The sequence below is a fragment of the Pseudoalteromonas sp. SG44-8 genome, from assembly GCF_014164125.1.
Lineage (GTDB): Bacteria > Pseudomonadota > Gammaproteobacteria > Enterobacterales > Alteromonadaceae > Pseudoalteromonas > Pseudoalteromonas rhizosphaerae.
Map to the genome: position 1 here is coordinate 115,344 of NZ_JACJEQ010000002.1, position 57,671 is coordinate 173,014.

General features: G+C 41.1%; 43 protein-coding genes and 7 tRNA genes (2 of these 50 cut by a window edge). 13 read left to right on the forward strand and 37 right to left on the reverse strand.

What is annotated here, in order from left to right; translation table 11 throughout:
- Positions 1-344: the start of an endonuclease/exonuclease/phosphatase family protein gene (locus H5163_RS02815; RefSeq protein WP_182734276.1), read on the reverse strand. Its footprint begins 670 nt before the window's first position; 344 of the gene's 1,014 nt are visible here — the first part of the coding sequence; it begins with the start codon at positions 342-344; its stop codon lies off the left edge, out of view.
- Positions 345-578: 234 nt separating this feature from the next.
- Between H5163_RS02815 and H5163_RS02820 the strand changes: the two genes are divergently transcribed.
- Positions 579-1,841: a valine--pyruvate transaminase gene (locus tag H5163_RS02820; protein WP_182734278.1), complete on the forward strand. Its 1,263-nt coding sequence runs from the start codon at positions 579-581 to the stop codon at positions 1,839-1,841.
- Between the two features lie 409 nt (positions 1,842-2,250).
- On the forward strand, positions 2,251-3,450 hold the full coding sequence (locus H5163_RS02825; RefSeq protein WP_182734279.1) for an Nramp family divalent metal transporter: 1,200 nt from the start codon (positions 2,251-2,253) through the stop codon (positions 3,448-3,450).
- A 25-nt stretch (positions 3,451-3,475) separates the two neighbouring features.
- Here the strand turns inward: H5163_RS02825 and H5163_RS02830 are convergent, their stop codons facing one another.
- The 10 genes from H5163_RS02830 to H5163_RS02875 form a co-directional block, all read right to left on the reverse strand.
- Positions 3,476-3,880 carry an MAPEG family protein gene (locus H5163_RS02830; protein WP_182734280.1) on the reverse strand — a complete coding sequence of 135 codons (405 nt, stop codon included), beginning with the start codon at positions 3,878-3,880 and terminating at the stop codon, positions 3,476-3,478.
- A 115-nt stretch (positions 3,881-3,995) separates the two neighbouring features.
- Entirely contained in the window at positions 3,996-4,859 is an 864-nt protein-coding gene (locus tag H5163_RS02835; RefSeq protein WP_182734281.1) for a PhzF family phenazine biosynthesis protein, read from the reverse strand.
- 164 nt (positions 4,860-5,023) lie between these two features.
- On the reverse strand, positions 5,024-5,890 hold the full coding sequence (gene blaCARB, locus H5163_RS02840) for a CARB/PSE/RTG family carbenicillin-hydrolyzing class A beta-lactamase (protein ID WP_182734283.1): 867 nt from the start codon (positions 5,888-5,890) through the stop codon (positions 5,024-5,026).
- A 135-nt stretch (positions 5,891-6,025) separates the two neighbouring features.
- The gene (recD, locus tag H5163_RS02845; protein ID WP_182734284.1) at positions 6,026-7,999 is read right to left on the reverse strand and encodes an exodeoxyribonuclease V subunit alpha; all 1,974 of its coding nucleotides are present in this window, start codon (positions 7,997-7,999) and stop codon (positions 6,026-6,028) included.
- Entirely contained in the window at positions 7,996-11,616 is a 3,621-nt protein-coding gene (recB, locus tag H5163_RS02850; RefSeq protein WP_182734285.1) for an exodeoxyribonuclease V subunit beta, read from the reverse strand. Before recB ends, recD begins: the two co-directional genes overlap by 4 nt.
- Positions 11,603-14,911, reverse strand: coding sequence for an exodeoxyribonuclease V subunit gamma (gene recC, locus H5163_RS02855; RefSeq protein ID WP_182734287.1), 3,309 nt, complete (start codon positions 14,909-14,911; stop codon positions 11,603-11,605). Before recC ends, recB begins: the two co-directional genes overlap by 14 nt.
- Positions 14,912-15,078: 167 nt before the next feature.
- Positions 15,079-16,143: an alkaline phosphatase D family protein gene (locus tag H5163_RS02860; RefSeq protein WP_182734288.1), complete on the reverse strand. Its 1,065-nt coding sequence runs from the start codon at positions 16,141-16,143 to the stop codon at positions 15,079-15,081.
- Positions 16,140-17,267, reverse strand: coding sequence for an alkaline phosphatase family protein (locus H5163_RS02865; RefSeq protein ID WP_149982558.1), 1,128 nt, complete (start codon positions 17,265-17,267; stop codon positions 16,140-16,142). The genes H5163_RS02860 and H5163_RS02865 overlap by 4 nt, the downstream gene beginning before the upstream one ends.
- A 66-nt stretch (positions 17,268-17,333) precedes the next feature.
- Complete coding sequence (locus H5163_RS02870; RefSeq protein ID WP_182734289.1) at positions 17,334-19,703, reverse strand: TonB-dependent receptor domain-containing protein; 2,370 nt, start codon at positions 19,701-19,703, stop codon at positions 17,334-17,336.
- Between the two features lie 366 nt (positions 19,704-20,069).
- Positions 20,070-21,113, reverse strand: a complete 1,044-nt coding sequence (locus H5163_RS02875; RefSeq protein WP_182734291.1) for an alkene reductase — start codon at positions 21,111-21,113, stop codon at positions 20,070-20,072.
- A gap of 145 nt (positions 21,114-21,258) precedes the next feature.
- Here H5163_RS02875 and H5163_RS02880 point away from each other — a divergent pair, with 145 nt between their 5' ends.
- The 4 genes from H5163_RS02880 to H5163_RS21450 all read left to right on the forward strand — a co-directional run bounded on the left by H5163_RS02880 (position 21,259) and on the right by H5163_RS21450 (position 25,768).
- On the forward strand, positions 21,259-21,840 hold the full coding sequence (locus H5163_RS02880; RefSeq protein ID WP_145233102.1) for a TetR/AcrR family transcriptional regulator: 582 nt from the start codon (positions 21,259-21,261) through the stop codon (positions 21,838-21,840).
- Between the two features lie 72 nt (positions 21,841-21,912).
- Complete coding sequence (locus tag H5163_RS02885) at positions 21,913-22,308, forward strand: DUF2750 domain-containing protein (protein WP_145233101.1); 396 nt, start codon at positions 21,913-21,915, stop codon at positions 22,306-22,308.
- A gap of 261 nt (positions 22,309-22,569) precedes the next feature.
- The gene (locus tag H5163_RS02890) at positions 22,570-24,390 is read left to right on the forward strand and encodes a tetratricopeptide repeat-containing diguanylate cyclase (RefSeq protein ID WP_182734292.1); all 1,821 of its coding nucleotides are present in this window, start codon (positions 22,570-22,572) and stop codon (positions 24,388-24,390) included.
- Between the two features lie 277 nt (positions 24,391-24,667).
- Positions 24,668-25,768, forward strand: a complete 1,101-nt coding sequence (locus H5163_RS21450; protein ID WP_274803910.1) for a methyl-accepting chemotaxis protein — start codon at positions 24,668-24,670, stop codon at positions 25,766-25,768.
- Between the two features lie 174 nt (positions 25,769-25,942).
- Here the strand turns inward: H5163_RS21450 and H5163_RS02900 are convergent.
- The 18 genes from H5163_RS02900 to H5163_RS02985 all read right to left on the reverse strand — a co-directional run bounded on the left by H5163_RS02900 (position 25,943) and on the right by H5163_RS02985 (position 39,628).
- A tRNA-Ser gene (locus tag H5163_RS02900) sits at positions 25,943-26,032 on the reverse strand.
- 149 nt (positions 26,033-26,181) lie between these two features.
- A complete protein-coding gene (gene nadA / locus H5163_RS02905) occupies positions 26,182-27,222 on the reverse strand; it encodes a quinolinate synthase NadA (RefSeq protein WP_182730647.1) in 1,041 nt (346 codons plus the stop codon).
- 419 nt (positions 27,223-27,641) lie between these two features.
- Positions 27,642-27,717, reverse strand: a tRNA-Lys gene (locus H5163_RS02910).
- 71 nt (positions 27,718-27,788) lie between these two features.
- Positions 27,789-27,864, reverse strand: a tRNA-Lys gene (locus H5163_RS02915).
- Between the two features lie 71 nt (positions 27,865-27,935).
- Positions 27,936-28,011 (reverse strand) — tRNA-Lys (locus H5163_RS02920).
- A 71-nt stretch (positions 28,012-28,082) separates the two neighbouring features.
- A tRNA-Lys gene (locus tag H5163_RS02925) sits at positions 28,083-28,158 on the reverse strand.
- An 82-nt stretch (positions 28,159-28,240) separates the two neighbouring features.
- Positions 28,241-28,316: transfer RNA gene (locus H5163_RS02930), tRNA-Lys, on the reverse strand.
- Between the two features lie 168 nt (positions 28,317-28,484).
- Positions 28,485-29,228 carry a tol-pal system protein YbgF gene (gene ybgF, locus H5163_RS02935; protein ID WP_182730648.1) on the reverse strand — a complete coding sequence of 248 codons (744 nt, stop codon included), beginning with the start codon at positions 29,226-29,228 and terminating at the stop codon, positions 28,485-28,487.
- A 12-nt stretch (positions 29,229-29,240) separates the two neighbouring features.
- On the reverse strand, positions 29,241-29,783 hold the full coding sequence (gene pal / locus H5163_RS02940; protein ID WP_145233097.1) for a peptidoglycan-associated lipoprotein Pal: 543 nt from the start codon (positions 29,781-29,783) through the stop codon (positions 29,241-29,243).
- Between the two features lie 35 nt (positions 29,784-29,818).
- A complete protein-coding gene (tolB, locus tag H5163_RS02945; protein WP_145233096.1) occupies positions 29,819-31,177 on the reverse strand; it encodes a Tol-Pal system beta propeller repeat protein TolB in 1,359 nt (452 codons plus the stop codon).
- Between the two features lie 9 nt (positions 31,178-31,186).
- Positions 31,187-32,113, reverse strand: a complete 927-nt coding sequence (gene tolA / locus H5163_RS02950) for a cell envelope integrity protein TolA (RefSeq protein WP_145233095.1) — start codon at positions 32,111-32,113, stop codon at positions 31,187-31,189.
- 1 nt (position 32,114) lies between these two features.
- Positions 32,115-32,549 (reverse strand): protein TolR, encoded by a 435-nt coding sequence (gene tolR / locus H5163_RS02955; protein WP_145233094.1) that lies wholly within the window; start codon positions 32,547-32,549, stop codon positions 32,115-32,117.
- Positions 32,536-33,240, reverse strand: a complete 705-nt coding sequence (gene tolQ / locus H5163_RS02960; RefSeq protein ID WP_145233093.1) for a protein TolQ — start codon at positions 33,238-33,240, stop codon at positions 32,536-32,538. The genes tolR and tolQ overlap by 14 nt, the downstream gene beginning before the upstream one ends.
- A gap of 903 nt (positions 33,241-34,143) precedes the next feature.
- Positions 34,144-35,151, reverse strand: coding sequence for a Holliday junction branch migration DNA helicase RuvB (gene ruvB / locus H5163_RS02965; protein WP_145233092.1), 1,008 nt, complete (start codon positions 35,149-35,151; stop codon positions 34,144-34,146).
- Positions 35,152-35,158: 7 nt separating this feature from the next.
- Positions 35,159-35,776 carry a Holliday junction branch migration protein RuvA gene (gene ruvA, locus H5163_RS02970; RefSeq protein ID WP_145233091.1) on the reverse strand — a complete coding sequence of 206 codons (618 nt, stop codon included), beginning with the start codon at positions 35,774-35,776 and terminating at the stop codon, positions 35,159-35,161.
- Between the two features lies 1 nt (position 35,777).
- Complete coding sequence (ruvC, locus tag H5163_RS02975) at positions 35,778-36,302, reverse strand: crossover junction endodeoxyribonuclease RuvC (RefSeq protein ID WP_145233090.1); 525 nt, start codon at positions 36,300-36,302, stop codon at positions 35,778-35,780.
- 121 nt (positions 36,303-36,423) lie between these two features.
- Positions 36,424-38,925, reverse strand: coding sequence for an ABC transporter permease (locus H5163_RS02980; RefSeq protein WP_182734294.1), 2,502 nt, complete (start codon positions 38,923-38,925; stop codon positions 36,424-36,426).
- A complete protein-coding gene (locus H5163_RS02985) occupies positions 38,915-39,628 on the reverse strand; it encodes an ABC transporter ATP-binding protein (protein WP_145233088.1) in 714 nt (237 codons plus the stop codon). Before H5163_RS02985 ends, H5163_RS02980 begins: the two co-directional genes overlap by 11 nt.
- Here H5163_RS02985 and H5163_RS02990 point away from each other — a divergent pair, their 5' ends adjacent.
- Both H5163_RS02990 and H5163_RS02995 read left to right on the forward strand, forming a co-directional pair.
- Complete coding sequence (locus tag H5163_RS02990) at positions 39,629-40,249, forward strand: arylesterase (protein WP_182734296.1); 621 nt, start codon at positions 39,629-39,631, stop codon at positions 40,247-40,249. It abuts the gene before it with no gap.
- A 106-nt stretch (positions 40,250-40,355) separates the two neighbouring features.
- Positions 40,356-40,432, forward strand: a tRNA-Pro gene (locus H5163_RS02995).
- Between the two features lie 51 nt (positions 40,433-40,483).
- On the opposite strand, the gene H5163_RS03000 is transcribed toward H5163_RS02995, so the two are convergent.
- The 5 genes from H5163_RS03000 to dapB form a co-directional block, all read right to left on the reverse strand.
- Complete coding sequence (locus tag H5163_RS03000; protein ID WP_182734298.1) at positions 40,484-41,530, reverse strand: S66 peptidase family protein; 1,047 nt, start codon at positions 41,528-41,530, stop codon at positions 40,484-40,486.
- A gap of 128 nt (positions 41,531-41,658) precedes the next feature.
- A complete protein-coding gene (gene greA / locus H5163_RS03005; RefSeq protein ID WP_145233085.1) occupies positions 41,659-42,135 on the reverse strand; it encodes a transcription elongation factor GreA in 477 nt (158 codons plus the stop codon).
- Positions 42,136-42,184: 49 nt separating this feature from the next.
- Complete coding sequence (gene carB, locus H5163_RS03010; protein ID WP_145233084.1) at positions 42,185-45,403, reverse strand: carbamoyl-phosphate synthase large subunit; 3,219 nt, start codon at positions 45,401-45,403, stop codon at positions 42,185-42,187.
- A gap of 16 nt (positions 45,404-45,419) precedes the next feature.
- Positions 45,420-46,556, reverse strand: a complete 1,137-nt coding sequence (carA, locus tag H5163_RS03015) for a glutamine-hydrolyzing carbamoyl-phosphate synthase small subunit (protein ID WP_145233083.1) — start codon at positions 46,554-46,556, stop codon at positions 45,420-45,422.
- 207 nt (positions 46,557-46,763) lie between these two features.
- The gene (dapB, locus tag H5163_RS03020; RefSeq protein WP_182734300.1) at positions 46,764-47,561 is read right to left on the reverse strand and encodes a 4-hydroxy-tetrahydrodipicolinate reductase; all 798 of its coding nucleotides are present in this window, start codon (positions 47,559-47,561) and stop codon (positions 46,764-46,766) included.
- Positions 47,562-47,832: 271 nt separating this feature from the next.
- Here dapB and H5163_RS03025 point away from each other — a divergent pair, with 271 nt between their 5' ends.
- A complete protein-coding gene (locus H5163_RS03025) occupies positions 47,833-49,146 on the forward strand; it encodes a Na+/H+ antiporter NhaC family protein (protein WP_182734359.1) in 1,314 nt (437 codons plus the stop codon).
- Between the two features lie 75 nt (positions 49,147-49,221).
- A complete protein-coding gene (locus H5163_RS03030; protein WP_182731289.1) occupies positions 49,222-50,004 on the forward strand; it encodes a nucleoside-binding protein in 783 nt (260 codons plus the stop codon).
- 68 nt (positions 50,005-50,072) lie between these two features.
- On the opposite strand, the gene H5163_RS03035 is transcribed toward H5163_RS03030, so the two are convergent.
- The 3 genes from H5163_RS03035 to pssA all read right to left on the reverse strand — a co-directional run bounded on the left by H5163_RS03035 (position 50,073) and on the right by pssA (position 52,529).
- Positions 50,073-50,603, reverse strand: a complete 531-nt coding sequence (locus H5163_RS03035) for a GNAT family N-acetyltransferase (protein ID WP_182734301.1) — start codon at positions 50,601-50,603, stop codon at positions 50,073-50,075.
- On the reverse strand, positions 50,604-51,056 hold the full coding sequence (locus H5163_RS03040; protein ID WP_149982340.1) for a GNAT family N-acetyltransferase: 453 nt from the start codon (positions 51,054-51,056) through the stop codon (positions 50,604-50,606). It abuts the gene before it with no gap.
- Between the two features lie 147 nt (positions 51,057-51,203).
- Complete coding sequence (gene pssA / locus H5163_RS03045) at positions 51,204-52,529, reverse strand: CDP-diacylglycerol--serine O-phosphatidyltransferase (protein WP_182734302.1); 1,326 nt, start codon at positions 52,527-52,529, stop codon at positions 51,204-51,206.
- 288 nt (positions 52,530-52,817) lie between these two features.
- On the opposite strand from pssA, the gene trxB reads away from it, so the two are divergent.
- The 3 genes from trxB to aat all read left to right on the forward strand — a co-directional run.
- Entirely contained in the window at positions 52,818-53,768 is a 951-nt protein-coding gene (gene trxB, locus H5163_RS03050; RefSeq protein ID WP_182717361.1) for a thioredoxin-disulfide reductase, read from the forward strand.
- A gap of 327 nt (positions 53,769-54,095) precedes the next feature.
- Positions 54,096-56,909, forward strand: a complete 2,814-nt coding sequence (locus tag H5163_RS03055) for a bifunctional aconitate hydratase 2/2-methylisocitrate dehydratase (protein ID WP_182717360.1) — start codon at positions 54,096-54,098, stop codon at positions 56,907-56,909.
- Between the two features lie 178 nt (positions 56,910-57,087).
- Positions 57,088-57,671 carry the 5' portion of a leucyl/phenylalanyl-tRNA--protein transferase gene (gene aat / locus H5163_RS03060; protein ID WP_145233076.1) on the forward strand. It continues 133 nt past the right edge of the window, so 584 of the gene's 717 nt are visible here — the first part of the coding sequence; its start codon is at positions 57,088-57,090; its stop codon lies beyond the right edge, outside the window.

The window sequence follows — 57,671 nt, forward strand, 5'->3', positions numbered from 1 at the left end:
GTAAAATCCTCAGTTAAACCAAGGGTTTTAACAAGCTCATGGTCATGCTCAACACTTGCCACTTCAGCAATAGGGTATTTTGCGGCTATTGCCACAACAGGACGTTTATAAATAAAGTCGTCGATTACCTGGGGCTCATCTACCACGGCAAAGTACGCATAACCTTGCTCTTTAACTAATTCTTTAAGCGACTCAATACTAAATACTTCTTGAAAGCCAATCACATCAGGCTGATGCTCGGTTAAGTAATTAATAAGCCAACGCTGCTTTTTAGCCCACTGCTCTGCGGTGTATATGCGTTCAAATTCATAATAGGCATTAGGCGGCTCAAGGTAATTAAACAAATTAAAAGTGGCAATTTTAAGGGTCGTATTAGTAATAACCGAATCGTCTGCAGTGGTGTTTAAAGGTGTTTTAGTGTGTGATTCAAGGTTGCTGATAAGGCTGCCCTACTTAAAATAAGAAAAACGATTATAGCGGGTTATGGCTATATTAATCTAAGCGGTGAAAATTTTTCAATATCAAATTCATAGTGTTAATTTACACTAACTTATCATTTTTTAAGGCACACGGTCATTATGGATTACTCAAACTTCGGCACTAAATTTACTCAACCTAATGGTATTACTCAGTTAATGGAAGATTTAGGCGATGCTAAAAACAGTAACAATCCAAATATTGTTATGCTCGGTGGTGGTAATCCGGCCTTAGTGCCTGAGGTTAATGATATTTTTATCAATGAGTTACAAAAGCTTGTTGCTAATAATACACTTTCCAACGTATTTGGACTTTACGATGGCCCTGCGGGTAATGATGCATTTCGTGCAGCTCTGGCCAAGCAACTAAAAAGTGAATACTCATGGGATTTAACCGCAAATAATATAGCGCTTGGTAATGGCAGCCAAGCCAATTTTTTTGTGTTATTTAATCTGTTAGCTGGCAGTATGCCTGATGGTAGCCATAAAAAGGTTTTATTTCCGCTGGCACCTGAATATGTAGGCTATGCAGATCAGGGCTTAACTGACGATATGTTTGTAGCAATAAAGCCCGATATCGAAATTTTAAATACTGAAAGTGGATCAAACCAATTTAAATATATCATTGACTTTAAAGCTGTTGAGCAAGTATTAGCAAGCGACAGCAGCATTAGCGCACTGTGTGTGTCTCGCCCTACTAACCCTACAGGCAATGTCATTACTGATGAAGAAGTACATCATCTCGATTTATTAGCTAAGCAATATAATATCCCACTGATCATTGATAACGCCTACGGCGACCCATTCCCTGGGTGTATTTATACCGACGCAAACTTAACCTGGAACTCAAACATTATTTTATGCATGTCGCTTTCAAAGCTTGGCCTACCGGGTTTGCGAACCGGTATTGTAGTGGCTAACAATGACATAATTAAAGCCATTGGCCGTGTAAATGGCAGTATGATTTTATCGCCAAACAGTTTTGGCCCAAGTTTAGTAACACGCCTAATTAATGAAGATGAACTCCTCCCGCTGTGTAAAAATTCAGTGCTGCCTTTTTATCGAGAAAAAGCACAAACAGCAATGAACTTGTTTGATGAAATATTTGCCCACCTCCCCGTTTACTTACACAAAGTAGAAGGCGCATTTTTTATGTGGCTGTGGTTTAAAGAGGCAAAAATAACCAGCGAACAACTTTACCAAAAGCTCAAAGAGCAGGACGTTTATATTATTCCCGGGCATAATTTTTTTATTGGTATTGATGATGCTTGGGCACACAAACACCAGTGCATTCGCATTAATTATGCAACCGATGCCAGCACTTTGCGAAAAGGCTTAGAGGCTATTAAAGCCGTGATGGCATGAATGGGGGTGATATTGTGTAGAGCATTCGAACCCTTTGCTTGAATAAAATGCGTGAAAAGTGTTTATAGTGCCTATAGTTATTGGCATAAACCTGTGAACAATTTAAGGTTATTCAGTCATTCTCTAAGTCGTTAAATAAGCCCTAAACTGAGGTAAGCGGTTATTACTGTTATTTATTGATTGTATTAATTTTGTGCAAACGAGCCGCACCCCCTTTAAATTTATATATAAGTTGGTATGCTACGCGACCTTTTTTAACATATGATTATCATCAAAAAAGGGTTTGCCAAGGGGCGGCTATCGCTGCAAGGCACTTAATATAAGTGGCAGCAATAATACAGGCATCGCGTTATAAAACGTTAGATGTAACTTTAAATAGCAATATGCAAAAGTACTATTAAGGTCAATTATGCGATTAGGACCAGGACTACTCGTCACCGCTGCCTTCATTGGACCAGGGACTATTACGACTGCCAGCGTGGCAGGTGCAAACTTTGGTTTTGCACTAATATGGACATTACTGTTTTCAGTAATTGCCACCATATTATTACAATCTATGGCGGCGCGCCTTGGCGTAGCCACCGGGAAAGATTTAGCGCAAGCGCTAAGAGCCCACATTGAAACGCCCCTATTTAAATCGCTCGCTATATTTTTAGTGATCAGCGCCATTGGAGTAGGCAGTGCCGCCTATGAAGCTGGCAACCTTAGCGGTGCCAGCATGGGATTAATTGAAATATTTCCTCATGTTAATGCCCAGCTTTGGACGCCACTCATTGCATTTTTAAGTGCGGTGTTACTTTACAGCGGTAAACACAAAGTCGTTGAAAACGCGCTTATTTTATTAGTGATTTTAATGAGCCTAGTGTTTATCTCTACGTTAGTTATGGCTGCTCCCTCGCTGAGTGATGTGTTAGCAGGGTTTATTCCTAGTATGCCTGAGGGTTCAATTACCACGATACTGGCATTAGTGGGCACCACCATAGTGCCGTATAACTTATTTTTACACTCAGGTGTTTTAGCTGCAAGGCACGACAGCAAAAGTGATAAGCAAAAAGTCATCAAGCAAACTAATGTAGACACTGGCGTATCTATCACCTTAGGTGGCGTGATCACCCTGGCTATTTTATCAACCGCGTCAGTGGCTTTTTATGGCACAGATGCAGGGCAAATTAGCGCTGCCAACATGGCGGTACAACTTGAGCCATTACTTGGCGATGCTGCCCATTACTTTTTTGCTATTGGCTTATTTGCAGCAGGTTTAACCAGCGCAATTACAGCCCCCCTTGCCGGTGCGTATGCAGTATGTGGCATGTTAGGTTGGTCAAATAAAATGGATAACACTCGCTTTAAAAGTGTCGCGATTATTATTTTATTATTTGGTGCGGCGGTGGCGTCTCTGGGTTTAGACCCTGTAGCCGTGATAATTTTTGCCCAAGCCGCTAATGGCTTATTACTGCCTATTGTAACCACCTACCTAGTGTGGCTGGTTAACCAAAAAACAGTAATGGGCAAATACACCAACTCAATGCTGGTAAACTTAGTTACTTTACCGGTGTTAGTGCTTATTTTTGGCCTAAGTGGTTACAAGCTTTTTAGTTTGATTTTTTGATACGTTTGCGAGTCTTTCCACCTTGTTAACTGCTCATTTTTTCAATGCTATACATCACCCACATTGCGAGTACTGCGATGAAGTTAATTGTAAAAATACTTCCTCGCAGCCTGATGTTTGAAGTGAATATTTGAACACCACTGTGCAACACTCGCCCAGCGATAAAGACCCAAGCCAGCAAATAATAAGCTGAACTAATTGTTGAATCAGTAGAAATTAAAAGCACACAAACCAGATGAAAAAATACCGGCCACTCGAATTGGTTGCTCAAATTAGCGCTGAGTTTTGGCTGTATAGATTGAAATGGATTAGAGCCATCCGCTCTTTTACCAAGCCCCCATACACTTGGGGCTCTGGCAATAGTGAGCAAACCATATAGCACAACACACAAAATCACGTGTGCGAACATGGGCAAAAATATAGTATTCATTTCACACTGAGTCCTTTAGAGTAATCTAACCTTCGCTAAAACAAGCTTCTTCAACATAGAATAAAAACAGTCAATTGTACGCTATTGTCAATTACTAGGCTTAAGAGATTAGCTGTTATACGGCGACTATTACTGAGCCTATACTATTGGCAAAACCACCCACCTTTACGCTGTTTATTATTGAATTGTTAGACTCAACAGATGCTGTAATTATTGAATGGCAATTCATAGCCCTACCTTGTTCAAAAACATATTCACTCCCTAACTCAGCAAGATGCTCGGTAAGGTAACATGCTAAAGCCCCACAAGAGCTTCCTGTTGCTGACTCTTCAGAAATACCAAACAAAGGAGCAAAATTACGGCAGCTGGCTGTATGTTTACTTTGCACTTCACAAAGCTCAAAAACATGAAAGCCAACAAGGTTATGCTGTTTGCAAAAATCAGTGATACGTTCATCGTTTGGCTCTATTGCATCTAAATATCCATGAGGAACAGCAATTATGACATCGGCTAGTCCTGTTGAGATAGCTTCAATAGGTAAGTTTGTGCTTTCAAGTATATTACTTTCAATACCTATCATATGGGCAATTTCTTGATATGAAAAACCAGCTATTTTTTCAGGTAATTGCTGCTCCATGACAACCTTACCATTTGGTTCAATACTCACTGATAACATGCCAGCCTTGGTGCGCTGAACATAAGTGCCCGCAGTAAGCACACCTTCTTGGAACATAGTAGAAAAAGTAGCTAACGTAGCATGGCCACAAAAATCAACTTCTGCTGTTGTCGTAAAAAAAGACACCTCAAAATCAGCTTCATTATCACTAGCAACAAAAGCCGTTTCTGAATACCCGACAACTTGAGCAATTTTTAATTTTTCAGCATCTGTGAGCCTGTCAGCATTAAACACAACACCAGCAGGGTTGCCACCTTTGCCATTTACTGTAAACGCGCTTACCAAAGCAACTTCAATATCCACCTGTACCTACTCCCTCTATAACGAGCCTTAAAAGTGACTCGTTTTATTTATCTTTTAATCCATCAACCATAGCCGAGTTGCTATTTTGATTCAATGGTTTAGCTGTTCTGGCAGGATCATCAGACTTTACTCTTTATCCATGAAAGACCTCAACGTTAGCTTTATCAACGAGACTGCGATGTATAAACTTTAAAAATGGAGTTCCCTAGTTTAGCGATCACCTCATTGCGTTCTTTCATTGAGACCTCAGTTTGCGCTATGTAGATGCTAATTATGATCGGTGATTGATGTTCACTCCATACTACCGCTGTAATGCTTCGAGCACCAAAGCCACCAGCCCCGGAACGATCGGCTATGTTCCAACCTTCAGGCAACACTGAGCGCAACAAGTTACCAGTTACTTGGTTATTGACCATCCATGCTTTTAACTTTTCTTGGCTCATTGGAGAAAGTGTTGAGCCGAATAATAGTTCATTTAAAGTGTTTGCTATTGATTTAGGAGTCGTTGTATCCCTTAAGTCTCCTGGTATTCCTTCATTTAACTCGGGCTCAAAACGGTCTAAGCGAGTTTTTTCATCCCCTGTGTGCCTTACAAAATCAGTTATGCTTTCTGTGCCCCCTACTGCATTTATGATGATGTTTGCCGCGGTATTATCACTTGTTTTCATGGTTGCAGAGCACACATCATCGAGGGTTATTGCTTGTCCTACATACTTTTCTATAACCGGAGAATACGTCACAAGATCTGTCTTTTTAATTTTGACTGTACTATTAAGATTAATATCCCCTTGCTCAGAGTCATACAATAACTTTGCACAAGCAATTGTTTTAAAAGTACTTGTCAAAGGGAAGCGTTCATCACCTTTGTAATCCCAGTATTCTCCATTTTTAGTATCAAGAACCGTTACCCCTATCCGGCCCGAAAGCGTCACTTCGATTAACCTAGCTTCTTGCTCCACTTGTTGAAATTTTGGGCTATGTGAAAATGCCACAAATGGTATTAAAAGCAAAATAACCAATAAAGAATTCATCTATTTAATCCCATGATTCTGATTAACCAGCATTTTATATAAAAGCATCTGTGACAACAAAAAAGCTAAAGCTTGACCTACATGATAAATTTAACGGGGTCAGATCAAGCAGCTTAAAACTTAAAGCTTTCCCTTTCAAAGCTCCACCAACCTCTCATACAATCCTGATGCCCTGCTGACTGATTTATTCATTGCCATTAACAACACTTTTTTATCAGCCACCAGCTCGAAAGTGTTTTTAGCGCGGGTAATGCCGGTGTAGACTAACTGGCGGTTGATGCCGGCAGTTGCTTGGTTTTGTGGTGGCAGTACCATAGCCGTATAGGCAAACTCGGAGCCTTGTGATTTATGAATAGTCATTACATAAACAGTGTCATGGGCTGGTAGTCTGGCTGGTGAAAATGCCCGTTGATTGCCCTGCTCGTCAATAAATATGGCTTTGAGCTGGGCACTGTCGTCGTGCATTAAAATCCCAATATCTCCATTAAATAGTTTTAGCTGATAATCGTTTTGCGCAATCATAATCGGCATGCCCAAATAATGCCGCTGATTTGAGTTTACATTAATCAATCCTTGCTGGCTTAATTGCGTTTCAATGCGTTTATTTAAACTATGAACGCCATAATCGCCTTCTCGTACTGCGGCTAACAACTGGTAACTGGCAAAAGCTTTATGTATGTCTTGTACGCTCGCGTGTTGTTTAATTAAATTAAGATACTGAGCGTATTTACTGGCGGCGCTTTGTACTAGTTTATCAATCGGTTTACTTACAATGTCATAGTCTAAAATAACGTCTTTAAATTGGCCGCTGCTCAGCTCTTGCTCTACATAATTGAGCTTGCCGCTGTTATTGGTATTAACCGCTAATGCTAATTGACCTATGCCGCTGTCGGCTGTGAAACGGTAACTGTGCTGTAAAAACGCGATACAGTCGGCCAGTTTGAATTGACTATTACCTGCGACTAATTTGCGCTGGTTATTAAAGCATAAGCTGTTTAGTTCAGCGCAACGCGCCTCTGAATAACTTGGTGTTTGGCCAAGCACTAAACCTTGGCATAAATCGCTCATTACACTGCCGGTATCAACCGAGGCAAGCTGGTCTTTGTCACCGAGTAATATAAGTCGCGCATGCTCTGGTAAGGCCTCAATTAGTTTAGCCATCAGCGATAAATCAACCATCGACGCTTCATCAATGATCAATACATCTAAATGCAATGGATTACTGCGGTTATGCCTAAACTTATTAGTAAACGGTTTTACCCCCAGTAACCGGTGAATCGTTTGCGCGCTTTCTGGGATCAACGGCGTAATAGCTGCGCTTATTTTATCTTTTAACTGTTGTTTTGCCCCAAGGATTGATTCACTTAATCGCGCAGCGGCTTTGCCTGTCGGTGCCACCAACTTAATACTCAGTGGGGCATTTTGATAAAGCGATTGTAAAATTGCTAGTAGCTTAGTCACGGTCGTGGTTTTACCTGTACCTGGTCCACCGGTAATAACGCTAAAGCCTTTGGTTGCTGCCATCGCACAGGCGACCTTTTGCCAATCGAGCCCTTGCTCTGGTGCATCTTGTTCGGGGAAATAGTCACAAAGTAACTGAGTTAACTTATCGCTATCAATATCAAGCTTACGCTCACTCATTAACAACAATCGTGATGCCAGTGTTTGCTCATAACCGCTTAGACGTGCAAAATAAAGTCGTTGTTCAAGTAACTGTAACGGTTTAGTCTCCCCGACACTAGGATGGTTTTGCAAGCAATTAATTGCCTCTGCGGTGGTAAATGTGTCGCTAAACGGGCTGAGTGTGTCAGGAATTATGCCCGCTAGTTTGGTAAAATCACTTTGGCGTAAATTAAACGGATTACGCCAATCTACCTGCGCTAAATCTAAACAGCTGTGCTGACTTTGCTGCGATAAACAGAGTAATAAAAGCAGTGAATAAACGTCGTTTGGTTGTTGAGTTTGCTCACTGCTACACAGTAATTCTGCCAGTTTTATATCAACCATTCGTAGCCGGTTTTCGCTAAGTAGGTAATCAAACAATGGCACTATTTGTACGTCGTTCGTCGCTGCTGTTGCAATGGCTGTATTGGTATCTAACACGCTCATAGCATTGCTCCTTGGCTATTTTCGGTTGCCTCATCTATGCTTTGGGCAACACTGCCTTGACTAAAAAGCCCATCTAAAATAATAACTTGCTCGGCGGTCAACTTTTTAAAGTACACACCTTTTCCATCTGCCATACCACGTAAAAAGGTGTAATATACGCCACCTAAATGCTGCTCAATGCTGTAATTGTTGATCCGTTGTTTTAATAACCGATGCAATGCCACGGTGTAAATTAGATACTGTAAATGGTACTGGTGGCTACTCATAGCTTGCTCTAAATGCTCTTGCTCATAATCAGTTGGCTGGTTGCCTAAAAAGTTAGACTTATAATCCAAAATAAAATACTGCTCGTTATGACAAAATATTAAATCGACAAACCCTTTTAATAAGCCTTTTACATCATAAAAATCGAGCCTACTTTGATTAAAACCAAAGTGCTTAATCAATGTTTCATTCAAGCCTTTTGCCGTTAAACTGGTAATTGGCAGATTAAACTCCATTTCAACCAAACAATCCCGTGGCGTTAATTTACTTAAACTTAAACCGTTTTCATTCAATGGGCAGTTTAACGCGGCAAGCACCCATTGCTCAGTTGTTTCTTGCCATTGGTCACTAATGTGGTATTTGTTCAAGCTACGCTCAACTACCACGCTTAGGTTTTGCTCATGGTTTGTGGGGTGCTGCTCTGGGCTGGTGAAATCCAGTTGCTCAAAAATCTCGTGTAAACAACTACCCGGTTTTGCCCCCTTGGGAAAGCTATAAGGTGAGCGAATATCGTCTTGTTGCGTGGCAAACTCATCTTTTTGATGATCTTCGTCGCTGCGCCCAGGTTCTAAATGCTCGCTATGACTTTTAAAACTCAGCGCACTAAAACTGGTGGTGCGCCAATCACGTTCAATTTTAACTTTAACCTTATTAACACTCACACTGTGACTTTGTGTTTGGCTTGATTGCAGTGATAATGCACCCTGCTGAGATAACTCTTCGCTAGTAAACTGTTGATAGCTCATGGCTGGTTTGTCAGCACAAAACTCTTGTAAATGCGTGCGCCACACTAAACTACTGGTGATATCAAGTCCTGCAAATAATACATGCCCTAAGGAGCTACTTTGAATTGCCAACCGACTACTTTGTCCTTGGCCTAGGTTATACATACCAATTGCGCAGTAATGAACGGCGCGAGTGAGTGCAACATACAATAACCGTAAATCTTCAGCTAGGCGTTCTTGCTCCGCTTTTTGTAACGCATCGTCATTTTTACTGAGATCGTAAATCAGCTGGCCATCTTGATGATACAACGCATCTTTCGTTTCACGATACCCGCTGGCAAATGGCATAAATACCAGCGGGTATTCAAGCCCTTTTGAAGCATGCATAGTGACTATTTTTACCAAATTGGCATCACTCTCAAGGCGTACTTGCACGGTTTCACCATCTTGTTGACTTACTTGCTGCGCAAACCAACGTAATAACCGTAAAGTACCCTCTAGCTCGATTTGTTTTTGCTGTAGGATCTCGCCTAAATGACGAAAATCGGTCAGCCAACGTTCAACGTTGTAACCCAACCCTTGCCATTTCGCGCTTAATTGATTGTGACTGAGTAAGTGCTCAAGCATTGCCATAGCACCTTGTTTGTACCAAATAGAGCTCAGGTAAGCAAAAAAGTTAAGATGCTCTTGCCACTGTGCTTCATCATCAGCCAAGGCATAAATGTCATTATAACTTAAGCAAAATAGTGGCCCAGCTAACACGCCGCGCAACAGTGATTCGTTGTATTGGCCATGTAAAGCCGATAAAAAATTAAGTAAATGATGGCTCAGCTCTTGGCTAAATACACTCTCACGGGATAAGTACACGCTCGCAATTTTGGCATCACTGAGGGCTTTTTTCATAATTTGCGCTTCAACCCGATCACGCACCAAAATACAAATATCTGCCGCCGTGACTGGCTTATTCCCAATACACGCACGCCCTTGCTGTGCTTGCTCAAGTAAGGTCACTATTTTATTGGCAAAATAGCTAGCTAAATGTTGCTGGCCAATGCCTTTATTAGTTGGTTTATTTTTTTCATCTGCGGCGCTATCTGCAAACACACAAAACTCAAAGGCGGTGGCAGGTTGGCCATCAATTAAAAACGATTTATCGGCTTTTTTACCTTGTGCCGCCACGCGATTAAACGGGATCGCATCGTTATAAATAAAGCTGTTATCGTGTTTACTAAACAGTGCATTGACGCTTGCAACCACATCGCTACTGGAACGAAAGTTAGTACCAAGGGTAAATTGCTGCTCCTTTGCCACTTCGTGTTTAGCACCAATGTACGTAAAAATATCCGCGCCCCTAAAACCGTAAATAGCTTGTTTAGGGTCGCCTATCATGGCAAGCGTGGTGTTTTCTTGGCTATAAATTTTACTAAAAATACCGTACTGAATGGGATCAGTATCTTGAAACTCATCAATCATCGCTACCGGGAACAACTGCGCTATTTTTTCTGCCAGTGCTGCGCCTTGCTCTGTATTGAGTGCACTGTGCAAATTAGTTAATAAATCATCAGGAGTTATAACGCTTTGCTCTTGCTTGCGTTTTACAATGGCTTGTTTAACCCAACTTGCCGCATGTTGCACAATAGCGATTGCCAAGCCTTGATTAACGGTGTTAACAAGCTTCGCCATTTCATCAAACTGGCTAAGCATTACATGACTAAACAAAGGCTGATTTTTTTTATAATTAGCTTCGTCACTGAGGTTTTCAGTACTCCATATTTCATAAGAGTACTTGTTTGTACCAAACTCAAAAAACAGCTCATCACCTTTACAAAATGCCTCAAGCGCTGCAAGGCTACCTTTACGTGCAGGTGTTTTGGCACCACTTAAGCCAGAGCTTTTTACAGCTGCAATAAATTCGCTATCAAGGCAGGCTTTTTTAAAGCTCGCGACTTTACCAAGATATAGCTCGCGTGCTTGCCACACATCATCTAGTTTTATTTGCGGAGTAACCAGCGCATTGCCTTTATTAAGTATGTTCGCCACTTTACTAAATAACGCTTCAGGGGCAGCAAATACCTCTAAAATTGCATCAGTTTTTTCTTTATTGAGTGGATATACAAACACTCGCCAAAAATCTTTAATGGTTTCAAGCAAGATCTCCCGCTGATCTAAAATAAACTCCAAATTAAACGCCACACCAGACTCAAACGCATGCTGTTTTAACATTCGTTGGCAAAAACCATGAATGGTGAATATTGCTGCTTCATCCATCGATTTAGCGGCGGCATCGAGCAAATCAAATGCACGGTGTTTATCATCGATTGTGGCGATCACAGCATTGATCAGCTCATCCTCTGTTGCTTGGCCAAGCAGTGCATCACGTGCTGCTATAATACGAGTGCGCACACGGTCTTTAATTTCTTGGGTGGCGGCATCGGTAAAGGTAACGACCAATATTTGTTCAACACTCAACGGAGTATTTACGGGCGATGAGTGTTGTTGCGCGATTTGCATGCCGAGTAAATAACGTAAATATAAACCTGTAATAGTATAAGTTTTACCGGTGCCTGCACTGGCTTCAATGAGACTTTGCCCAATAAGCGGCATCGTAAGTGGATTAAGCGCTTGCATGGTCACTCTCCTTTGCATGTGCAAATAACGGCGCAAGTAGCATATCGCTCCAGCGTATAAATTCCTCTTGGCACTCATTCAACGATTGCGTTGTTAAGCGAATATAGGGGTTCTCGCCCTCGCCTCGGCCAATATATTGTGGGCTAAATTTGCTCATTGCTTTGCCAATATCGCCACCACTTTTTACGTACTCATAGCCACTCACAGGAAAAAACGCCACTGGTTCTTTAAGTAGCGCGTTATATAAAGTAAACCAATCTTGCAACAGTGCTTGGGCATCTGCTTTATCCAAAGCTGCAAAAGTGATTTGTTTATCAAGCCCAAGTAATACAGTTTCTACATGTTGATCCACGCACTGCGCAACAAGGTGATATATAAAGCCCTTGATGAGATCTTTTGCCTTGATACTGGCACTACGATAAAACACTTGTTTGTGCTGATAAAGATGATTTAACCAGCCTTCAAGCTCAGTACTGTTGTTATCACTGTGAAGTGTTAGCGCAACTTCAATCGGTTCATTTTTGCCGCCCTTGATGTGCTCTTTAACTTGCCCTGCCAGTGCATCAACCCGGTGCTGCATTTTCTCAAAGATCAAATCTCCAACATGCGCCTGCGGTAACTCGCCTCGTTGCAGTATTTGCTCACGACTAAGGGGCTGCTCAAAAATAGCCGCTTCGAGTATTTCGTCGAGATAAAAATAACGGTGCAGTGCGTCTAAACTAAATGGCTCTTCATCTTTAGCTACTTCGTTAAATTGTGCTAAACGCAACCCTAAACTTTGCTGATAAAAACTCTCTTGTGCATTGCATACGCTGCGGATAAACATATCCAGCTCAAGATGTTCAGGTGCGCTGACCTCAAGCGCTGTCAGTGGCTCTGGGATTATCGCCTGAGCGGGTAACCAAATTGGATTATAACTGTGATTGGATTGCAGCGTATTAGTGGTATCTGCCTGATAATTTAGGCTATTAAAAGGCTGTAAATGCTGTTTATTGATCAAACACTCAGGCAAGGTTTGCTCACTTGGCTCAGCAAATTTGAAACTGCGGCCAATGTATTCTAGTAATTCACTCACTAAGGTTGATGGCATACGCGGTTGATTATCAAAACATGAACGGCCAATATAGCTCATGTATAAGTTATCACGGGCGCTGAGCAGCGCTTCTAAAAATAAGTAACGGTCATCTAATTTGCGCGATCGGTCACCTTTTTGCTTTTTCGAATAAGGCACTAAATCAAAACCAATCGGCTGCACCGTTCGTGGGTAATCGGCATCGTTAAGCCCTAACATACACACCACTTTAAATGGCACAGCACGCATTGGCATTAGCGTACAAAAGTTCACTTGGCCGACTAAAAAGCGTTGCCCTACACCTTTTTCTTGAATGCCTTGTTTAATTAAATAACTCACAATACGCTGCGACACTACTTGCGTGTAATCGCCATTATCATGGTGCTTTTGCAGCTCTTCGAGCACCTTTTGCAGTACCAGTAAATCCCAGCTATCGTCGCTTTCGCTCTCGTAAATAGCCGTTAATAGTTCACTCAGGATAAGGGTTTTATTAGTTAGCGTGTCGTCTGGGGTGAGCCTGTGTTTAAAGTGTTGCAATACATCAATAAAATGCACTAATTTATTGAGTGTATCAAGTGCCATCCCTTCCACTTCATCAGCGCTATATATGCCATTAAACGGGCATTGTTCATCACGTTGGGCGATACCTAACAATAAGCGGTTTAAGCCATGTTGCCAGGTATTTAATTCTATCGCGGGTAAATCAAAGCTATGCTTATGCTCGGCGTTTATTCCCCACTTGACGCCAACACGCTCAAGCCAATATTGAATTTGCTCATATTCGTGCGCTTCAACACTAAACTTTTCAGCTATTTGCGTCACTTGCAGTAAATCAAGGATATCTGACACACCAAAGCGCGAAAACGGCAGATCCGCTAAACTTGCAAACGAACTCAGTACCGGTTTTTCTTGCTCAATGGCTAGATCGGCTAACGCATAGGGAATAAAACGGTTACCCTGCGCACCGCCAAATACCGCTTCTATGTAAGGGCTATAAGTGCCAACATCCGGCATCATTACTATAATATCTTTTGGGGTGAGTGCGGGGTTTTGATTAAATAAATTAAGTAAGTAATCGTGCAAACGCTCAACTTCTCTAAGTGGAGTATGGCAATCACTTAGAGCAATGCTGGTATCGGTAGTGCTTATTGCAAGCTTACCTTCATCGTTTATAAACCATTCTTTATTGTCAGTAAGGGATTCACCTTTAAACGCTAACTGGTAAATTTCGCTTTGAATTTGACCAAGTAAACTGTCGTCAAACACATCAATAAAGCCATCAATCCAGCTTGCATCACGCTGTACCAGTTGTTCAAAGTAATCACGGCCTAATTTACCCCACGATGATAACAACGGATTACCAATAAAATAGTAGTCTTGCTCTGGCTCACTTTGCTTTTTTTGCTGCGCTTCCAACAATGGCATTTTGGCGTATTTAGCCGTTATTTTAGCTGCCGTTTTTTCATCAATTAAATCCCCCCAATAATGTTCGCTGGGATTAAAAAAGAATAAAAATACCTCGGTTTTTTTACTCAATGCATCAAACACATCAAGTTGCGAACTGGCAATGGCTGAAATACCAAATAAACTGATCCGCTTTGGTAATAAGCTACTGTCCATTTTATCAAGCGCGGCTAATAACTGCCCTTGCATATTGGCGCGATGAAACTGACTTTGCCCAAGCACTTGACTATGCGCTACTATTTTTCGCCACAGATCAGGCTGCCACGGCGCGATACTAATATCTACATCATCTAATTTATCAGTGCCGCTGTCCCATGTGGCTATCCAGTGCGGACGGTACATTAAATATTGGTCATATACATCGGCTATTTTTTCACATAAAGCAAAGGTTTTTTGACCGTCTGTGTCACCTGCTAAGTAGGTTTTAAGGGGTAAATATAACGGTTCATCAATGCAGTTTGGTAAAATAGCAAATAATTTCCAAGCAAGATTAGGTTTATTAAACGCCGACTCCTTGGGTACATTCGGTAATAGCTGCTGGTATAACTGCCAAATGAAACTCGACGGCAGTGGAAAATCTACCTGTGCTGCCACCCCCAAACTTTCACTTAAACCAATTTTCAGCCACTGCGACATACCCGGAGATTGCACCAACACCACTTCTTTATCAAATGGGCTGCTTAATGGGTTTACTTTTAAAAGCTGATGAAACTGCGCTTGCAGGGCTTCCATGCGGTTAGATTGAATAATATTGAGCATTGCGACACTGTTCTTGCTTGAGATAAAAACAGTGTAAGATATTTTCAATTATAGGGGTAGCCATTGTCGCTAATTGGCATTAATAAATCAGCGAGTTAGCACAATAATTAACTCACTTTTTATACGCACAGTATAGCTACTGTGCGTTTTATTTTCTGAAGGAGTCATTATTTATATGGGCTAATACTTGATAAGCTAAATTGGCTTTGCATGATCATATCGCCATCAATGCCTTTTAGCTGGAGTGAAATAGCTGGATCTGTTTGTTGCCAATCAATGCTTAAATCACCGTAATTAACGTCATGTGTGAACTTCCCCACGCGGTGTTTATTAGGACTGACGTTTTTCCATTTTTCAGTAAGGCCTGAGCTGGTCATTTCAATCAGTGGATAATCAAGGTTCTGTTCATACCTTGATATCTCTCCCCAGTGTGTGTCACCACTGATAATTACCACGCCGTTTACTTTGTGTTTTTTAATTAACGCAAATAAACGGTTTCTATCCTCCGGAAAATTAGCCCACGACTCCCAGCCGGTAAAGTCAGGCAGTAACTGTAAGCTCGAAGCAATCAGTTTAATTGCAGCAGGCTTTTTAAGCTCTTGTTCAAGCCATTGCCACTGCGCTTCACCTAACATCGATGCGCCTTTTACTTCACTTGGGCTATAAGGCCCTTGATTATTCGCTTTACGCTCAGTCTTGTATTGTGTTTCACTAACGTGGTTAAGTGCATCGCGGTTCCAACGCAGATCAGGCATGATCACTTGTATCGTGTGCTCACCTTCGCCATACATATACGAGGTATAAATCCCATCGGCACGTGTGCGACGCACTGAACCCGTTGGCTCTTGCCAAAAGTCGAGCATAATTTTCCGAGACTGTTCTTTATGTGGGTACTCTTTACCTGCATCATTTTGGCCAAAATCATGATCATCCCACATGGCAATAAGGGGAGTCTGTGCTTTTAACGTTTTAAAGCCGGGCTTAGCGCCTAAGCGCTGATATTTATCGGCAAGTACGCGCATATCGTTGGTGTCGCCGTAGATGTTATCACCCAAAAAGATAAACAAATCTGCCTGCTCTTTATTGATCGCGTCAAAAATCGGAATATCTTTATCTTGATGCCCACATGAGCCAAACAGTATTTTTTGCGGCGTTAGTTTTTGCGGTGTACTTAATACTGAAAAACTCGCAACAATGCTTACCAATGCGGCCGCTTTAATTAAATGCTTCATTTTAAAATCTCATCAATTGCATCCGCCATAGCGGGATTAAGCTGCTTAGGGTTTTCGCCAAGTACGGTTAAAATCGTTGCCGCAACTTGTGCTTGTTTGAGCTCTGTTGTTGTTTTTAATAAACCTTGCGGTTTAATATCTGGGCCAATTGCAGCTAACCAAATATGCTCAGAGCCAATAATTCCCTCAGGAAAAGCTTTACGACCTTGCTCCGATTTTGCCATTGCTTGTTTTGAACTATGATGCTGCCAATCATTAGCGTTACTGCCACGGCCATGATCCGTGGTGATAATAAGCGTTGTGTTATTTTTATAGCCAGGTGTAGTCTGAATGGTTTGCCATAAGTCTTTGATAAAAGCGTCACTTTGTTTAGCCGACTGCAAATAGTGATCGTAATGACCATCATGGGCAAAATCATCGGTTTCACCTAAGCTGATCACTAATAACTTAGGCTTTTTTGCCAGCATATAAGCTTTGGCAAAACGATATGTAAAACTGTCTAAACGCACATTATGCCAAGGACTTGGGATCTCCTGTTGTAAAGCATTTAATAGTGGCGCATCGGCAAATAAGTCTGCCTCAATTGGCATAAAACCCGCATTTACATATACGTCGCTGCGTTTGGTATTAACAATAAACGGAAATACATCCCAACTGCCAAATAAGGCGGTTTTATTTTTATAGTCAGCGCGTTGCTCTAATCGCTCTAAAATAGTTTTATTTGGATTTGGCGTTTTATCATTACTGTTAATTGCCTCATCAACACTGCCAGTTAAGATCTCACTGTAGCCTGGGTATGAAAAATACCACGGGTTACTCACCGACATTGTTGAACCATTCTCTCTATCGCCAATTAACACACCGTGTTGAGCAATCGTATTGCTAATAAATGGCATTAACTGAGCTTGTCGGGCGTGTTTGTCATCGCGCCAAAACTGTTGTTTCAATTGCTCTGGCTGTTTAACAAAATCGGGATTTGCTAACAATTTTTGATCGGCGCCGTTAAATACCTCTTGCCAGCGCACACCATCAAGCGTCACAAGCACGACATTATCACTGGCTTTGACAATATGACTTACCATTAATGTACAGCCTATTACGGCCAGTTTAGCTATTGCTTTCATAGTATTCCTATCAATAAAAACCCATCAACAAGGATGGGTTTTGGTTATTATTTTTATAATTAGGGCTTAAAAATTAGCAGTAAATGTAAGTGCTGCAGTTCGTGGTGCACCAATAAAATAAGTGCTGCCATTACCTGTCCCACCCGCTAAATACTGTTTATCTGTTACGTTAGTGACAGCAAAAGCAATATCGATTGATTTAAATGGGCCGGCATTGACGTCTGCGGCATAACCGGCATTGATATCAAGCACGGTATAACCATCAACTTTATTACGTGTACGAGTTTGCTCATCTAAAAATGCACCTAAGCGTTCACCGGTATATTTAGCGGATATACCAAAGCGGAAGTCGCCACTGTAATAATCGGTCGAAAGCACAAACATATCGCTTGGTGAATCGATTACGTCATCGCCTTTTTTAAAGCTTGGCGGTAGCGCTTTTCCGTCTTCATCTTTGAGGATAACACCATCGGCATCGTAGGCACTTGGATCGTGCGATGCGTATTCAGAGCTGTTATTAGTATATGAAGTATAAATATTCCATTCATTTGTAAGCATATAACTTGCTGATAGTTCAATACCTTGCGAGTCAATACCACCTACATTGATGTAAGAGCCATTTGTACCTATCGTATAATCAATCCCGCCGGTATCACTGCCAGGTGCGATAAAAGTAATACGGTTATCAAAGGCAATAGAATAAGCGGTCGCAGTTAGGCTCAAGCGGTCTGCTTTATAACGTACACCAAAGTCGATATTTTCAGCTGTTTCTGGTTCAATTTCTGTGAGTGTAGAACTATCACGCTCCAGCACTCCATCTTTAATTGCTGAGAAATTTTCACTGAAACTGGCGAATAACTCTGTACTGCTAGTTAGCTGGTACAAAGCACCTGCACTAAATAACACATCTGAATCACTGTTTATTTTATCAGAGCGTAGATCTGCAAAATGATCGTATTTTTGTAATTCAACTAAATACTGTTTAGCGCCAAGATTAACTGTAAAATCGCCTAGGCTGATAGAATCTTGTACGTACCACTTAAAGGTATCTGTTTCAAAAGTATTTTTATATTGCGTCCAGTATGGGGTGCTATCAAAGTGATGATACACGCGAGCGTCAATAACTTTATGCCAATCACGAGATTCGTCACGATCAGTTTGTTCAAGCCAAATACCTGCTTCAATATCGTGCATCCCTAAGGTTAATTTATAATCGGCGGTTAAACCTAAACGGTCCTTGTCATAGTGTGTATGGCGATATGACATTACCGGTATTGCCGAATCTGGGTAACACGCCGGATTCAACCCTGTGCCTGAATCCCATGGCCAACTGAGTGTGTCTGTACAATTTGCGTTAGGCGTTAATGGCTTACCTTGGCTATCTGCAAAACCATATGAGCCAGCATTTGTGCCGCCTTCGGTTGTTGGATTACCGTCTTTATCGACAGGTGATGTTAAATAAGGTGGGATCCAATCACCACGCCCTGAGTTTTTATGGTAATAAGGGCTGATTGTTAATAATGATGAAGGTGAGATTGCATATTCAAACTTTACGTAACCTAACGCATTTTCACGCAATGTACCCCAACCTTCTGCAAACATTTGGTCAAAGTGTGGCACGCCAGTCCAATTCCAAGTTAGTTGATCCCAATTTGGTGTTTGCGCAAATTGCTGCAAGCTCACACTGTTATAGTTGGTCTCACTTACATCATCATACGATAAACGCCCTGTTACAGTCAGCGCATTAAAGTTAGATACAAATTTAGCCTCAGCATGTTGATTATCTTTACCGCCATTACTGCCATCACCTATCCAGCGGCTAGTATTGGTTTGTGAATAACTCACATAAGCTTGCGTGTTATCAAAGAGAGTGCCAGTTTCATGCTTAAAATAATAACGGGTCGCATCATGGTCACCATTGGTGTAAGCAAATGTAGTTTCTCGCTCAAGGCTAGGATCTTTACTAACAAAATTAAACGTACCACCGAGTGCTTCAAGTGATGCTGAGGCGATATCTGAGGTACCTTGTCCCACTTCAACCGTGGCTAAGTTTTCGCTGTCTAGGTAGCGATTAGCTTTTGCACCACCGCCATAATTAGAGCCACCATTAGGAATGCCGTCTATCGTCATACCTAATTGTTGTTGGTTAGAGTCAATACTAAAACCACGCATAGTAATGGTTGTTGACCAATCGTCGCCGCCAAATGCGTCGCCTTCGTTAATACTAATTCCAGGTAGGTTATCCATCACCGATAATACACTTGATACCGAACTCTGCTGTTCAATCATTGATTGCTCAATCACACTATTTGCATAGCTCGTTGGTTTTGCCACTACCGTGACTTCTTCTATTTCGTTGGTATTTGCAAAGCTATTAGTTGAAAACGCTAAAGCGATTGCTAAGCTTAAAGTCGATCTTTTAGTAAAAGTACGCATTGTTGTCCCATTTGCAATTATTGTTTTGTATACGGGCAAAGTATGGAGGGAATATATGACAAAAAAGCTCGAAAAAATTGACGTAACAGTGACAAAAATATTGATTATTTATGGCAACAATGCAGCTTAACCAATTAACAAAATAAAGATTATAATTTAAATAACAGTCTATCGCGGTAATATTTGTAGGAAATAGAGAGGGAGTTAAATCAATACGAAAGAGTATTTTTCACAGCATTAGTAACGATTAAAAAGCAATATTGCTAATCGCAAATAAATACCTAAAACAAGTTTGCAATCAACATGTATGGCGTTAATGCAACCACCTACAGACGTAGGTGGTTTAGTGACTAAAACAAACTACGTTTAAATTAGTTCAGCCAGCATTTCATCACTATATGGAACCACTTCTTCAGCATTTTTGATTTTACTGATGTAATCTGGGTTTGCAATAAACGGGCGACCAATAGCAATTAAATCAAACTTATTGGCGTTAATAGCAGCTTTAGCCGTGTCAAAATCATAGCTACCAACACCCACTAAAGTACCTGAATAAGCCGCACGTAAATATTCTGACGTCGTTTTATCTGCAAGGCTTGCAAAGCGCATGCTATCGTCAAAAATACCGCCATGTAAGTAAGCGAGTGCTCGGCTATTCAACTCGTTTAAGAGGTAATCAAATACCGCTTTATCGCGGCTATCTTCGCTCATATTAAAGTAAGCGCCAGGAGATAAACGTAGCCCAGTTTTATCTGCGCCGATGACGTTAATTACCGCATCAACAACTTCAAGTGCAAAACGCGACATATTCTCTGGGGTTTGCCCGTATTCATCATCACGCTCATTGGCTGCATAATGTAAAAACTGATCGATTAAGTAACCATTCGCACCATGGATCTCAACGCCATCAAACCCAGCTTCAAGCGCATTCTCTGCAGCCTTTGCATAATCTGCAATTAATGACTTAATATCGGCAGTGGTTGCTGCTTTTGGGGTAATATAAGTAAGCTCACGCATACGTGGTACAGAGCCTTCAACACCAATCGCAGATGGGGCTAAAACGTCGCCATCAAAAAAGTGTGGATGTGCAACCCGACCAACATGCCAAAGTTGTGCAAACATTTTACCGCCCTGCTCATGCACAGCATCGGTTACTTTTTTCCAGCCTTGAATTTGTGCGCTGGTAAATAAACCTGGCGTATTCGGGTAACCTTGCGCATCAGGGCGAATAATCGTGGCTTCACTAATTATTAAACCGGCTTCAGCACGGCGTGCGTAGTAATCAACCATCGCTTGGGTTGGCACTAAGTTATCGTCAGCCATACAACGCGTTAGCGGTGCCATAAGTATACGGTTTTGTAATTCAATCGTGCCATTAAGCTTAAACGGTTGCAGTAGATCAGTGGTCATTCTTATCAATCCTTATCTTGAGTGTACATTCAAGATAAGGGCGAACAATAAAACATTCAAGTCTATTTTTGAATATTTGTTCAAGATTAAGTAAACTAACCCCACATACACCTTATAAGTCAAATAGAATGCAACAGAGCGCCCTATGAGAATAGCCGAATTTGACCGTGAATTTGTACTTCGCCAAGCGATGCTGGCTTTTATGCAACACGGTTATGCTAAAACGAGTATGCAAAAATTAACGCAAGTTACAGCGCTTCATCCGGGATCTTTATATGCTGCGTTTGGCAATAAAAAAGGTATTTTTTTAGCGGCTATTGAGCAATATCAGGCTGATAGAAATCAGCAATTTACGGCACTTTTTTGTCAACATAAACCCGTTTTACCAAGCCTACGCCAATACTTAGACTCAATAGTCAACGAGTGTATCAGTGGTGATGCGATGAAAGTATGTTTACTTACTAAAAGTATTAGTGAAGTTGAAGGGCAAGATTCACAGATCAGCCACGTACTGATGACAAATTTAAACGCCTACGAAAACGCCCTCGCCGAACAATTTGAGCGCGCGATAAAAGAAGGTGAAATACCAAACACACGCACAGCTGAGCATCTAGCTCGTTTTTTAGCAATGGGCCTTTACGGCTTGCGAACCTATGCACTGACTAACCGCTGCGAACAAGATCTAAGCCAACTCGCCGACGATTTATACCACGCAATGTGTAATTAATTTTTAACTAATCGACATTTTGTCATATTAGTCAATATACTATACCTAAGCCATTCTAGAGAGAGTCTATTAATGAGTAATGCAACTGCAACCGCATCTGAAAAATTCGAGACAATCTTAAATTTAGGAGCCAAAAAAAGATTGGCTTTTATGTTTGAGACCGTCCAAGAGTTCAAACAAGTGTGGATATTAAATGACGACGATGGCTGTGTTATGCTCGCCAACGAAGATGATGATTGTGTACCGGTATGGCCTGAACGTATTTATGCCGAAGCATGGGCTACCGGTGAGTGGGAAAATTGCACAGCTAAAGCAATTCCATTGAAAGATTGGACAACCCGATGGACACCCGGTCTTGAACAAGATGACTTACTTATCGCCGTTTTTCCAACTGAAGAAGACGACGGCACAATTCTATTTCCTGATGAATTTGATTCACAACTAAAAGCACCTAAAAAACGTTACTAATTACACTTCGCTATAATTGAGTCGCAGACGTGTTGTTCTGCGACTTATCCACGCAAACTTTAAATTTTTTACGCGCAACGATTTAAGACAAAGATACAAAATTAATACCTATAAAAATTAAAATATAACGGCAATAATGTCGCTTTTAGCGATAATTAATTTATGCTTATTCACACTGTTCAGTGAAATAAACACAGCTCCCACTGCAAAAACTTTGGCATTAGTTGACTTCAACACGCCCCTTACTCTTTGGACTTTATAATGGTACGACAAGGTATTTTAATATTACTACTGCTAACGTTTATTAATAGTGGCTATGCCACAGAGCAAATTGACTCAGTAGAATCCACACTCAGTGAAATAAAACAGCTCAAAAGTGATGGTGAATCCGCACAAGCTTATCAACAATTAAGAGCAACATATTCCTCGGCACAATCAACCACACAACAAGCTGAGTTAATGGTTGTTTGGCTTGCATTTATGAATGAAGACAAGAACTGGCATGAATTCGACTTGCTCAAAGACGATGTATCACAGTTACTCGATAGCGAAGTCGATATAGAAACTAAATACGCACTTTATGACAACCTCGGACTAATGAAATATCGCTTAGGTAAGTTTGCCGAAGCCGATTCTTATTTATCAAAAGCAGTGTCTTTTGCTGATGACACACAGCTTGCTACGAGTATGACTTACTATTTGTATGGAATTAACTCTGTTAGACAAGGAAAAATGGTAGATGGACTCGATAAAATCTTACATGCTCACGATTTACAAATAAACATTCAAGGATATGCTTCACCGAAGATATTAATTGGTTTAGGGTTTACCAATTATTATATGAAAAACTACGACAAAGCGATTGAATACACTCAACAGGCAATAGCAGCATACCCTGAAAATGACATACTGCTCACTGAGCTGTATGCAAACTTAGCTGCAATGTACGTTGATAAAGCCCAATACCAAGAGGCATTAATTGCCATTAATCAAGCCGAAAAAGTAGCCCACTTCCATAATATATTTGACCGAGTTCCTATAATTATTAATAAAGGCACTATTTATGCTGAGCTAAATGAGCACCAAAAAGCCATTGATTATTATTTAAAAGCGTTAGATATTGTAAATAAAAACAATGATTTAATACATAAGCCTACTGTTTTAAGTAATCTGGCACAAAGCAATCAAAGTTTAGGTAATTATAAACTTGCTGCCGACTATTTTGAGCAAGCCCTCGCTATATTTTCAAGCGAGAGTCAACTCATCAAACGTTTAGAAAACTATCCGCCAATGATCGAAAATTATCAATCATTAGGAAATTACCAACGCGCATTAGAACTTATGATTGAATACAAAGAATTAGATGATGAAAGTACCTCATTAGCTGCAAAAGAAAAATTTGATCAATCACAAGCAGCCTATGATATTGCCTCTAAAGAAAAGTCATTAATCGAAGCTAAACTAGCGCAAACAAGCAATGAAAATGCAATTCTACGACTCTATGGGATCGTTGCATTCAGTCTTTTAATTATCCTATTTATTTATATTGCCTATAGACTAAAACACTCTGCCTACCTGCAAGTTAAAGAGCTTGCGTTGCGCGATCAGCTCACGGGACTATTTAATCGCCGCGCATTGCACGATATCTTTGAATTAGAAATGAGCCGGGTTAATCGCAATAAAAAAACTTTTAGTATTATTTTGCTGGATATAGATCATTTTAAAGTACTCAACGACACCTATGGACATGACTATGGTGACATTGTATTGCAAAAAGTGGCTAGCGCATTGCAAGATTCAATTAGAAGTATGGATAAAGTTGCTCGCTGGGGAGGTGAAGAATTTCTGGTGTTTTTACCTGAAACCAATAAAGAGCAAGCATCGCATCTTGCAGAAAAGTTACGCTTAGCTGTAAGTAACATTGAATTGACTTACCAAGATAAGCTACTTCAGGTCACTGTTTCTTTAGGTGTCTGTGAATATAATCAACAAGGTGAATATAAAGACATGGTTAAACAAGCCGATCTTGGTCTTTATAAAGCTAAAGAAACAGGGCGGAATAAAGTCGTCTGTCTCAGTTAAACTAACAAATGTTCTTGCGCGCAACTATCTTCATTATCATGTAATTGAATGTAGTTGCTCACTAAGCATATAGTTTACTAATAAAGCGATGTTATTTCCTCGCATTAAGGCTGCTCTGTTGACCTAAAAATAGCAATGGCACACTGTTTTATTGCGCTTGCTCAAAAAAATTACGACATAGTTTGCTAAACTAACCTAATAACCTATTAGATTAAGTGTGCTAGCACAACGCTGAGATTTACTCTGGGCACATTTACAGAAACAGTTGGACAAATACGTGATATTTAATTCTAAGTATAAAAAAGAAATTGCAAAACTAAAAAATGAAATTGTAGATATTCGTAACCAAAATGAAGCACTGCATGATGAACTGGAACAAGTTAAGAATGCTAAAAGTCAGTTAGTAGCGCAAATAAATCAAACTGATAAAACTGCCAAACAACAAGACGAATTAAACCGCTTGTGGCTACAGTCTTCAATTTTAATAGAGCAAATCAGGGAGAGCCTAGCAGCAAATTCAAGTGAACTTGTAATGCACAGAGATGGCTTTCAATCATCACAGCAATTGCTTGATAACATTATTGTAATGCTATCCGCCACTTTGCAATCAACTTCTGTGATATCCAGAGACACTAAAACAGCCTCTGAATCTGTAAAGCAATTACAAACAGTCACAGCAGGGATTAATGACTTTGTAAACATTATCAAAGGCATCTCTGACCAAACTAACTTACTAGCCCTTAATGCTGCTATTGAGGCCGCCAGAGCTGGAGAACAAGGTAGAGGCTTTGCCGTAGTTGCAGATGAAGTTCGCACATTAGCACAACGCTCAGCTGATGCATCGAATGAAATTTCAGGCTTAATTGAACAAGTAAACCAACAAATGGACCACGTTGTTGGCAACATTACCGACGTCGGGAAACAAAGTAATGAGATCAGTGAAAGTTCAGCGGCTATCGAAGATACCGCTAATAAAATTGTTACGTTCTCACAAAACATGTATTCAGTTATTACCGACTCAACTGAAAACGCATTTATTCAGACGGTAAAAATGGATCATATCGTTTGGAAACTGGAAGTTTATAAGGTACTACTTGGTTTATCTGATAAAACCACAGATGAATTTGCCGATCACACAATGTGTCGTTTAGGTAAATGGTACTATAAAGGTGATGGTGCAGCTAAATACGCCTCCCATATTGAATTTAAAAACTTAGAAGCCCCGCACGCCGAGATTCACAACCATGGCATACAAGCATTGCAAGCCTTTGCAGATGGCCATTCGGATAAAATGATTGATCATATATCGCAAATGGAAGCGGCGAGCTTTAAAGCCGTTGATTTATTAACTAACCTAGCAAACAAAATAACTAAATAACGGTCGTTTTAAGTTTAACTACAACTTTGGCGCTGCTCATTTTATATTTATTATTGCAAGCAACTAAACACCAATACCTAATAAAAAGTAAAAAATAGTTAGAATTTGAGTTATTTACTTCACTTTTTTATAGGCATAAAAAAGGACGCCATGAGGCGTCCTAATATTGAATAATGGCGGAGGAAGAGGGATTCGAACCCTCGTTAGGGATTAACCTAAACACACTTTCCAGGCGTGCGCCTTCAGCCACTCAGCCATCCCTCCGCAGGTTACCATTTGGTAACGCGGCGTAATAGTATGAAATAGCGCGCGGCGGTGCAAGGTGTTTTTCCCTTTTGCCTGTTAACTGCCTAGTAAACAAACAAAAAAGGCCGCTGATAACAATACCAGCGGCCTTATCTTTATAGCCTAGTTTAGCGTTGGAGTGACGCTGAGAAATCGAGCATACGATTAAGCGACTTGAGTGCGCCTTCACGAAGGTCCATATCTACAAACACTTCTTTGCCAGTTGCATCTAATAACGCTTCCTCAATCGCTTTGAGGCCGTTCATTGCCATCCACGGGCAGTGCGCACAACTCTTACAGGTTGCGCCTTCGCCAGCCGTTGGTGCGGCAACAAATTCTTTATCAGGGCATAACTGCTGCATTTTATAAAAAATGCCGCGATCAGTGGCAACAATAAACTTTTGATTGCTCATAGTTTGTGCCGCTTTGATCAATTGACTGGTTGAACCTACTGCATCAGCTAACGCTACAATTTCTGCTGGTGATTCTGGATGAACCAAAACGCCAGCGTCAGGGTAAAGCGCTTTCATGTCTTTTAACGCTTTGGTTTTAAATTCGTCATGCACGATACATGCGCCATTCCACATGATCATATCAGCGCCAGTATTCTTTTGAATATAGGCACCTAAATGTTTGTCTGGGCCCCAAATGATTTTTTCACCCATTTCATCTAGGTGCTCAACAATCTCAAGGGCACACGATGAGGTAACAATCCAATCAGCGCGAGCTTTAACGGCAGTTGATGTATTTGCGTATACAACCACTTTACGATCAGGGTGCTGATCACAAAACGCTGAGAACTCATCAATTGGGCAACCAATATCAAGCGAACAAGTTGCTTCTAGTGTTGGCATAACCACGGTTTTATTCGGTGTCAGTATTTTTGCTGTTTCACCCATAAAACGTACGCCGGCAACGATAATCATGTCAGCATCGTGCTTGGCACCAAAGCGAGCCATTTCTAGCGAATCAGCAACACAACCGCCAGTTTCTTCAGCAAGCGCTTGAATTTCAGGATCAGTATAATAATGGGCAACCAATACGGCATTTTTATCAATCAATAATTGCTTGATACGTGCTTTGTATTGCGCCTGCTCATCATTATTCAATGGAGCTGGTTTAGGAGGAAAGATATAACCTTCAGGCATAATAGTTTGAGCTAAACTCATTTCTCGACCACTTAATCTACAGTGCATTTATGGGGCGGATTATACGAGAATATAAAACTAAATAACAGTAGTGGTCATAAATACCAATCTACTTAAATATTTAATCATTCTAGCAGGCTAAATAAAGCGTTAACTGCGTTAGTTATTTTTTATGTACGACTGCATGGATGCAGGAGGTAGAGCAATGCAGGAGCAATTGCCGAGAACAACTACATGTCAAAATTTAAGCCTTGTTATCACTGTATTTATCTGTCGCTATAAATGGTCAGTAACTTAACACGATTGATATAATAGCAATTTGATTAACGCATTTGTATTTAGCTTGACAATGATTTTTGTAAGTGTTTTTTTCTTTTGATGTAAAGTGATGTGAATTTACTGAATAGGGGTAAGATAAACTGTAATTGAATAAACCAGAATGGTGGGTCATGATGGACTTGAACCATCGACCAATGGATTAAAAGTCCACTGCTCTACCAACTGAGCTAATGACCCGCTCTGATGTGCCTAAGCACGCTGCGTAGATCCGCCGATTATAACCACTCTACTATTCTACGAATAAAGAATGGTGGGTCATGATGGACTTGAACCATCGACCAATGGATTAAAAGTCCACTGCTCTACCAACTGAGCTAATGACCCGCTCTGATGTGCCTAAGCACGCTGCGTAAATCCGCCGATTATAACCACTCTACTATTCTACGAATAAAGAATGGTGGGTCATGATGGACTTGAACCATCGACCAATGGATTAAAAGTCCACTGCTCTACCAACTGAGCTAATGACCCGCTCTGATGTGCCTAAGCACGCTGCGTAAATCCGCCGATTATAACCACTCTACTATTCTACGAATAAAGAATGGTGGGTCATGATGGACTTGAACCATCGACCAATGGATTAAAAGTCCACTGCTCTACCAACTGAGCTAATGACCCGCTCTGCTGTTGCAACTAAATGCAACCAAACACTAATACGTAAATCCGCCGATAAAAGACCATTCTATAACTTACTAATGAATGGTGGGTCATGATGGACTTGAACCATCGACCAATGGATTAAAAGTCCACTGCTCTACCAACTGAGCTAATGACCCGCTCTTTTTGCCGCAATTTGAGTGGTTGAACCATTCGTTTGCTGCGGGCGCTTATAATACTTATTTAAAAAATGAGTGCAACAGAAAATGTCTCTTTTTTTAAGTTTTTATGTCTAGCTGACCAATTTTAGACCGCTTATGACAAAAAGCAGTCTAATCAAGCTGATTCTACATTTTTGAAAGGCGATCAGTGGCCAATTTTGCAGCAGTTGTACTTGGGTATTGGTTAAGCAGATCCTGAAAGGTTTTTGATGCTTGATCGGCTAAACCTTGCTCTTGCAATAAAGTTCCAAGCTTTAACATTGCATCTGGACGCTTATTTGAATTTGGAAATTCATTTACAACAACTTTAAAATGTTCCGATGCTTTTACTGCATCATTTTTAATTGTCAGCAATTGCCCTAACCAATAATGAGCGTTGGACGCATAAACAGAATTTGGATACGTTGTTAAAAACGTTTGAAACTCTGGAATTGCCTGATCGTAGCGCTTGTCCTTCATAATTAATGCTACTGCACGCTCGTAAGCCTCATTCTCAGACAGATCCGAACTAATAGCTTGCGATGCAACAGGCTCTGCATATTGCTCTGTACTGGGTTGCGAGTAAGCTTGGCTCACGCGATTTTCAATTTCTTGATACAGCTCACGTTGGCGTTGCAGTACTTTCTCAAGCTTATAGGTCTGTTCTTCGGTGATCCCGCGAACTTGACTCACTTCATCTTGCAGCATATTTAGCTGTTGCTGTAACTCAACTTGTAATAAATTTCTCGACTGCATCATACTTTCAAGGGCAGCAAGGCGTTTTTCTATACTCGATTGTGAACTCGCAGCTTCTGAAACAGGAGCGGGAGCAGCCCAAACTTGGGTGCTCCCGCTCAATATCATGGCTGCCAAAATAATTTTCGGCTTCATAATGTCTCTAATTTAGTAAACTAGTACCGCACGGCGGTTTTTAGCGAAAGCAGATTCAGTGCGTGATTTAACCATCGGCTTTTCTTCACCGTAGCTCACTACTGACATTTGGCTTGCAGAAACACCTAAACTTTGAAGGTATTTTTCAACTGCTTGACCACGATGCTCACCCAATGCGATATTGTACTCAGGTGTACCACGCTCATCTGCATGACCTTCAATTAGTACTTTAACTGATGGATTCTTTACTAAAAACTCAGCATGAGCTCGAAGTAATTCACCGTACTGACCTTGAATCGTCGCTTTATCAAAATCAAAGTAAATTACTTGCTTTTCACGTAATGCTTCGTATTTTTGAGTGAGTTCTTCTTGTGCTTTTTGATCAGGTGTTAATGTTGCCACTTCAACAGTGTCATTATTAGCTGTTTGCTCAACTGTCGCTTGATTTGATTGATTTGCTGCACCTTCGTCGATATCTGAAGATGAGCTACAAGCTGCTAGAGTCATAACAGGCACAGCAATTAGCAGGCCTTTAAGTATTTTATTAAGTTGCATTGAGTAGATTCCTATATTGAGTAAACCAGCAAATATTACTGTAAATAAGGCGACCACGCGGGTGCCTTTACTTGTCCATTTAGCACAGGTAAACGTGCTTTAAAACGACCGTCCATTGATACCAGCGCTAGTACCTGCTTATTATTATGTAGCGTGCTATAAATAATCATCGAGCCATTAGGTGCTATACTCGGTGATTCATCTAGACGCGTTCGAGTTAATACTTGAAACGCTCCAGTAGCCAGCTCTTTCTTAGCAAGATGGTACTGCCCGTTAGTACGGTTAACCATCACTAATTCTTTGCCATCAGGGGTAATAGAACCTGCTAGATTCATATCACCATCAAAGGTCATTCGTTGTGACCTACCTGTTTGTAAATTTAACTTATAAATCTGAGCATTACCACCCCTTTCCGAGGTAAACACGATATCTTGACCATTCGGATGCCAAGACGGTTCAGTATCTATACTACGGTGGCGAGTAAGGCGTGTTTCTTTACGTGTAGCTAAATCTAACATATACACTTCTGTGGCACCGTTTCTGTCTTTTGACAGTACTAATAATAGTTTTTTACCGTCAGGTGAAAACTGTGGCGCACCATTGATACCTTGATGGCTGGTAATGATTTCACGTTTACCAGTGTATAAATCTTGCATATAGATTTGGCTTTGACGATTTTCAAACGTTACATAAGCTAATTTAGTACCATCAGGTGACCATGCTGGAGACATTAACGGCTCTTGTGAGCGTAATAAAACTTGTTCATTAAACCCATCGTAATCAGCAACAACAAGCTGATAAGGTTTTGGTTCGTCATCACGCACAATGACGTAAGCAATTTTTGTTAAAAAGGCACCGCGCTCACCGGTAAGTTTTTCATAAATAACATCACTAATACGATGAGCGTAGCGTCTAAACCCAGATTCGCTTATCACACTTTCGCGTGCTTCTTGAACATGATCTTGATTTTTAACTAATTTACCATTGCTCATCATTTGCGTTTCACCGCCGGTGATTTGGCCGCGGATAACATCAACAAGCTCATAACGTACCAAATAACGGCCATCTGTTTGCTGTTCAACTTCACCAACTAAAATTGCTTCAACACCCTTATTTACCCACGCACCATAATCTATATCTGCATTTTTGCTTGGCAGCTGTGGCATTTCGTCAACACTAATTGGTTTAAATTTACCACTGCGCATCAAATCGGCAGCAATAACATCACTGAGCTTTTGTGGAATTGGCCCAACACCTTTATATTTAAAAGGGATGATGGCTATAGGGCGTGCACTATCAACTCCTTCTGTTATGACTATTTCAAGCGCAGCATTTGCAACACTGGTAAAGCCAAGAACTAAAATTAAACAAACTGTTTTCAACTGATTGAACATATAATTCCTTTAAAATTGTGGCTTGATCGTTAAGTTAATATTTTTTAATTGCTCAAACACGTCTTGATCTTTAGATACCGGCAGTGTTTCAGCCATACGAACCGCCCTTAGCGCCGCTTCGCATACTAACTTATCACCACCTAAAGATTTCACTTGTGTGACCAGACCATTAAAACCTAAGCGAATATTCACACGGCATTGTTGGTTTTTCATTTTTTCATCAATTAATAAATTTTGCTGAATACGCGCCATAATTAATGCTTTGTATTTATCAACCTCAGTGCCGACCTGTTGCTGACGCAATTTATTTCGCGCGGCTTGCTCTGTGGCTAACTGCTCTTGCAGCATTTGCTCTTGTAATGCTTTTTGACGCGCCTCTTCAGCAGCTTCTGCGCGTTTTTTAGCGGCTAACTCTTCACGTTTACGGTCGTCTTCGGCTTTTTTTAATGCCTCTTCTGCCTGTTTACGTTTCTCAGCTGCCGCTTTTGCAGCTAACTCAGACGCTTCTTTTTGCTTTTCAGCCTGCTGCGCTTTTTCACGTTCTTTTTGCTCTATTTCACGCGCTTTTTTAGCCTGTGCTTGCGCTTGTGCAGTTTCTTTCTCTTTTGCTCGGCGCTCTTGCTCTAGCTTCTTAATTCGACGATCTTCAGCTTCACGTTGTTTACGTGCATCAGATGCTCGGCGCTCTAAATCACGAATGCGTTTATCTTCAGCACGTTTTTTATCATCTTCTTTGCGTTTCAACTCAGCAATTTTTTGTTCAACCATTTTCTGGTCAACAGTCACTGCTGAAACAGCATTTTCAGCATCAGGCATAGCCTTGTTCAAGGTGACTTCCATTACTTTAGGCGGTGAAGTATGAAAACTCGCGGTTCCTACCAGAACGCCTATTATAGCGAGGTGCAATAACACTGATTTTAATACTGAAGCACCCATATTAGTTTTTATTCCCTTCAAACGACTCAGTCATTAATCCAACTGAAGGTACACCGGCATTTTTTAAGAAATCCATCAATAATAATACTTCTTGATACGATACTTTACCTGAGCCTTTGATCATCACTGGAGTTTCTGGGTTTTTCATCAGTTGCAACTTAATAACAGCGGCAACATCTAATGCTTCCATCGGTTCTTCTGGATCAGTACCAATACTGACATAGTACTTACCTTGTGCATCAATTGAAGCAATGATCGGTGGCGTATCTTTAGTATCGACTAAATCTGATTCTTCCATTTTTGGCAAATCAACTTTAACACCATGAGTGATCAAAGGCGCAGTAGCCATAAAAATAATCAGTAGCACCAGCATTACATCAATGTAAGGAACTACGTTTATCTCTGCAACAGGACGACGCTTCTTACGCTGATACATTCGCTTTTGCCTCTATTTGGGTAGCTGCTTGACGGTGTAAAATATTTGCAAACTCTTCCATAAAGTTAATGTAGTTAGATTCTAGCTTTTCAACTCTATTAGCAAAACGGTTGTAAGCAATAACCGCAGGAATAGCTGCAAATAACCCCATAGCTGTTGCAATAAGCGCTTCAGCTATACCTGGGGCAACCATTTGCAAGGTTGCTTGCTTAACTTCGCCTAACGCGATAAAGGCATTCATAATGCCCCACACAGTCCCAAACAAACCAATGTAAGGACTGATAGACCCCACTGTTGCTAAAAACGATAAACTTGATTCTAATTTTTCGATTTCACGAGATAACGCAACTCGCATTGAACGATGCGTCCCTTCCATTACAATGCTAGCACTTTGAAAAGAGTTTTTCTTATGGCGAGCAAACTCTTTAAAGCCTGCTATAAATAATGCTTCAACGCCGGTTGAGCTACCGCTACGCGATGAGATCTCATTGTAGAGTTTACTTAAATCAATGCCTGACCAAAATTTTTGCTCAAATCGCTTAGTATTGGATAATGCATCTGAAATTGCTTTTTTGCGCTGAAAAATAATTGCCCATGACATCACTGACATACCTACTAATGCCAGCATAACTAATTGCACAAGAAAACTTGCTTCTAGAATTAAATCTAAAAAATTAAGCCCTGAACCCACATTAAACTCCTAATAAGATTTCTTGTATAAATAACATTTCATTATACGCTAGGTATATGACCGAAAAAATGGCCAAAAGTTGCAACTAGTGTATCGATTCAGCTCAGTACTGACAACGCTATTGCTGTGAATTAGCAACAAAAAACGTTGAAGAGCAGGCTGACATCATTTTTATAACCTTATTAGCCAATCTTAACGCAACTATTTAAGACTCGGCTGTTAAGGTAAATACATGCTGCGGTGCTTATTTATAAACAAAAACTGTGTAAAACACCCCGTTTATTCACTCTTAATGAATAAACAAGCATAATTGACTGTAAGCATGGTCAATGCAACAGTTTAACTAATCTATAAAAAAAACACTCAAACAAATAAAACATCACAAATTCAACAAATTAATATATTACCGTGAATTTTATGAACAAAAATAAAGCGTTCATAAAAATCTTGCTATTAGTTTTTTTTATCTGAAAATTAAATTTTTCTAGTTTGAACAAAAACCAACTATTGCGTATTATTCTCCCATACCGAGCTAGCGCAGCAATGAATACTTCATTCAGCCCAGTTCTTTGCAATATGATTCTGATTTTTCGTATTGCTATGCTTAGATTACTTCCTTCAACTTGTTGTTTGCCCGCATTTTATGCGGGCTTTTTTTTGCCTGCAAATCACGCACAGCACTACCTCGCTATGGCGCATACAATATCGTTTACAAACTTAACAGCATGTGAATTGTATTAGCCCAAATAACTAAATAATCTAAACTTTAAGTAATATGCTAATCACGCGATTAACTTAAACACAGCAAAATAGACATTTGAATAGTGGCTAAAAGAACAGTATAGAAGATGTGTGAGGTGGGTTTGCAGCCATACGCACGCATACAGCTACAATAAATGTACTTTATTCTTGTTTGGGTAATAAGCCAAAGTGATGATAGGCGTTATCAGACACAATACGCCCTCTTGGCGTACGTTGGATAAATCCTTGCTGGATGAGGTAAGGCTCGATCACATCTTCAATGGTTTCTTTTTCTTCACCGATAGCGGCGGCTAAGTTGTCTAACCCTACCGGACCCCCCATAAACTTTTCAATGATCGCGAGTAAATATTTACGGTCCATATAATCAAAGCCGCTTTTATCTACATCAATCATATTAAGTGCCAGCTCTGCCACTTCGGCATTTACAGTACCGTCTGATTTAACTTGCGTGTAATCTCGTACCCGGCGTAATAATCGATTAGCGATACGTGGCGTACCACGAGAGCGTTTAGCAATTTCAATGGCACCTTCATCACACATGGCTAAATTTAAATAATGAGCAGATCGCCCCACTATAGTTGATAAATCTGCCACCGAATAAAACTCTAAACGCTGCACAATACCAAAACGGTCTCTAAGTGGTGAAGTTAACGAGCCTGCGCGAGTGGTTGCGCCAATTAAGGTAAAAGCGGGTAAATCGAGCTTAATGGAACGAGCTGCAGGCCCTTCACCAATCATTAAATCGAGTTGATAATCTTCCATTGCAGGATAGAGTATTTCTTCAACTTGCGGGCTTAGCCTATGTATTTCATCAATAAAAAGTACATCGCCTTCTTCTAAATTGGTCAGTAGTGCGGCTAAATCACCGGCTTTTTCAAGCACTGGGCCCGAGGTTGTTTTAATACTGACATTCAGCTCATTGGCAACAATGTTTGCTAGTGTGGTTTTCCCCAAACCCGGCGGACCAAATATTAATAAATGATCAAGCGCTTCACCCCGACTCCGTGCAGCTTCTATAAATATTTCCATTTGCTGTTTAACATGGGGCTGACCAGTATAATCGGCTAATAGTTTTGGTCTAATCGCGCGATCGACTACATCTTCATTACTTTGTTCAGTCGCATCTATTAAACGATCCGCTTCAATCATAGTTTACTCACAACATTGATTTTAGAGATTCTTTGATCAGAACCTCTGTAGACATACCAGGCTTGGCCACTGATTTTACTGTTTTTTGTGCTTGCGCCAATTTATAACCTAATGACACTAACGCAGAGATTGCATCATCTGCCGCATTATTAGCAATAAGTGCGTCAGAGGCGGGCTCTATAACTGCATTATCACTAAATGGCGTGAATAAGTCATTACCCCAATCTTTTAATCGGTCTTTCATTTCAAGTACCAGGCGCTCTGCGGTTTTTTTACCTACACCTGGCAGTTTCACTAAACTGGTGGCATCTTCGTTATTCACACAGCTAACAAATTGCTTAGCCGACATCCCTGAAAGTATTGCTAATCCGAGCTTTGGCCCAACGCCATTGGCTTTTAATAGCTCTCTAAATAATGCTCGCTCAATTTTATTATTAAAGCCAAATAATAACTGGGCGTCTTCTCTTACTACAAAATGAGTATACACAATGGCATTTTCGCCAATGTTTGGTAAATCATAAAAACACGTCATCGGCATGTTAACTTCGTAACCAACACCGCTTACTTCAAGCAAAATTTCTGGCGGTTGTTTTTCTACTAAGATGCCATTTAAGCGACCTATCATGTTATTTCCTTAATCGTCCTCTAACGGTTTTACTGGCACTGCCCGCTAGTTTTATTAAATTTTGATCGGAATGAGCATGGCATATCGCAATGGCTAATGCATCGGCTGCATCCGCTTGCGGTGTGCCTGGCAATTTTAAAATATTTTTAACCATATGCTGCACTTGCGATTTATCGGCACCACCGTGCCCTACCACCGCTTGTTTAATTTGCCGTGCCGAGTATTCAAACACCGGTAACTCAGCCATTGCCGCACCAACAATTGCAGCTCCTCTGGCTTGGCCTAATTTAAGAGCTGAATCAGGATTATGCGCCATAAATACTTTTTCAATGGCAAAATGATCGGGAGAGAATTGTTCGATTAGTTGACTGATCCCCTGATAAATCATTTTTAATCGAATAGGAAACTCGTGATCGGCCAGTTTTATACAACCGCTGCCTAAATAAGTAAATTTAGCACCTTGATGGGCAATCACCCCATAACCGGTTAATCGTGAGCCAGGATCAATCCCTAAAATAATAGCCAATACTTGCCCAATCAGTGTAAATAGTTAAGTACGCTAATAATGCCAGAGCACTGTATAAATTACCAGTGCATTATTGGCATAAAAAAGCCCGTAAAAACGGGCTTGTTTAATTGCTAACCTTTTAGGCTAAAGAGCGTAGTAACCCTTGGGTATTTTTACGCATGGTTGTAGCTATCATAAAGTAGCCCAGTGATGCCACAAACACACCACCCACTAATGGTCCAATAAGCCAAATATGCGGGTGCAGCTTACCTGCTAAGTCAAACATCTCACGTTGCACTATTAATAAAGCCACATCACTGACCAACGCAGCGACAAAACCAGCAGCGCTGCCCAGCAATAAAAACTCATATAAAGTGGCATTTTTTATTAGCCGCCCTTTGGCGCCTAAGGTACGCAATATGACAATTTCCTGCATCCGTTCACCAAGGCTTGCTTGCACTTGCGAAATTAAAACCAAGCCACCACACATCACCACTATCGCCAGTACAAATCCAATTGCCAGCGATACTTGCGAAATAGTAGAACGTATTTGTTTGACAAAGCTGTCAACGTCGATGGCGTTGATTGTCGGGTAGGCACGTAGTAGCTCACTAAAATCGCGTTTTTGCTCGGCTTCGATACGCACTGATGAAATATACGTCGCAGGAAAATCAGCCAGTACATCAGGGCTTAATATAATAAAGAAATTAGGCTTTAAAGTAGCCCAATTAACTTTACGAACACTGGTGATTTTGGCATCAAATGACTGGGCGCCAATCAAAAATGTTAGCGTATCACCCAGTTTCACATCTAAACGTTCTAGCATAGATTCTTCGATGGATACCTCAGCGGTGGCATTGTCGCCAAACCACTGCCCGTCTATGATCTCATTTTGCACAGGGACTTGCTCTAACCATGTAAGATTTAGCTCACGGCCAATACCTGCGCGTGCTTCTTCGTCTTTCTTCTCGTTGTCTTGCAATGAGACTTCGCGAGCAACTAATTCACCGTTAACAGCGTTTACGCGACCACGAATAGTCGGATAGAACTCAGATACTTGAATATTTTTTTGCTCTAAAAAGCTTGTTACGTCTGGCAATTCAGTTTCGGTTATATTGACTAAAAAAGCATTCGGCGCGTCGCTTGGAAGTTGCGATTGCCAATCTGCGATCATATCGTTTTTCAGCACCACTAAAAATAACAATAGCTTTATTGCCAACGAAAAACTGATCAACTGTACCGCATTAGCATTGGCACGTTTTTGCAACGAAGCAATCGCTAATGACCAACTATTCCCCGGGCGCAATCCTAGTTTACGTCCGCTGCCAAAGATTAACCGCGATAATACAAACAGTATTGCAATCAAAATTAAAGTGGAGACAAACAAAATAGCGGTAATTTTAAGGTTATTACTAAACAACCACATTAATAAAAAGACTGTTAAGCCCGACATAGCTAAATGCACTTTACTTACTAATAGCTTATCGCCTAAGTTACGGCGTAATACCCTAAGCGGTGGAATATCAAATAAATCTAATAACGGCTTGATTGAAAACATCACCGCACAGATAACGCCAGTACTAATCGCCACAAACCACGGTTTTATACCCGCAGCAGGAAGAGTATTGTTCATTGATTTAGCTAAATAACTAGTAGCTATCTCTTGTAAACCATAGCCAATGGCTAAGCCAAGTATGACCGACAAAGCACACACCAGTGATAAATGCAGTAAGTAAATTTTGCGAATTGTCGATCGGCTACCACCTAAGGTTTTCATCATCGCAACTGGGTCATATTGGCGTTCGCAATAACGCTTTGCAGACACGGCAATAGCCACCGCCGCTAAAATAATGCCCAATAACCCCGCTAATAATAAAAAGCTTTCAGCGCGGTTTAAGCTATTTGCAATCGGCGACTGTCTGTCTTTAACACCATACCATTGCTGATTTTCTTTCATTTGTGGTTTTAGCCAGCTATAAAAGTCAGTAAGGTTACTCTCATCCCCTGCATACAACTGACGGTAAAAAACACGGCTGCCCGGCTGGATCACTTCAGTTTTGTCTACGTCTTGGTTATTTAACAACACACGACGACTACTTGAAAAAATATTAAATGGTGCATCTGGCTCTTCCACCAATACTTTTTCAATATTAAATTGCGCAGCGCCAAGCTCAACCGTATCACCTACTCTTACATTTAGTGCATAAAATACCGATTCACTAAACCACACATTACCAACAGTTGGCCCTTGCGTAGCCACTTCAACCTCGCCGGTTAAGCTGCTTTTAACTTTTAGTTCGCCCTTAAGTGGGTAATGCTCAGACACCGCTTTTACTGAGCTTAATTGCATTTCGTCATTAGCAAACAACATAGTATCAAAGTAAGTGAGCTGTGCGGTTTGTAAGTTGTATTCGCCTGCTGTTGTTAAATATTCACCCGGTAATTCATGGTTGCTTGCCAGCACGCGATCAGCGGCAATAAAGGCACTGCTTTTTTGTGCAATGCTTTGCCCTATGCGATCAGTCACCATAGAAAGCGTTAGTACAGTTAATACTGCCAACGCTATGGCCGCACAAATCACCGTGAGTTCACCACGGCGAAATTCACGGCTAAATAATTTTAATGCTAATTTAACCCACATTCGCCACAGCCTCATTGGTATTTTTAACTAATTGACCCGCTTCAATTTGTAACACATGCTGGCACTTTGCTGCTAACGCCTCGTCATGTGTGACTAAAATCAACGTCGTGCCATGAAGCTGATTAAGCTCGAATAACAGTGACTCAATTAACTTACCATTTTTGCTATCAAGATTTGCTGATGGCTCATCGGCGAATAAAATCTTTGGTGTGCCAATAAATGCGCGAGCAATCGCTACACGCTGCTGCTCACCACCAGACAATTGCGACGGATAATGCTCAATTCGATGACTTAAACCTACTTTTTCCAGAAGATCGAGTGCTTGTTGCTTGGCATTTTTTTCACCAGCAAGCTCTGCCGGTAACATCACATTCTCAAGTGCTGTTAAACTCTGTACCAACATAAATGATTGAAATACAAAACCGACTTTTGCAGCTCTTAATGCCGCACGCGCTTCTTCATCAAGTTCATGCAGCGGCTCACCATCTAAATAAATTGATCCCTGAGTCGATTGGTCAAGTCCTGCGAGCAAACTTAATAAAGTTGATTTACCTGAACCTGAGGTACCAACTACAGCAACTGAGTCTCCAGACTTGACATTAAAGGTGATGTCACTGAGGATGGGCAAATCCCCTTCAAGGGTATTAACCGTTTTAGAAAGACCTTTAACCTGAATGATATTTAATTGAGATAGCGCTGACATATGATGTATTCAATCCTACGTTTTATTTTCGTTTTACTATTAGTAATCAAACCACTTAGTGCGGCAGCTGACAACACAATTTTAATTTTAGGTGATAGTTTAAGCGCCGCCTACGGCTTAAAACAAGAGCAAGGCTGGGTTAAACTGTTACAAGATAAGTACGACAACGAGCAAGCACCAATCCAACTTATCAATGCCAGTATCAGTGGCGAAACCACCGGTGGCGCACTGCGTCGTTTAGACGCCCTACTTAATGAGTTTCAACCGAGCCATGTACTTATAGAGCTTGGTGGTAACGACGGCCTGCGTGGCTTTCCAATTAAACGCCTAAAAGAAAACCTAGCCAGTTTAGTGAGCAAGAGCAAACAAGCTGATGCCAAAGTAGCGATTATGGAAATACACATCCCGCCTAACTATGGTCCACGTTATACCGGATTATTTACCGCTAGTTTTGCTGAGATTGCCGGTGCCACAAACAGCCATTTAATGCCATTTTTTATCTTGAATGTCGCTGCTGATAATAGCCTGATGCAAAACGACAACATACACCCTAACAAAACTGCTCAACCTATACTACGAGATGTGATGTATAAATCGATCAATGACTGGATAAATAACTAAACATCCTCATAAAATGATTTATTTCACTCAGTACGTGCAATAAATGTTCAAACAAACAAAAGCTTATTGATTTTTGAAAAAATATACGTACTATTGCTTGCAACGTCGGTATGTAGCGCAGCTTGGTAGCGCACTGTCATGGGGTGGCAGGGGTCGAGAGTTCGAATCTCTCCATACCGACCAATTAACTGCCAAACCCTATAAAAATCAATCTCCGCTCAGGTTTTAAATAAATCATCCAAAATACGTTGTTATTTGCGCTTTACACACCAGTGTATTTTCAAGCTTCGCGAGCATTCTTACTCTTGCACCATTCACTAAACATAAATTGGGTGCGATATGTCCGATATCAGCATCGATGATCACTGGGAATAAACATTCACCGAGCGCTAGCGTAAGTGCTTGGTAGTAATCTATAGTTTGCTCAGGGGTGCTGATCACCCCACTTCTACCGATAATCAATCCATTAATATCGCTAAAAACATTATTCAATTTAAGTGCTATTAAAAACCGTGCTAATGCACTGGGGTGAAGTTCAGCATTTTCTAAATATAAAACCAGTCCATGCGATGCATATTGCTTTTTAAATTCATCCAAGGCTAAAAATGGTGACGCAAGTAATAAACCGAGCGTATCTAAACACCCGCCAAATAACCGCCCGGATAGTTCCACTTCGCGATTATCTTTGACATTTAAGCAGCGCCATTGGCTCGGTTGCGTGAGTGAAAATAGTGCGTCGGGTGTCTGGGCATAATTAATCGCATCACTTTGATAAAATGGTGCCGGTGTTTGTGTAAACTCACCGCCTGCGGCTAATTCAAGCGTTTTAAATACTTGTAAGCAATGAGTATCTTCCTCGCTTGGGTGCAATTGCATTAGGTTAGTACAATGTAATGTGGTCCATCCACATTTGGCCGTTAAAGTACAAGCGAGTGTACTAATGTCAGAAAATCCAACGAGCCATTTAGGCCGCGCTTTTTTAATTGCATTAAAATCCAGATATGGCAGTACTTCCATGGCAAGCTCACCACCCCACGGCGGCATAATTGCGGCAATGCTGTCATCAAGTAAGAACGCCATTAGCTCATCAGCGCGTTGTTTTGCTGGGCTACTTTGTTGTCTTAAGCATTTACCTTCGACTACTTGGTAGCCACGGCGTGTTAAGCCAGAAAGTACGCGTTCCAGGCGTGGGTGAAAGATGCTCTCAACACCGGATGAAAATGCGCAAATGGCAATTTTATCGCCGTTTTTTAATGCGTCAGGAAAAGTAATAGCTGTCATCAACATCTGCAAATTATCAATATGTTAGCTTAACGTACCCAATTTATTAAGAAATGTCGAGATTGTTTATGGCATAAAAAAACCGATGCAAGCATCGGTTTTTAAAAACGTGAAAATGAGTAAAGTAATTAAATGTACTCAACCTCAATGATTTCGTATTCCACGTCGCCTTTCGGGGTTTTAATGATCACAGCATCATCTGCTTGTTTACCAATTAAACCACGGGCAATCGGTGAATTAACCGAAATACGGTTATCTTTAATACTTGCTTCATCATCACCAACAATTTGGTATTTAACTTCAGCATCAGTCTCAACATTAACGATTGTTACTGTGGTACCAAAAATAACTTTACCCGTATTTGGTAGTTTAGTCACATCAATGATTTGTACATTTGAAAGCTTAGCTTCAATTTCTTGAATACGGCCTTCGCAAAAACCCTGTTGCTCACGCGCTGCGTGATATTCAGCGTTTTCTTTTAAGTCACCATGTTCACGTGCAACTGCAATATCAGATACAATTTTTGGACGGGTAACTGTTTTTAATTCGTTAAGTTCTTTGCGCATTAAATCTGCGCCACGAACTGTCATCGGAATTGTTTGCATACTTTTCTCACTTAATCCCAAGGCCGCTAAACGGCCTTGGCACATTTCCTTAGTTCAATCGCAGGTGTAGTTCTTGAACTGACGTCACTTTGCTGCGGTCGTCTGCTTGGTTAGCAGTACAGTTAGCAAATGCCGCATTCAAGGTCGTTGTATAGTTAGTTTTGTGTTGCAATGCACCACGACGTAACACCTTCGAATCTTCGATCGCTTGGCGACCTTCGGTAGTATTAACGATATAGCTATACTCGCCATTTTTGATTCTATCAAGAATGTGCGGGCGACCTTCAAATACTTTGTTTACACGACGTACTGCAATACCAGCATCTTCAAGTGCAGCGGCTGTGCCACCTGTTGCATCTAGTTCAAAACCTAGGTCTGTCATGGTTTTAGCTAGTTCAACAATACGTGGCTTATCGCTATTACGCACAGATAGTAACGCGCGGCCACCGCGTGGTAAAGTATTGCTTGCACCTAATTGTGCTTTTGCAAAGGCTTCGGCGAATGTATCACCGACACCCATTACTTCACCAGTAGAGCGCATTTCAGGGCCACGGATAGGATCCACACCTTGGAACTTAGCAAATGGCAATACCACTTCTTTTACGCTGTAGTAAGGTGGTATCACTTCTTTAGTAATGCCTTGGCTTGCTAAAGATTGACCCGCCATACAACGTGCCGCTACTTTTGCAAGTGCCACACCGGTCGCTTTTGATACGAACGGTACCGTACGCGCTGCACGTGGGTTTACTTCGATTAGGTACACTTTGCCATCTTTAACAGCAAACTGTGTGTTCATCAAACCAACCACGCCAAGCTCCAGTGCCATGTCAGTTACTTGCTTGCGCATTACGTCTTGCACTTCTTGTGATAACGAATGGGCTGGTAATGAACAGGCTGAGTCACCTGAGTGAACACCCGCTTGTTCAATGTGTTCCATGATGCCGCCGATGATCACTTGCTCGCCGTCGCAAATTGCGTCAACGTCAACTTCAATCGCATTATCTAAGAAACGGTCAAGTAGTACTGGTGCTTCATTTGATGCAGATACGGCTTCGGTCATGTAACGACGTAAGTCTTGCTCGTCATACACTATTTCCATTGCACGACCACCTAGTACATACGAAGGACGCACAACCAGTGGGAAACCAATTTCAGCTGATTTTAAAATCGCTTCTTCAGTTGAAGTAACAGTAGCATTTTCAGGCTGAAGCAGGTTTAAACGCTCAACAAGTTGTTGGAAACGCTCACGGTCTTCTGCACGGTCAATCGCATCTGGTGAAGTACCAATTACTGGCACGCCGTTAGCTTCAAGTTCACGGGCAAGTTTAAGTGGTGTTTGACCACCGTATTGCACTATTACACCAACAGGCTTTTCTACACGTACGATTTCAAGTACGTCTTCAAGGGTAATTGGTTCAAAGTATAAACGGTCTGACGTATCGTAGTCGGTAGAAACCGTTTCAGGGTTACAGTTAACCATGATAGTTTCGTAGCCGTCTTCACGTAGTGCAAGGGCTGCGTGAACACAACAGTAATCAAATTCAATACCTTGGCCGATACGGTTTGGACCGCCACCAATAACCATGATTTTATCACGATCAGATGGGTTAGCTTCACACTCTTCGTCGTACGTTGAGTACATGTATGCAGTATCAGAGCTAAACTCTGCAGCGCACGTATCAACGCGCTTGTATACTGGCACGATGTTTAATAAATGACGCTTTTTACGAATTTCAGCTTCAGACACACCGGCAATTTCAGCGATACGAGGGTCAGCAAAACCTTTACGTTTTAACTTACGAAGGAAATCAGCGCTTAAGCCAGCCATGCCCACTTCGGCAATTTTAGCTTCGTCTTTTAAGATGTCTTCAATCTGTACTAAGTACCAACGGTCAACTTTCGTTAACTGAAACACTTCTTCAACGCTCATGCCATGACGCATTGCATCAGCAATATACCAAATACGCTCAGCGCCTGGCTCACGTAATTCACGGATGATTTTTTCTTTCGCTTTCGGGTCGTCAAGTGCCACGATTGGGTTGAAACCCGTTGCGCCAACTTCCAGACCACGTAATGCTTTTTGTAACGACTCTTGTTGGTTACGACCAATCGCCATTACTTCGCCTACAGATTTCATTTGCGTGGTTAAACGGTCGTTTGCACCAGCAAATTTTTCAAAGTTAAAGCGAGGAATTTTTGTGACTACATAGTCGATTGATGGCTCGAACGACGCAGGTGTTTTACCACCGGTGATGTCATTTTGTAGCTCATCAAGTGTGTAGCCTACCGCTAGCTTAGCCGCGATTTTAGCAATCGGGAAACCGGTTGCTTTTGAAGCAAGTGCTGATGAACGTGATACACGTGGGTTCATCTCGATAATAACCATACGGCCGTCATCTGGATTAACACCAAACTGTACGTTTGAGCCACCTGTTTCAACACCAATTTCACGCAGTACTGCCATAGAGGCATTACGCATTAGTTGGTATTCTTTGTCAGTTAATGTTTGCGCAGGAGCAACGGTGATTGAATCGCCAGTATGAACACCCATTGGGTCAAAGTTTTCAATTGCACAAACGATAATGCAGTTGTCGTTTTTGTCACGCACAACTTCCATTTCGTACTCTTTCCAACCGATCAATGATTCATCAATCAATAGCTCGCTGGTTGGAGAAAGGTCTAAACCGCGTTCACAAATTTCTTCAAACTCTTCTAAGTTATACGCCACACCGCCGCCGGTGCCGCCCATAGTGAAAGAAGGTCGAATAATACACGGTAAACCAATGCGTGTGATGATGTCTTTTGCTTCATCCATTGAATGAGCAATTTCAGCACGCGGGCATTCTAAACCGATATTTCTCATTGCGATGTCGAAACGTTCGCGGTTTTCTGCTTTGTCGATTGCATCAGCTGTTGCGCCAATTAGCTCAACACCATGCTTTGCCAATACACCGTGCTTGTCTAGTTCTAGCGCACAGTTTAATGCGGTTTGACCACCCATTGTAGGTAGCACTGCATCTGGCTTTTCTTTTTCAATGATTTTTTCTACCACTTCCCAATGAATTGGCTCGATGTAGGTCGCATCAGCCATATCAGGATCGGTCATAATTGTTGCAGGGTTTGAGTTAACTAAAATAACTCGATAGCCTTCTTCTCTAAGTGCTTTACACGCTTGAGCACCAGAGTAGTCAAATTCACAGGCTTGGCCGATTACAATCGGGCCTGCGCCTAGGATAAGAATGCTTTTTATGTCGGTACGTTTTGGCATTGTTACTCCGGTTTAATTAGTTGTTACGCGCTTGCATCAAATCGATGAAGTGGTCAAATAATGGGGCTGCATCGTGTGGACCTGGGCTTGCTTCAGGGTGACCTTGGAAGCTAAAAGCAGGTTTGTCGGTGCGGTGAATACCTTGCAACGTTCCGTCAAATAACGATTTATGCGTAGCACGAAGGTTATCAGGTAACGTTGTTTCATCGGCAGCAAAACCATGGTTTTGCGCAGTGATCATTACTACGTTACGGTCTAAATCTTTCACTGGGTGGTTACCACCGTGATGACCAAACTTCATTTTCACTGTTTTTGCACCCGAGGCAAGTGCTAACAATTGGTGACCTAAACAGATACCAAAAATAGGAATTTCAGTTTCTAAAAAGGCTTTAATTGCTTCAATGGCGTAAGTACACGGTTCTGGATCGCCCGGGCCATTCGATAAGAAGATACCATCTGGGTTAAGTGCTAACACGTCAGCTGCCGAGGTTTGTGCAGGTACAACGGTTAATTTACAACCACGGTCTACAAGCATACGTAGAATATTACGCTTCACACCGAAATCATAAGCAACAACGTGAAACTTTTCATCGGCTGCGTTTAGAGTTTTGAACCCTGCGCCTAATGTCCAGCTTGATTCACGCCACTCGAAATTTTCCTTGGTTGATACTACTTTCGCTAAATCCATACCTTTTAAGCCTGGGAAGGCTTGCGCAGCTGCGAGCGCTTGGTTTTCATCTAATTCGTCACCTGCAATAATACAACCGTTTTGAGCGCCTTTATCGCGCAAAATACGGGTAAGCTTACGGGTGTCGATGTCTGCAATACCTAAGATATTACGTTCTTTTAAGTAATCATCTAACGATTGCTCGTTACGGAAATTACTTGCTAGCAGTGGCAAATCACGGATCACTAGGCCTTTAGCCCAAATGTGACTCGCTTCTTCGTCTTCGCTGTTAGTACCCGTATTACCTATGTGTGGGTACGTCAAAGTTACGATTTGTTCCGCGTATGAAGGGTCAGTCAGAATTTCCTGATAACCAGTCATTGATGTATTGAATACTACTTCACCGACAGACATGCCGTCAGCGCCGATTGCAGTACCGCGAAACACTGTGCCGTCTTCTAGAACTAACAGAGCGGATTTAGTCAAGTTAACCTCCTAACAGTAAAAAACGGGAGTAAAGTCATTTGCTTTACTACCCGTTTATAGCGATTGGAAACACGCAATTATGAATTTTTGGCAAATTAGCGCTATTTTATAGTAATTTGCCTTTTAGGTCTAACCCTATTTCAATAATCAGTAAAAATAAGCCCTATAAGCCAAAAAAGCCACCAAACACCCAAAAAAGTAACTAAACTACTTCAAGTCGAGGACATCTTGCATGTCATAAAGTCCTGCAGGCTTATTTTTCAACCAGCCCGCAGCTCTTACTGCGCCTAATGCAAAGGTCATTCGAGAACTTGCTTTATGAGTTAATTCAAGCCTTTCGCCAGAAGTTGCGAAATATGCGGTATGTTCACCAACTATATCTCCGCCTCGGAGCACCGAATAACCAATTTCATTTTGCGATTTTTCTGTTTCTACTCGGCTGCGATCAAATATCGCAACCTCATCATGCACCCACCCTTTTGCATCGGCAATTGCCTCACCAATGGCAAGTGCAGTGCCTGATGGCGCATCTATTTTATGGCGATGATGCGCTTCAAAAATTTCGATATCTAAATCATCACCAAATTTAGTGGCGGCGGTTTGCACTAAATTCAACAGTAAATTTACGCCTACGCTGTAATTTCGCGCAAACACAATTGGAATCTGCTTGGCAGCCGTTTGTAACGCCAGCATATCGTCGTCATTTAAACCGGTGGTGCCAATCACCATCGGGATATTTTGTGCAACAGCTGTTTTTAAATGCTCACGCATACCCGCTGGGAGCGTAAAATCAATCAGTACGTCGGTATTGTCAACGTTGCGTTCATCACTAAAATTAATTGTCGCAGGTGCTGCGCTATTTAATTGATTAACGGCAATATTTAATAAGGGAGAACTGCTGCGTACATAGGCTGCACTAAGCTCGGTATGATTATTTTTGTGAGCGGCTTCAATTAATGCCAACCCCATTCTTCCGTTTGCGCCAAATACGCCTATTCGATTCATATTAATAACCTATGCATTTTTTGAGTTGGCTAGATTTTATCTAAAACTCGTGTAATAGTCAGGTAAGCCTTTTAAAAAATAATAATAACAGATACCCATAGACTTTAGCCATCTATACATTTAAACTTCTTTCTTTGCGCCGATTTGGTCTTTGGCTTGCGGGCGCTGTTGAGGTACTTATCATTGTGGTAGGTATGACAACTAAATTCAGCTAAAAGAGGGATGTTTTGGCTGTGTTAGTTGTGCAAGAAGTTATCTAACGAGGAATATGATGCAGCCATCATTTAATAAAACAACAGCAAAACTATCTTTGCTCCCCCTATTAACCTTTGTGGCCTTATTTTTAGGTGCGGGTTTATACCTGCAATCACAAGGGGTCGATTACGCTTTTTATCAGCTCCCTGCCCCTGTTGCTATTTTACCGGCGATTATGCTGGCGTTTATTTTAAATAAGAACACCATTAACCACAGTGTAGAAACCTTTATAAAAGGTGCCGGTCACAACAACATCATTACCATGTGCTTAATTTATTTACTTGCTGGGGCATTTTCTGCCGTCGCAGGTGCTACAGGCGGCGTGGATGCGGTTGTTAACGCCGGTTTATCACTTATTCCACCAGCATTACTTTTACCGGGCTTATTTTTAATTGCAGCGGTAGTATCTACGGCCATGGGTACTTCAATGGGTACTATCGGGGCGATTGGCCCGATTGCGTATGCGGTCTCTATTAAAACCGGTATTGATCCAGCATTAATGGCCGGTACGATTGTGTCAGGTGCGATGTTTGGCGATAACTTATCAATTATTTCTGATACCACCATTGCTGCAACGCGTACCCAAGGCTGTGAGATGAAAGATAAATTCCGTGAGAATTTAAAAATCGCATTGCCAGCAGCTATCCTCACTATTGGTTTATTATTCTTTTTAACTCCTGCGGCTCAAGCAGTAGAAACCAAAGATTACGATATTCTATTAGTACTACCTTATGCATTTATTTTAGTACTAGCGGTGATGGGCTTTAATGTATTTGTGGTGCTGTTCAGCGGTATTATATTTGCGGCACTGATGGGCTTTACTGGCAGTTATGAAGGTGCCAGCTTTGTAAAAGACATTTATAAGGGCTTTACTGATATGCAAGAAATATTCTTGCTGTCGATGTTTATTGGTGGCTTATCAGAGTTTATTCGTATTAACGGTGGCCTTGATTATATCGCGCAAAAGATTCAAGCCATTACTAAAGTCATTGCAAAATGGCACAGAAAAGTGGCAGATCAACTTGGTATTGCCGCGTTAGTTATGACCAGCAACGTATGTATAGCGAATAATACCGTGTCGATTATTGTTGCCGGTCCTATCGCCAAAAAACTTGCCGATGATGGTGAGATCAGCGGTAAGCGTTCAGCAAGCTTACTGGATATTTTCGCCTGTGTTACGCAAGGATCTCTCCCTTATGGTGCACAAGCGTTACTACTTGGCGCAACATTTAAAATTAGCCCGTGGCAAGTATCAACCTCATCTTACTACTGCTTTATATTGGCATTTACTGCTATAGCTGTAATTTGCCTACGCCGAAATAAGGCATAAATACTTAAGCAGATGCGCTCACGTTTGGGCGTATCTGCTATACTTTGCACTTTACTCCCCATTAAACATATAGTTATGAATATAAAATCAACATTATCTTTATTCGCCCTTTGTGCAGTTAGTACATCTAGCTTTGCTGCAAATTGGAGCACAACGCAACTACATTTAAACTACGGCGATTTTAAAAACCCATTTACTGAACAAGAAGCAGGTACATCAATCGCTTCACTGCAACACGCCTCTGGCTATGACTATGGTGATAACTTTTTCTTCATAGATTACATTAATGATAATGTTGATGATGGCTATCAAGACCGTGACTTTTATGGCGAATGGTATTCAACTTTTAGCCTTTCTAAAATAACCGGTAATGACTTTTCGTTTGGCGCTATTGCTGACGTTGGATTAACAGCGGGCTTTAACGCCGCAGGTGATGCTAAGGTATTGAAGTATTTACCCGGTGTTAAAGTAAATTGGCAAGCGCCAGGATTTAGTTTTTTATCAACCCTAGTTACGGCCTATATAGATGATAACGAGGGTGTTGCGCGTGGCGGCGCGCCTATTGAAACTAACAGCTGGATGCTAGATGTTGCATGGGGTTACCCGTTTTCGATTGGTTCACAAAAATTTAATATAACTGGCCATGTTGAATATATTGCTGAGCGCGAAAATGAATTTGGTGAAGATGTTAAGGCGTGGATCTTAGCGCAGCCTATCATTACTTGGGACTTGGGTAATGCCATCAGCATGAAAGAAAACACCTTACTACTTGGCCTTGAGTGGCAATATTGGCACAACAAGCTAGGGACCGATACCACTGAGTCGGTACCGCAATTTCATGTTGAGTGGACGTTTTAATAGTTAGCGATAATAATAAAGCGCGATATTAATTGTATTGCGCTTTTTTTACTTACCATGAACACAGATCACGTTAGCTTTATTTCATAAACACCTAAACGCTGCTGTTGCTGATTAGCAAGGAAGATTGATGTCTCTTTTTGATAATATTTAAATTGTGCGCCTGCGCGTTGCACAACCTTTATACTCGCTAAGTTTTCCTCTAAACAACAAAACTCAATCACTTTTGCATGACTATTATTTTTTATATAAGGCACTATTTTAGTAAGCACTTGATTCATGGCTCTTTGCCCGCGTGCAAAATCAGCTAACCAATAACCGCATTCAGCACCTTTACTGTCAGGATCAATGTGTTTAATACCAAATACACCGCTTAAGCGATCCTCTATATATACCGCAAACCACTGAGAACCTGCTTTACCGCTGTGTAGTCGTTCATATATATAACGTTTAGTTGAATTAACATCTATTACGTAATCCACCCAAGGTAAAAATTGACTCAGATTTTCCCGACTATCGGCGATAACTTGGTAAAGTTCAACTGCGTGACTAATATCTAATGGCTTTAAAGTTATTGAATCTGAAATCACCAGTTCCATTTAGTCAGCCTCAACTACTTTTGCTAAACGCATATGTAGCAGCGGAAACGGCTTTCCTTGACCATCTAATTCAGAGCGCCCTATTTGCTCAAACCCTCTACTTAAATAAAAACCATGGGCTTTAGGGTTTTGCTCGTTAACATCAACATGAGTTGCCGCTAAATTATCAATCGCGTAATTAATTAAGAACGTGCCAACCCCCTTCGCAAAGAAAGTCGGCTCAACAAACAGCATTTCAATATTGCCGCCAGCAACGCCAATAAACCCAATTATTTTTCCACTGTTGTCTTTACAACAAAAAAGACTAACAGCATCAAAATAATGTGCCAAAATCAATGGTTTCAGTTCATCTATGTGTTGTTGGGTTAAAAAGTCATGGGTATGAGAAACGCAAGCTTCCCAGATCTCAATTAAAGAGGCGTAATCTTTTTGCTCGGCGGATTTAATAAGCATTGTTAGTTCCTTTGAATATTAAAATAACCATCATCAGTTTTGCAAAAATATTGTAGCGGAGTTGGGCAACAGCTCCGAGGCTAAATCAACAAAAAGCAGCGTAAACGCTGCTTTTATAGTACTTACATTTTAGTCTCTAACTTTGCGTTAAATAAAACGCTTAATAATAAAATCAACTTTGACACGCTTAGCTTGCCCCAGCAATTTTTTAACCGCTGGCGGGTAATCGTCCATGGTTTCTAAATCTTCGGCACCGTTTAAACGACGACAGTGTTGTAATATCTCGGCTCTTTCATTGTCGATTGCTGGCATGAGACTTTGCTCAGGATCTTCTAATAAAATGCCATTTTCGATATCTAATCCCCAGGCACGAGGATTTAAATTATGGCCACTCAATAAATGATATTTACGATCAGCACAAATACCTTTCAAATGAAATGAGTTACTTTCATGCTGCCACAAATACACATTTAAATTACCGTTAATAATATGGCGCTTTTGCGATTTTAAAAATTTATGCAAAATCGTTTCATACAAGTATGGCAAAGCACCTATTTTACTAAATGGTTCACTTGGTGGCAGGTAAAAATCATTCGCCGTTTTATCGCCTACTACGATTGTTACTTGCTTGCCCTGTTTTAGTAAGCGGCGCAAGGAACGCATTAACGGTGCAGGAAAATTAAAGTATGGGGTATACAGCACTAACTCTTGCTCGGTGGCATCAAATAAGGATTTGATCACACGATTAAGCTCGTTATTACGTCGTCCCAGTCCTAAAAATAGTCGCACGCCAAGTGCTTGCTCATTTTGCTCCACACTGTGAGCGTAGTTAGCTTGCTTTAATGTACGCATCAATTGTTTTTGTGCGATTTTAATATCATTAAACTTTGTTAAAGGCCGCACATCAATACGTGGAACGGCTTCAGAACTCAACAATTCATGTTCAATAAAGTCAATCACAGAATCACATAGTGAGGCCTGCTCGACTAAAAAATAGCGATCTAACCGGTAGCGCTCTTGATACTGCAAATACACATTATTTAAACTCGCACCGCTGTAAAGCAGCGTATCATCAATTACAAAACCTTTTAAATGCAGCACCCCAAAAAGTTCTTTTGCTTTTACTGGTACGCCAAAAATTTGTACGTTTGATTGATATTTTTCTTGATATTCACAATATAAACTGGCGTTACCATCTGACTTTGCCGCACCAATTAAACCGCGTTGGGCACGATGAAAGTCAACCAACACTTTTACATCTAATGCGGGGTTTGCTAATGAAGCCTGATGTAACGCTGCTAACACTTCACGCCCTGCTTCATCATCTTGCAGATAAAGTGTCGTAATATAAATACGTGTTTTTGCCTGCGCAATCAGTGCTAGTAAATGCGTGCGATATTCTTGTGCATTGGTTAAGACGTTAACGTCTTTTGAAGTCAACCCGTACGCGGGTTTTTCCTGCCAAAATAACATAATTGCCTATTCACTTAGGTCACCCTTAATCAGGGTCACAAATCAAAATTAGTTAAAACATATCAAAAAAACACAGCTTGGTCATGAATTAACGTCGCATGCTGAGTTAATACTGAATTAATAGCTCAGATATCATACAAATCGTACACTTATCATGATTCTAGTACACAATATTTGACAGCTTTGTGATTTAGAAAAAAAAATAATCGCCGCTTTTATTTACTTCCCTCTTGTTTCTCTTAAAATCGAGCGCATTAATACGCTATTAAACGTTTAGGATATAAAAACATGAGTGAAGTAAAACATTGTAAGTTGCTAATTTTAGGATCTGGACCTGCGGGTTACACTGCAGCAGTTTACGCAGCACGCGCAAATTTAAACCCGGTATTGATCACCGGTATGCAACAAGGCGGTCAACTTACAACAACGACTGAAGTTGAAAACTGGCCGGGCGATGCTCACGGTTTAACAGGTCCTGCATTAATGGATCGTATGAAAGAGCATGCCGAGCGTTTTGAAACTGAAATTGTCTTTGATCACATTCACACTGTTGATGTAACTAAGCGCCCTTTCACGCTAACTGGCGACCAAGGTACTTACACGTGTGATGCGCTGATCATTGCAACGGGTGCATCTGCTAAGTACTTGGGCCTAGAGTCTGAAACTAACTTCCAAGGCCGTGGTGTGTCTGCCTGTGCAACCTGTGATGGTTTTTTCTATAAAGGTCAAAAAGTTGCGGTTGTTGGTGGTGGTAATACTGCGGTTGAAGAAGCGCTTTATTTATCGAACATTGCTGATGAAGTACATGTAATTCACCGTCGTGATAGCTTCCGCAGTGAAAAAATCTTAGCCGATCGCCTCGCTGAAAAAGCAGCAAACGGTAACGTAGTCATGCATTATAACCGTACGCTTGATGAAGTACTGGGCGACCAAATGGGTGTTACCGGTGTTCGTATCAAGGATGCAAACTCAGAAGCCACTGAAGAAATTGATTTAGCGGGCGTATTTATTGCAATTGGTCATAAACCAAATACTGATATGTTTGTTGGCCAACTTGAAATGAAAGACGGCTACTTAGTGGTTGAGTCAGGCCTAAACGGCAATGCAACACAAACAAGTGTACCAGGTGTTTTTGCAGCAGGTGATGTGTCTGATCATATCTACCGTCAAGCAATCACTTCTGCTGGTACTGGCTGTATGGCAGCACTTGATGCTGAGCGTTTCTTAGATAACCTATAAGTTTACATAACATATAGTAAGGGCTGAATTTTCAGCCCTTTTTTTGTGGCCCAAAATTATAAAGGCTCATCCAACACCGAAAAGTACTCATTGCAGTCGCACCAACATTCACCACACTTATACTCGGAATCAATCATATTTATACAATTAATGGCTTAGGTGCGATAGGATCTAAGTTCGAGCAATGAATATCGTCAAAGTATAGTAAGTAAAACTAGCTATAATTATAGTTAGGCAGAAAAGCTTTATTCATTTAGGCATTACTAGAGACTGTAAAATCAGTTAAAATGCTTAACTTCATATCAAGTAAAATACCGAGAGTTTTCTATGAGTTTGTATACAAAATATATGGAAGAAATCCAAACCCGTAAAACGGAGCTTGGATTAAACCCACAACCAATCGATAGCGCTGAACTAGTATCAGAAATCATTAATCAAATTAAAGATACTAATAACGAGCACCGTAAAGATTCACTGCATTTCTTTATTTTTAATACATTACCAGGAACAACCAGTGCTGCGGGCGTTAAAGCACAGTTTCTAAAAGAAATTATTTTGGGTGAAGAGCAAGTTGCAGAGATCACTCCAGAATTCGCATTTGAACTGCTTTCACACATGAAAGGCGGCCCGTCAATTGAAATGCTAATTGATTTAGTATTTGCTGATGACGCAACAATCGCAGCACAAGCGGCTGAAGTACTTAAGACTCAAGTATTCTTATACGATGCAGATATGGCTCGCATAAAAGCGGCATACGAAGCAGGCAATGCAATTGCTAAAGAATTACTAGAGAGCTTCGCACAAGCTGAATTCTTCACAAAATTACCTGACATCGAAGAAAAAATCGATGTAGTAACCTATATCGCCGGTGAAGGCGACATCTCAACTGATTTACTGTCCCCAGGTAACCAAGCACATTCACGTGCTGACCGTGAACTACACGGTAAATGCATGATCACTGAAGAAGCACAGCAAGAAATTGTTGCGCTTCAAAAGAAACACCCTAACGCTAAAGTAATGCTTATTGCTGAAAAAGGCACGATGGGCGTTGGTTCATCTCGTATGTCTGGTGTGAATAACGTAGCACTTTGGGCGGGTAAACAAGCAAGCCCATACGTTCCTTTCATCAACATTGCACCTGTTGTTGCAGGTACTAATGGTATTGCGCCAATCTTTTTAACAACGGTTGATGTAACTGGCGGTATTGGTCTTGACCTTAAAAACTGGGTTAAAAAAGTAGACGCAAACGGCAATACAGTGACTGATGACAATGGTGATGCAGTGCTTGAAGAAGCGTACTCTGTTGCTACCGGTACTGTGTTAACAATCAATACTAAAGAGAAAAAGCTTTATAACGGTGATAAAGAACTTGTTGATATTTCGTCAGCATTCACACCGCAAAAAGTTGAATTCATGAGAGCCGGTGGTTCTTACGCTGTTGTATTCGGTAAAAAACTACAAACGTTTGCTGCTGAAACACTCGGCATTGAAACTCCACTTGTGTATGCACCTTCAAAAGAAATTTCACATGAAGGCCAAGGCTTAACAGCGGTTGAAAAAATCTTTAACCGTAATGCAGTAGGTGTACTATCAGATACGCCACTTCACGCAGGCTCAAATGTTCGCGTTAAAGTGAACATCGTTGGTTCGCAAGATACAACCGGTCCAATGACAGCACAAGAATTAGAAGCGATGGCTGCTTCAACGATTTCACCACTTGTTGATGGTGCATATCAGTCTGGTTGTCACACTGCATCAGTATGGGATAGTAAAGCGCAAGCAAATATTCCAAAACTAATGGCGTTCATGAATAAGTTTGGTTTGATCACTGCACGTGACCCGAAAGGCGTTTATCATGCAATGACCGACGTTATTCACAAAGTATTGAACGACATTACAATTGATGACCGCGCAATCATCATCGGTGGTGACTCGCATACACGTATGTCTAAAGGTGTAGCCTTTGGTGCCGATTCAGGCACGGTTGCTGTTGCACTTGCAACGGGTGAATCAGCGATGCCAATTCCTGATTCAGTTAAAGTGACGTTTAAAGGCAAAATGGCTAAGCACATGGATTTCCGCGACGTTGTACATGCAACGCAAGCGCAAATGCTTAAGCAATTTGGTGGCGAAAACGTGTTCCAAGGTCGCATCATTGAAGTGCATATTGGTACCCTAATGGCTGACCAAGCGTTTACCTTCACTGACTGGACTGCAGAGATGAAAGCGAAAGCATCAATCTGTATTTCAAATGATGAAACGTTAATCAAGTCAATTGAACTTGCTAAGTCACGTATCCAAATCATGATCAACAAAGGGATGGATAACGAGGCGCAAACGCTACAAGGTCTAATCGACTTAGCTGACAAGCGTATTGCAGGTATTCAATCTGGTGAAGAGCCAGCACTTTCTCCAGACGATAATGCTAAATACCACGCAGAAGTTGTGGTTGATTTAGACCAAATCGTTGAGCCAATGATTGCCGATCCAGACGTAAATAACGATGATGTTTCTAAGCGTTATACTCACGATGTGATCCGCCCTGTTTCTTTTTACAACGACAAGCCTGTTGATTTAGCTTTTGTTGGTTCATGTATGGTGCACAAAGGCGATATGAAAATTATTGCTCACATGCTACGTAACCTCGAGAAGAAAAACGGTTCTATCTCGTTCAAGGCGCCATTGGTAGTTGCGCCACCAACATATAACATTGTTGATGAGCTTAAAGCGGAAGGCGATTGGGATATCCTTGCTAAATACGCAGGTTTTGAATTTGACGATGCAAAACCAAAAACGGCTGCACGTACTAAGTATGAAAATATCTTATACCTAGAACGCCCTGGTTGTAACCTATGTATGGGTAACCAAGAAAAAGCTGAACCTGGTGACACTGTTATCGCAACGTCAACACGTCTGTTCCAAGGCCGTGTAGTAGCTGATACATCTGAGAAAAAAGGTGAGTCACTACTGGGTTCAACGCCAGTTGTAGTACTTTCTTCTGTTCTTGGTCGTTTCCCGACTATCGAAGAGTATAAGTCTGCAGTTGAAGGTATTGACCTTACATCATTTGTACCTGTTGAAGAAGCGATGACAACTAAGTTCAACGCAGGTCAAGCAGTACCCGTAAAAGTGGTTAGCTAATTCGATTAGTTAATGGTTCAATTAAGCGCGTTTTTTAACGCGCTTTTTTTATGCCTACAATTTGCCTATCATAAGTAAGCCCTACACGAGGGAATGGATAACTCAATAATTTGTGGTTTGTGAATTTAAAGCAACAGGTTACACTTTATCTTGATCATTCAGTTATTCAATCGGTGTTATGACTAAACAACTTTATCAACTTGCTAAAAGCCACTTTGCTTTTCCTGATCCCACCCATGCATTAGATGATCCTGATGGTTTACTTGCCATTGGTGGATGCTTATCTGTAACGCGATTAAAAAATGCCTATCGCTACGGTATTTTTCCATGGTTTAGTGAATACGAGCCAATTATGTGGTGGTCGCCAAGTATGCGCGGCATCATTGAACTCGATGAATTTCATATTAGCCGAAGCTTACGCAAGCATCTGAAAAAAAATCCGGTTAAAGTGACTATTAATACCGAATTTACTCAGGTGATTGAAGCCTGTCGCCAACAACGCTTAGAAACCGATGGCACCTGGATCACAAAAAAAATGCTCAACGCTTATAAAGATGCACATAAAGCAGGCTTAGCGCATAGTTTAGAAATCTGGTCAGACGACAAACTTGTTGGAGGCTTGTACGGTATTATGCAGCATGGCGTATTTTGCGGCGAATCAATGTTCCATCATCAAGCTAATTGTTCAAAATTAGCCATGTGGGCATTGGTCAATTGGTTGAAACGTCACCATGCGCATTTTATTGACTGTCAGCTTGAGAA

Excerpts from the sequence above, each read along its gene's own strand:
- H5163_RS02820 (WP_182734278.1), top strand. The coding sequence starts at position 579 with ATGGATTACTCAAACTTCGGCACTAAATTTACTCAACCTAATGGTATT.
- H5163_RS02825 (WP_182734279.1), top strand. The coding sequence starts at position 2,251 with ATGCGATTAGGACCAGGACTACTCGTCACCGCTGCCTTCATTGGACCA.
- H5163_RS02830 (WP_182734280.1), bottom strand. The coding sequence starts at position 3,880 with ATGAATACTATATTTTTGCCCATGTTCGCACACGTGATTTTGTGTGTT.
- blaCARB (WP_182734283.1), bottom strand. The coding sequence starts at position 5,890 with ATGAATTCTTTATTGGTTATTTTGCTTTTAATACCATTTGTGGCATTT.
- recD (WP_182734284.1), bottom strand. The coding sequence starts at position 7,999 with ATGAGCGTGTTAGATACCAATACAGCCATTGCAACAGCAGCGACGAAC.
- recB (WP_182734285.1), bottom strand. The coding sequence starts at position 11,616 with ATGCAAGCGCTTAATCCACTTACGATGCCGCTTATTGGGCAAAGTCTC.
- recC (WP_182734287.1), bottom strand. The coding sequence starts at position 14,911 with ATGCTCAATATTATTCAATCTAACCGCATGGAAGCCCTGCAAGCGCAG.
- H5163_RS02860 (WP_182734288.1), bottom strand. The coding sequence starts at position 16,143 with ATGAAGCATTTAATTAAAGCGGCCGCATTGGTAAGCATTGTTGCGAGT.
- H5163_RS02865 (WP_149982558.1), bottom strand. The coding sequence starts at position 17,267 with ATGAAAGCAATAGCTAAACTGGCCGTAATAGGCTGTACATTAATGGTA.
- H5163_RS02870 (WP_182734289.1), bottom strand. The coding sequence starts at position 19,703 with ATGCGTACTTTTACTAAAAGATCGACTTTAAGCTTAGCAATCGCTTTA.
- H5163_RS02875 (WP_182734291.1), bottom strand. The coding sequence starts at position 21,113 with ATGACCACTGATCTACTGCAACCGTTTAAGCTTAATGGCACGATTGAA.
- H5163_RS02880 (WP_145233102.1), top strand. The coding sequence starts at position 21,259 with ATGAGAATAGCCGAATTTGACCGTGAATTTGTACTTCGCCAAGCGATG.
- H5163_RS02885 (WP_145233101.1), top strand. The coding sequence starts at position 21,913 with ATGAGTAATGCAACTGCAACCGCATCTGAAAAATTCGAGACAATCTTA.
- H5163_RS02890 (WP_182734292.1), top strand. The coding sequence starts at position 22,570 with ATGGTACGACAAGGTATTTTAATATTACTACTGCTAACGTTTATTAAT.
- nadA (WP_182730647.1), bottom strand. The coding sequence starts at position 27,222 with ATGAGTTTAGCTCAAACTATTATGCCTGAAGGTTATATCTTTCCTCCT.
- ybgF (WP_182730648.1), bottom strand. The coding sequence starts at position 29,228 with ATGAAGCCGAAAATTATTTTGGCAGCCATGATATTGAGCGGGAGCACC.
- pal (WP_145233097.1), bottom strand. The coding sequence starts at position 29,783 with ATGCAACTTAATAAAATACTTAAAGGCCTGCTAATTGCTGTGCCTGTT.
- tolB (WP_145233096.1), bottom strand. The coding sequence starts at position 31,177 with ATGTTCAATCAGTTGAAAACAGTTTGTTTAATTTTAGTTCTTGGCTTT.
- tolA (WP_145233095.1), bottom strand. The coding sequence starts at position 32,113 with ATGGGTGCTTCAGTATTAAAATCAGTGTTATTGCACCTCGCTATAATA.
- tolR (WP_145233094.1), bottom strand. The coding sequence starts at position 32,549 with ATGTATCAGCGTAAGAAGCGTCGTCCTGTTGCAGAGATAAACGTAGTT.
- ruvB (WP_145233092.1), bottom strand. The coding sequence starts at position 35,151 with ATGATTGAAGCGGATCGTTTAATAGATGCGACTGAACAAAGTAATGAA.
- ruvA (WP_145233091.1), bottom strand. The coding sequence starts at position 35,776 with ATGATAGGTCGCTTAAATGGCATCTTAGTAGAAAAACAACCGCCAGAA.
- H5163_RS02980 (WP_182734294.1), bottom strand. The coding sequence starts at position 38,925 with ATGTGGGTTAAATTAGCATTAAAATTATTTAGCCGTGAATTTCGCCGT.
- H5163_RS02985 (WP_145233088.1), bottom strand. The coding sequence starts at position 39,628 with ATGTCAGCGCTATCTCAATTAAATATCATTCAGGTTAAAGGTCTTTCT.
- H5163_RS02990 (WP_182734296.1), top strand. The coding sequence starts at position 39,629 with ATGATGTATTCAATCCTACGTTTTATTTTCGTTTTACTATTAGTAATC.
- H5163_RS03000 (WP_182734298.1), bottom strand. The coding sequence starts at position 41,530 with ATGACAGCTATTACTTTTCCTGACGCATTAAAAAACGGCGATAAAATT.
- greA (WP_145233085.1), bottom strand. The coding sequence starts at position 42,135 with ATGCAAACAATTCCGATGACAGTTCGTGGCGCAGATTTAATGCGCAAA.
- carB (WP_145233084.1), bottom strand. The coding sequence starts at position 45,403 with ATGCCAAAACGTACCGACATAAAAAGCATTCTTATCCTAGGCGCAGGC.
- dapB (WP_182734300.1), bottom strand. The coding sequence starts at position 47,561 with ATGAATCGAATAGGCGTATTTGGCGCAAACGGAAGAATGGGGTTGGCA.
- H5163_RS03025 (WP_182734359.1), top strand. The coding sequence starts at position 47,833 with ATGCAGCCATCATTTAATAAAACAACAGCAAAACTATCTTTGCTCCCC.
- H5163_RS03030 (WP_182731289.1), top strand. The coding sequence starts at position 49,222 with ATGAATATAAAATCAACATTATCTTTATTCGCCCTTTGTGCAGTTAGT.
- H5163_RS03035 (WP_182734301.1), bottom strand. The coding sequence starts at position 50,603 with ATGGAACTGGTGATTTCAGATTCAATAACTTTAAAGCCATTAGATATT.
- H5163_RS03040 (WP_149982340.1), bottom strand. The coding sequence starts at position 51,056 with ATGCTTATTAAATCCGCCGAGCAAAAAGATTACGCCTCTTTAATTGAG.
- pssA (WP_182734302.1), bottom strand. The coding sequence starts at position 52,529 with ATGTTATTTTGGCAGGAAAAACCCGCGTACGGGTTGACTTCAAAAGAC.
- trxB (WP_182717361.1), top strand. The coding sequence starts at position 52,818 with ATGAGTGAAGTAAAACATTGTAAGTTGCTAATTTTAGGATCTGGACCT.
- H5163_RS03055 (WP_182717360.1), top strand. The coding sequence starts at position 54,096 with ATGAGTTTGTATACAAAATATATGGAAGAAATCCAAACCCGTAAAACG.